Genomic DNA, 57671 nt, shown 5'->3' on the forward strand with positions numbered 1-57671 from the left:
ACTCTGCCTCGGAGGGCGGTGTGTGCGAGTCGCGCGAACCAACCGGACGCCGGTCGGCAGTGGTCGATGGCCTGCCGTCACGGTAGTTCCTGCGTTGCGGGCCAGGCTTGCGTGGCATGGCTCTGCCTCGGAGGGCGGTGTGTGCGAGTCGCGCGAACCAACCGGACGCCGGTCGGCAGTGGTCGATGGCCTGCCGTCACGGTAGTTCCTGCGTTGTGGCCCAGGCTTGCGTGGCATGGCTCTGCCGCAGTGGGTGGTGCGTGCGGGCGGTGGGAACGGCTGGGCGAACGCTGGTCGGCAGTGGTGGATGGCCTGCCGTCACGGTAGTTCCTGCGTTGCGGGCCAGGCTTGCGTGGCAGCACTCCGCCTCGGAGGGCGGTGTGTCGGAGGGCGGTGTGTGCGAGTGGCTACGAATCAACCGGACGCCGGTCGGCAGCGATCGATGGCCTGCCGTCATGGCAGTTCCCTGCGTTGTGGCCAGGGCTCGCGCGGCCTCTGCCGCTGCGGACAGGGCTCGCGCGGCATGACACTGCTGCAGAGCGCGGTGTGTGCGGGCGGTGGGAACGGCTGACCGGACTCCGGTCACCAGCGATCGGCGGCCCGCCGTCGCAGTGGTTTTGGGCCGAGGCAAGCGCTTGCGCGGAGCAAGACCGCCGAAAGGAAGCACGCCCGAGCGGTGCGAGCAGCTGGCGAGGGCCAGCCAGTTGCACCCGACAGCTCGCGGTCAGAGTAGTCCCCGGGCCGCGACAAGAGCTTGCGCGGCGTACGACCATCCGAACAGGACAGTATGCACGAGCAGCGGGAACAGCTGATGCATCGGCACCCGCGAGCGCCAGCCCGCGGCGAGTGGCGCGGCCTCGTCGTAAGCCGCGATCACCTCGGCCAAATGCGGGCAGCCGAACAGGTGGAGCATCGCGAGATCCGTCTCGCGGTGCCCACCGTGGGCGGCCGGGTCGATGAGGCAGACGCCGGCCGCGGTCCACAAAACGTTGCCGTTCCACAGGTCCCCGTGTAATCGCGCAGGCGGCTCGGCGGGGCCGGCAACGGAGGGGAATCGCGAACAGGCTCGCTCGAAAACACGGGCCTCGGCAACGTCCAGCAACCCGCCGTCCACCGCCTGCCGCACATACGGCAAGACCCGCTGCTCCGCGTACCACAGCGGCCACTCGGCGCCGGTCACGTTCGCCATCGGGGCCTGGCCGATCCACGCCTGAACGGGCCCACCCGGAGGTGGCGAACCGAAAGCCGGTGCCCCGGCCGAATGCAACCGGGCCAAACCCAGCCCGAACGAACGCGCCGCAGCAACCGTCGCCGGAGAAGGCGCAATCCGGTCAAGGACCAGCCACTCGTCGTCGAAGCCACGCACACCGACGACCGAGACCGCGCCGGCCGAAGCCAGCCACCGCAAACCCGCAGCCTCGACGACAGCCGCGCCGGGCGCGTGCTTCACCACCACCCACCCGTCGGACAGCTCGGCTTCCACCAGAGAACCCGACCAGCGCGTACGCACCACCTCGAGGCCAGTCAGCCGGGCAACAACGTCAGCGGTGCTCACCGGTCGTAGTCAACGGCCAGTTCAGGCGTCGTCGGGCGGGCCCGGCACGTCAGGATCCGGTTGTCCGCCACATCCGCCTCCGTGAGCGCGTACTGCACATCCATGTCCACGCGCCCCCGCACCAGCTTTGCCACGCAGCTGCCGCACGCGCCGCCCGTGCAGGAGTACGGCACGTCGAGCCGGGCGCGCAGTGAAGCGTTCAGCACGGTTTCGCCCGGCTGCGTCACGATGTCCGTCACGTGCCGCCCGACGGTGACCGACAGGGCCGCCGACGCGCCTTCCGGGCTGCGGGCCGGGGCGCCGGCGAAGAGTTCGAACTGCACGTCCTCGTCGGGAACGTAGGCCTCGCGCAGGGTGCGGCGCGCCATGTCGAGCAGGCCGCGCGGGCCGCAGAGGAACCACTGGTCGACTTTGGCCGGGTGAAGGCGGTTCTGCAGCAGCGCGCGCAGCCGGGTCGCGTCGAGGCGGCCGCTGCGGTAGCGCTCGTGGGAGATCGCGAGGGCCTCGCCGACGGTGTCGAAGTGCCGCACCGGGCGGTGGGCGTGCAGGTCGGGATCGCGTTCGTCGGTGCGGAAGTGGACCACGTGCAGCCGGCCCGCCCACTCGCGGGCCAGCGCGCTGATCTCGTCGGCGAACATCGTCGTGGCGCCGGAAGTGTTGACGTACAACAGGGTTGCGCGGCTGTGGGCCTCCGCGCGCAGGGCGCTGGACAGGATCGACAGCACCGGCGTGATCCCGCTGCCGGCCGCCAGCACGACGTAGTGCGCAGAACGGTCCGGGCACGGCGAAAGCGTGAACCCGCCTGAAGGTGGCAGTAGTTCGAGTACGGCCCCCGGCTTCAGCTGCGAAGTCGCGAACGGCGAGAAAGTGCCGCCCGCACGGCGTTTCACCGCGATCTGCAACGACGCCGAACCGGCGGGGGAGCAGAGGGAGTACGTGCGCCGGACCATGGTGCCGTCCACCGTCGTGCGCACGACCACGTGCTGGCCGGGCACGTGCCGGAACGTCTCGCGCAGCTCTTCGGGGACGTCGAAGGTGATCGCCACCGCGTCCTGGGCGATCGGGTCCACGGAAACAACCCGCAGCGCGTGGAACCGCCGAGGCCCGGGCGGCAAGGGTTCCGGCGCGGGTTCGTTCTCGAAGCACTCGGTGAGCCGCCGCCACGCGCGGTACTCGGCGGCCGTCAGCTCGCGGCCCCACGCCGTGGTGATGGGGACTTCGCGTGCCAGGTACGCATCGCGGTTGTCGTTCCACGCGCGCACGTACCGGTAGAACGGGATCGCCGGGTGAAGATGGTGTACCAGGTGATAGTTCTGGTACAGCATGATCGGCGTCATCAGCCACTCCAGCCCCACGCGCACCCGCGTGGCGCCGAAGCGGTTCTCCGCCAGACCGTGGTGGGGCAGCCAGTCGAACCACCACGCCAGCAGCGCGAGCCCCAGCCGCTGCGGGATGAGGTAGACCACCAGCAGTTCCCAGCCGCGGCCGCACGCCACCACGGTCACCACCATCGCCGCGAACGCCACCAGCGCCACCAGCGTTTCCGCGCGCTCGAGGCGCGGGCGGCCGTGCACGCGACGGGAGTAGAAGCGCACGTACCAGAAGTCGATCGTCAGCCAGCGGAACGGCAGCTGCCACCACGGGCCCTGCGAAGTCCAGGCGTCCGGGTCGGTGCTCGCGTCGGCGTTGGTGTTGCGGTGGTGCTCGAGGTGGATGAAGCGCAGGAACGGGAACGAGCCGTAGGCGGCCACGAACAGCATCGCCAGCCGGCCGAGCACCTCGTTGAGCCAGGTGAGCTTCCCGGCGGCGTGGTGGGCCGACTCGTGCGCGACGGTGAACATCGTGAACGTGACGAGCGCGTGCAGCGGGATCGTCACCCACAGCGGCACGATGCCGCACAACGCGAGCCACGTGGCTGTGCCCCACACGGCCAGACCGCCCACGAAAAGGGTGAGCGTAGGCAGGGATGCGGGCGCGAGCGGGATTCGGGGACTGGGCACGGCGGCGCGCTCGGGCGCCCCAGGCTGTTCCCCGGCGCCGAGCCGGCTGTCGACGACGGGCATCGAGCGGTCTCCTCGGTCGATCGCTCCTGGCCAAGCGGTGACAACTTAGACAACCGCGCGGTGTTTGTAAATCGGTTTGACACGGATTCAGGGGTGCGTCCTGGTCAGTGGCTGTGCAGGCCGTCGTCGCCAAGCTCACTTTCCGTGAAATCCGGTGTCGCCGAGGAGTCCCTGGGGGCGGGCGCTCGCGGGAGCGGCTGCTCGCGGCCGCGGCCGAGCTGACCAGCGTCGGCGGCTGGGCGAACCCCACGATGGGCCGGCTCGCGGCGGACCTCGGCGTGAGCCGCCAGACCGTCTACAACGAGGTGGGCGCCAAGGCCGGGCCGGTCGAGGCCCTCGTGCTGCGCGAGACCGACAAGCTCGCCGGCGCCGTCGGGCAGATCGTCGCGCGCCAAGGCGACGCGGCAGAGGGCGTCATCGCCGCGTTCTGCCACATCGTGGCGGCCGCGCGCGTGAACCCGCTGCTCAAGGCCGTGCTGGGCGGGCAGGACGGCGACGAGCTGCCGTCGCTCATCACCACCCGTTCGCAGGCCGTGCTGGAGCGCGCCGTCACCGCGGTGACGCCCGTGTTGCGGGCGCAGTACCCGGAGCGCGGGTGGTCGGAAGAGGAGTGGTCCGTCTTCGCCGAGACGTTCGTCCGGCTCCTGCTCAGCCACGTGGTGCAGCCCGGCGGGCCGCCCGAGCGGACGGCCACGAGCGTGCGCCGGGTGCTCGGGCGGATGCTCGACCGCTGATCGGGAGGGGTGTCAGGGTGCCCCCGACCAGGTTCGGTGAGGCCGAGGGCCTAGACTCGGCTGTCCCGGTCGGCAGGTGACCGGGGCCGTCCCGAGGGACAGTCCAACCCCCATTGTTTACCGCTCGAGGAGAAGACCTTGAAGAGCACCGTCGAGCAGCTCAGCCCGACGCGAGTCAAGATCAATGTCGAGGTGCCGTTCGACGAGCTCAAGCCGAACTTCGACCGCGCCTACCGCAAGATCGCCGAACAGGTGCGCATCCCGGGCTTCCGGCCCGGCAAGGCGCCCGCTCGCGTCCTGGAAAGCCGGATCGGCCGTGCGCCGGTGCTCGACGAGGTCGTCAACGAAGCCATCCCGGCCAAGTACATCGAGGCCGTCCGGGCCGGCGAGGTCCGCACGCTGGGCCAGCCGGAGTTCGAGGTGACGAAGCTCGAGGACCGCGACGTCCTGGAGTTCAGCGCCGAGGTCGACGTGCGGCCGGAGATCGCGCTGCCCGACCTCGAGGGCCTCGAGGTGAGCGTCGACGACGTCGAGACCACCGACGCGGAGGTCGACGAGCAGCTCGACGAGCTGCGCGCCCGCTTCGGTACCCTGACCGGTGTCGAGCGCCCGGCCGAGAACGGCGACTTCGTGTCCATCGACCTGTCGGCCACGGTCGACGGCACCGCGGTGGAGGAGGCCTCCACCACCGGCCTGTCCTACGAGATCGGCTCCGGCCAGCTCGTGGACGGCATCGACGAGGCCATCGTCGGTGCGAGCGAGGGCGAGACGAAGACCTTCACCACCAAGCTCGTGGCGGGCGAGTTCGCCGGGCAGGACGCCGAGGTCACCGTCACCCTGCAGTCGGTCAAGCAGCGCGAGCTGCCGGAGGCCGACGACGAGTTCGCCCAGCTCGCGAGCGAGTTCGACACCGTTGAAGAACTGCGCTCCGACCTTCGCGAGCGCCTCGGCCGCGTGAAGAAGATGCAGCAGGGCGTGCAGGCTCGCGACAAGGTCCTCGACATCCTCCTGGAGCGCACCGAGGTGCCGATCCCGGAGAAGGTGCTCGAGGCCGAGATCGAGAACCGCAAGCACGACGCGGTGCACCCGTTCGACCACGACGAGGCGAAGTTCGCCCAGGCGCTCGAGGCCGAAGGCCGTACTCTGGACGAGTTCAACGCCGAGGTCCAGGAGGAGTCGGAGAAGGCGGTGCGCACCCAGCTGCTGCTGGACACCATCGCCGACAACGAGAAGACCTCCGTCAACGACGGCGAGCTCACCGAGCGCATCATGTACCAGGCCCAGCGCTTCGGTGTCAGCCCGGACGAGTACGTGCAGCGCGCCCAGCAGTCGGGCCAGCTGACCGCGATCTACGCCGACGTGCGCCGCGGCAAGGCGCTCGCTTCGGTGGTGCGGGGCACGACCGTGAAGGACGCCTCCGGCGCAGAGGTCGACTTGACCGAGCTGTTCGGCACCGACGAGGGTGACACCCCGGCCGGCGACGAGACGCAGGTCACCGAGGAAGCGGCCGCGACCCCTGCGGAGTGACGCTGTAAGCGAACTTGGGCGGTGTCGGGCATTCCGCACCGCCCGAGTTCGTTAGGGTCGGTTGCAAGATCTCAAGCATCTGAACACGACAGCGGTGGCCGACACGACGAAGGGCCACCGCCGGCGAAAAGGCAGGCAGACGTGAAGCAGCACATGCCCGAGGGGCGGACCGGCACCTCCGGACTCACCCTCACCGACTCGGTGTTCGAGCGGTTGCTCCAGGAGCGCATCGTCGTCCTCGGCTCCGAGGTCAACGACGAGATCGCCAACCGGATCACCGCGCAGCTGTTGCTGCTCGACGCGGACGACAGTGAGTCCGACATCCGGTTCTACATCAACTCGCCGGGTGGCTCGGTCACCGCCGGGTTCGCCATCTACGACACCATGCAGCTGATCCGCCCGGACGTCGCCACGTACGCCATGGGCATGGCGGCCTCGATGGGGCAGTTCCTGCTCTCGTCGGGCACGCCGGGCAAGCGGTACGCGCTCCCGCACGCCAGGATCCTGATGCACCAGCCGTCCGCGGGTGTCGGCGGTACCGCGTCCGACATCGCGATCCAGGCGGATCTGTACAACAAGTGGAAGCAGGAGCTCGCCCGCATCACGGCCGAGCAGACCGGGCAGACCACCGAGCAGATCGTCAAGGACGGCGACCGCGACCGCTGGTTCACGGCGCAGGAGGCGAAGGAATACGGCTTCGTCGACCACGTGCTGTCGGCCGGCATCACCTCGAACAACTGAGCGCGAAGCACACAGGAGACCTCTCATGAGCAATTACCGGCTCCCGGGTGACTTCCGGGCTCCGCAGACTCCGCAGTCGCGGTACATTCTGCCGTCGTACGTCGAGCGGACGAGCTACGGCGTCAAGGAGTCCAACCCGTACAACAAGCTGTACGAGGAGCGGACGATCTTCCTCGGCGTGCAGGTGGACGACGCGTCGGCCAACGACGTGATGGCCCAGCTGCTGCACCTCGAGCACGAGGACCCGGACCGCGACATCAGCATCTACATCAACTCCCCGGGTGGGTCGTTCACGTCGCTGATGGCGATCTACGACACCATGCAGTACATCCGCCCGGACATCTCCACGGTGTGCCTCGGCCAGGCCGCTTCGGCCGCCGCGGTGCTGCTGGCGGCCGGCACGCCGGGCAAGCGCATGGCGCTGCCCAACGCGCGCGTGCTGATCCACCAGCCGGCCACCGAGGGCACCTACGGGCAGGTCTCGGACCTGGAGATCCAGGCCAACGAGATTCAGCGCGTGCGCCGCCAGATGGAGGTCATCCTGGCGAAGCACACGAACAAGGAGCCCGACCAGATCAGGGCCGACATCGAGCGGGACAAGATCCTGACCGCCGACGAGGCCAAGGCCTACGGCCTGATCGACGAGGTCCTTCCGTACCGGAAGGCCTCCGCCAACTGATCACCGGGCCGGTGCGTGTCGAATCGGCGACACGCACCGGCTCTCTGGTCTAGTGTCGACCTCTGACGTGCCTTCTCCTCACCCGGGTGTTCCCGCTCGCGGCTTCGGACGGGTACCGTCAGTGGCAGTGCGTGAAGCTTCGGCCGGTCGGTGTGCAAGCAGTCGGTTCGGGACCGGAGCGGCAAGACAGTGTCAGGTGCGTACCGCGCACCGGAGGGGACGAGGTCAACGGCCATGGCACGGATCGGTGACGGCGGCGACCTGCTGAAGTGTTCTTTCTGCGGGAAGAGCCAAAAGCAGGTGAAGAAGCTCATTGCCGGCCCCGGGGTCTACATCTGCGATGAGTGCATCGACCTCTGCAACGAGATCATCGAAGAGGAACTGGCCGAAGCCGGCGAGGTGAAGCTCGACGAGCTGCCCAAGCCCGCGGACATCCGCGAGTTCCTCGAGCAGTACATCATCGGCCAGGACGACGCGAAGAAGACGCTCGCGGTCGCGGTGTACAACCACTACAAGCGCATCCAGGCCGACGACAAGGCCGGGCCGAAGGACTCCAAGGACGAGCCCGTCGAGCTGGCGAAGTCCAACATCCTGATGCTCGGGCCGACCGGTACCGGCAAGACCTACCTGGCGCAGACGCTCGCGAAGCTGCTGAACGTGCCGTTCGCCATCGCGGACGCCACGGCGCTGACCGAAGCAGGCTACGTGGGCGAGGACGTCGAGAACATCCTCCTCAAGCTGATCCAGGCCGCCGACTACGACGTGAAGCGCGCCGAGACGGGCATCATCTACATCGACGAGGTCGACAAGATCGCCCGCAAGTCGGAGAACCCGTCGATCACGCGCGACGTGTCGGGTGAGGGCGTGCAGCAGGCGCTGCTGAAGATCCTCGAGGGCACCACGGCGTCGGTGCCGCCCCAGGGCGGGCGCAAGCACCCGCACCAGGAGTTCATCCAGATCGACACCACCAACGTGCTGTTCATCGTGGCCGGTGCGTTCGCGGGGCTCGAGAAGATCATCAACGAGCGCGTCGGCAAGCGCGGCCTCGGCTTCGGCGCGGAGATCCGCACCAAGGCCGAGATCGAGGGCAGCGACGTCTTCTCCGAGACGATGCCCGAGGACCTGATCAAGTTCGGCCTGATCCCGGAGTTCATCGGCCGCCTCCCGGTGGTCGCCACGGTGAACCATCTGGACAAGGAGTCGCTGGTCTCGATTCTCACGCAGCCGCGCAACGCCCTGGTGAAGCAGTACAAGAAGCTCTTCGAGATGGACAACGTCGAGCTCGAGTTCACCGACACGGCGCTCGAGGCCATCGCCGATCAGGCGATGCTGCGCGGCACGGGCGCCCGCGGCCTGCGCGCGATCATGGAGGAAGTCCTCCAGCCGGTCATGTACGACATCCCGAGCCGCGACGACGTGGCGAAGGTCGTGATCACCGAGCAGACCGTGCGGGAGAACGTGAACCCCACGATCGTCGCGCGGCAGCCGTCCCGGCGCGCCCGCAGCGAGCGTGGTGAGAAGTCGGCCTGAGCCGTTCGCTGATCGGCTTGAGCCGTTTGCGGGAGTCCGCTGCCAGGCTGTTCGCGGCACGCGCGATAATGGACAGGATGACAACCGTGCCGCTGACCGCAGCCCCAGGGGACAACACCACCGCCTCGGTGTCGGACGAGGATGAGGCCACTTCGCCTCCGCTTGCCTCGACTGACGCGCCGTCGGTGGGCATCGTCGAACTGAGCGAGCGAGTCGTCGCGTCCATCCTGACGCGCTTCCCGTGGCTGTACCGCGCGGGCAACATCATGCTGGCCGTCTTCGCGGTCGTCTGTCTGGTGGCGGTGGGGACGCGGTTGTCGGCGTTGCCGCTGATCCCGTTGCCGTTGTTCGCGTTGGCTTGGTACTTCCTGCGCTTCCTGCGCGCGGCGGAGACCCGTCGGCTGCAACTGCGGTGGGCGCTGCTGACGGCGTTGGCGACGATGGTGGGATTCTGGTTGATCTCGGTGGTGGCTCGGTGGGTGTCTTCCTGAGGCTCGTGTTGCGTGGCTGGCCTGGTGCAATGGGCTCGCCGCGGGTGGGCTGGTGACCGGGTCGATCGTGCTGGTGGGGCGGAGCTGACCTCAAGGGGCGTCCGTCGCGTTTGGAGCGTGCCCGCTGTTTTACACCGCGCGCGGCACGTGCTTCCCGACGAAGCTCACCAGGCTCGGCACGACGGAGTGGAAGAACGTGTCGCTGTGGATGCCCTTCGCCGTGTAGCCGACGGCCGGGTGGGTGGCCGCGATGTAGCGGCGGACGCCGGTGATGAAGGAGTCCTCCGTGCCGCACCACAGGGCCGTGGGGATGCCGCGCAGGGCGGTGAGGTGGCGCAGGGGGTCGAGCGACGTCCAGTCGGTCTGGCCGGTGAAGATGTGGCGCTTCGCCATCTCGGGCCAGTTCGTGATGAGCGCCGGCGAGATGGCCGCGACGGCCTCCGGCGGCTGACGACGCTCGGCGCGGCGGCGGCCGTAGACCATCGCGCCGAAGCCGCCCATCGAGACGCCGGCACAGGCGAAGGGCAGGCCGTGCGCGCCGCCGAGGCCGCGGGCCGCGAGCCAGCGCGGGACTTCCTCCAGCAGCATCGCCATGGGGTCGTCGCCGGGACGGACCTCGTGCCAGTAGTTGTCCCCGCCGTCGACGGCGACGTAGCCGTGGGCGGGCACGGCCTTGCGCGCGACGTCCGTGGCGAGCTCCTTGAGCAGGCCGCTGGGGGCGGCGCTGCGGGCATTGCCGTGAAGGCCGTGGAGCATGAGGGACATCGGCAGGTCGGGCGGCGGCTTCTTGCTGGGCAGGAAGAGGACGAGGTCGACGTCGCGGCCCCTCGCGGCGGAGCGCACCCGCTCGACGCGCAGCGAACCGACCTGGGTGACCGGTGAGTCGGTGGTGACGCCGAGGACCTGCAACGCCTGACCGAGGGGCGTGAGCCCCGCTGCCGTCGCCGCGGCGAGCCCCGCGACGCCCAGGCCGGCGCCCCCGGCGGCGATCGCGGTGCGGCGGCTCACGCGGCCGTTCACGCGGCCTCCGGCCCAGCGACGGCGACGGACGCGCGACGGGTACTCAGGCTGCCCACGACGGTCTCCGTCCCGGAAACGGCCCCGCGCACGGCCCGGCGCTCGACCCGTCCGTCCACCTCGGCCTCCGTCCCAGACCACCGCAGGAAACTGCCAGCCACCTGGACGCAGCTCACCATCCGCGCGTTGCCTGGCGCCACCGATCATCGTGCAGAGTCCGCGCCCGCGGCGCCAGTTCTGAAAACCCGGGCCTTGCGACCGTTCCATAACTCTGTTATCAATCAATAACACTGTTACGGAAGGATTTCGCATGATCAACAAGTTCCTTGAAGGCAACTTCGCCCCCGTCACCCAGGAGCACACCGCCACGCGGCTCGAGGTGACCGGGGAGCTGCCCGACTACCTCGACGGCCGCTACCTGCGCAACGGGCCCAACCCGCTCGCGCGGCAGGACCCAGGGAGCTACCACTGGTTCCTCGGCGACGGCATGGTCCACGGGGTCCGCCTGCGGGACGGGCGCGCCGAGTGGTACCGCAACCGCTGGATCCGCACGCCGCACGTCGCCGGGTTGCTCGGGGAGGGGCCGGAGGTGCCGAACATGGGCATCGGGGCCAACACGAACGTCATCGGGCACGCCGGGCGCACGCTGGCGCTCATCGAGGGCGGCCTGCCGGCCTATGAGCTCACCGAGGAGCTCGACACCGTCGGCGCGTGTGACTTCGACGGAACGCTGCCGGGCGGCTACACGGCCCACCCCAAGCGCGACCCGGGCACAGGTGAGCTGCACGCCGTCACGTACACCTTCGGCCTCGGCAATCGCGTGCGGTACTCGGTCGTCGACACCGACGGGCGGGCGCGGCGCGTCGTGGACATCGAGGTGACGGGCCGGCCGATGATGCACGATTTCTCGCTCACCGAAAAACACGTCGTCTTCTACGACCTGCCCGTGACGTTCGACGCGAACCAGACGCCGGACCACGTCGACGTGCCCGACCCGGTCAAGGTGCGCTCCGGCCGGGGCGTGAGCTCACTGCCGTACCGCTGGAACCCCGATTACCCGGCACGCGTCGGCGTGATGCCGCGCGAGGGGGACAACGCCGACGTGCGCTGGTTCGACGTCGAGCCGTGCTACGTGTTCCACCCGCTCAACGCCTACGACGACGGCGACCGCGTCGTGCTCCACGTCGTGCGTCACCCCAAGGTGTTCGACCGCGGCGTGCACGGCCCGACCGAAGGCGAGCCGACGCTCGACCGCTGGACCGTCGACCTCACGGCGGGCAAGGTCCTCGAAGAACGGATCGACGAGCACGGGCAGGAGTTCCCGCGCGTCGACGAGCGTCACGTCGGGCGCGCGCACCGCTACGGCTACGCGGTGGCCGTGGACGGGCTCTCGAACCTGACCGGCGCGGTCTACAAGCACGACCTGAGCACCGGAACCGCCCAGCGGCACGGGTTCGGCCCCGGCCGCGTGCCCGGGGAGTTCGTGTTCGTACCGTCGCGTGTGGACGCTGCCGAGGACGAAGGCGTGCTCATGGGTTTCGTCTTCGACGCGGCCACTCAGTGCAGCGACCTGACGCTGCTCGACGCGCGAACGCTCGAGCCCGTCGCGGCCGTGCACCTGCCCGACCGTGTGCCCCACGGCTTCCACGGCAACTGGGTGCCGATCGGCTAGACCGGACGGCCTACGTCAGCACCCGCTGATCGCCCGTGTAGAGGTTCATGCTGTCGCCACGCAGGAAACCGATGAGCGTCATGCCGTTCTCCTCGGCCAGCTCAACGGCCAAAGACGACGGAGCGGACACGGCGGCGAGCAGCCCGATCCCGGCCATCGCCGCCTTCTGTACCAGCTCGAATGAGGCACGGCCGGAGACCAGCAGCCCACAGTCGGGCGCGGGGATCCGGCCGGCTTGCAGAGCCCACCCGAGCACCTTGTCCACGGCGTTGTGCCGCCCGACGTCCTCGCGCACGACTTCGAGCGCACCGTCCGGAGTGAACAGTGCGGCCGCGTGCAGCCCGCCGGTGGACTTGAACACCTTCTGCTGTTCCCGCAACGTGTCCGGGAGCTTCACCAGCACGTCGGTCTTCACCTCGAACGGCGAGTCCGCGGGGGAGAAGCGGCTCTTCAGCTTCACGGCGTCGAGCGCGGCCTTGCCGCAGACGCCGCACGAGGACGTGGTGTAGAAGTTGCGCTCCACGCCGACGTCCGGAGGTGCCACTCCGGGCGCGAGTGTCACGTCGAGCACGTTGTAGGTGTTGCGGCCCTGGTCGTCGACGCCGTCGCAGTAGCGCGCGGCCGCGATGTCCTCACGGGAGCCGAGCACGCCCTCCGACAACAGGAAGCCGTGGGCCAGCTCGACATCGTGACCCGGAGTGCGCATCGTCACAGCGAGTGCTTTGCCGCCGACGCGGATCTCCAACGGCTCTTCGGCCGCCAGTGAGTCGGGGCGACGACGTTCACCGGTCGAGGAAATCCTCCGCACCGGCCGTCGCACGGTCACCCTGCCCATCTGTCCACCTTTCAACGGCCTTTGAAGACGTGCGCAGACGATCTACGACACCCAGCCGATGCAACGTCGGGGAATAAGTAATACATTCCCAGCATCACCTCACAGTTCGGAGGAGTCTGACGATGGCCCTCGGCTTCCTGGCCCGCTCTCGTATCGTCGCACCGCCTGGCTGGACCCGTTGGCTGGTCCCTCCCGCAGCGTTGTCGATACATCTCTCGATCGGTCAAGCCTACGCGTGGAGCGTGTTCAAAACTCCGCTCGAGAAGACCATGCACCTCTCGGGCACGGAGTCCGGGCTGCCGTTCCAGTTGGGCATCGTGATGCTCGGCCTCTCGGCCGCGTTCGGCGGCACGCTCGTGGAGAAGAACGGCCCGCGCTGGGCCATGTTCGTGGCGACGATCTGCTTCGGCACCGGCTTCCTCGTGGCGGCGCTCGGCGTGGCCACCGGGCAGTTCTGGCTCGTGGTCGTGGGCTACGGCGGGATCGGCGGCATCGGCCTCGGGATCGGCTACATCTCACCCGTGTCGACGCTGATCAAGTGGTTCCCCGACCGGCCCGGCATGGCCACGGGCATCGCGATCATGGGCTTCGGCGGCGGCGCGCTCATCGCCTCGCCGTGGTCCTCGGCGATGCTCGGCTCGGCACCGACCGCGAGCGACATAGCGGTCGCGTTCCTGATCCACGGTGTCGTCTACGCGGTGTTCATGACGATGGGCGTGCTGCTCGTGCGAGTGCCGGCCGACGGGTGGAAGCCCGCGGGCTGGGAGCCGAAGGTCCTGGAGACCAAGAAGCTCATCTCCACGCACAACGTCTCGGCCGCCAACGCGCTCAAGACGCCGCAGTTCTGGTGCCTGTGGATCGTGCTGTGCCTCAACGTGACCGCGGGCATCGGCATCCTGGAGAAGGCCGCGCCGATGATCTCGGACTTCTTCAAGGGCACCTCGGCGCCGGTCAGCACCGCCGCCGCCGCCGGTTTCGTCGCGATGCTCTCGCTCACCAACATGCTGGGCCGGTTCGTCTGGTCGTCGGTCTCGGATGCGGTGGGGCGCAAGAACATCTACCGCTTCTACCTCGGCGTGGGCGCGGTGCTGTACCTGATCATCGCGCTCACCACGAACTCGTCGAAGCTGCTGTTCGTGCTGTGCGCGATGCTGATCCTCTCCTTCTACGGCGGCGGTTTCTCGACGCTGCCGGCGTACCTGAAGGACCTGTTCGGCAACTACCAGGTCGGCGCGATCCACGGCCGGCTGCTCACCGCGTGGTCGGTCGCCGGCGTTCTCGGGCCGCTGATCGTCGACGGCATCGCCGACAGCGAGAAGTCCGCGGGCAAGAGTGGTCCGGACCTCTACGCGACGTCGTTCTACATCATGATCGCGCTGCTCGTGGTCGGCTTCATCGCCAACGAGTTCGTGCGGCCGGTCAAGGCGAAGTACCACGAACCCGTGGCGAGCACCCAGGTGGGGAGTGAGGCGTGATGAGCACACCGGACGTGGAAGGGCGCTCGGGCGGGCGCACCTTGCTGCTCGTGGTCGCGTGGCTGTGGGTGCTGGTGCCGTTCGTGTACGGCGTGTATGAGCTGATCCTCAAGGTCATCGATCTGTTCAGCAGCTGATGGCCCGCTGATCGGAATCACCCGGGTCTGCTGAGGAGCGCGACCACCGGCGTACGACGTGCCGGAGGTCGCGCTCTTTTCGTTCCGCCGGCCGCGCACTGGTGGCGAACCCTGGCCACGATCATCGCAACGGCTTCGTCCGAAAAGGCGCTGGACAAATGGTCAAGAGTCGTTGACCATTGGCTCTCATGACTGGGGACGACTACGTTCCGCCCTCCGACAGCGTCGAGGTGCGGACTACCGAACAACTGCGCGCAGTGAACAACCTGGTGCGCCACCGCGTGCTCGCGGTGCTGCGCGACGGGCCCGCGACGATCACGCAGATCGCCGCGCGCCTGGATCTGGCGAAAGGGAGCTCGAGCTACCACGTGCGCGTGCTGGAGCGCGCAGGGCTCATTCACGTGGTCCGCACGCGCAAGGTGCGTGGCGTGGTGGAGCGGTACTACGGGATGGTCGCGAAGACCGTCGTGGTGCCGGACCCGGCACCCGGCCAGCGCGACGTCCTGCTGCAGCACGCGATCGACGACCTCGCCACCGCGCCGGAGGGCGCGCGGTACGTGCGCATGTCACACCTGCGCCTGGGGGAGTCGCGCTACGCCGAGTTCGAACGGCGGCTGGGTGAGCTGCTGGACGAGATGCACGCGGCACGCGAACCCTCCGAGCCCGCGGCGACGATCGCGGTGGCGTTCTTCCGGCCCGGTGAGGGGGCGGCCCAGTGAGCGCGATGGTGAGTGTCTTTCGCCGTCCGGGTACCGCGCCCAAGATGCCGCCCGCCTTCGCGCGGCTGTGGACGGCGGCGACGGTGTCCGCGCTGGGGGACGGGGCGTATGCGGCGGCGTTGCCGTTGTTCGCCGTGGCGTTGAGCAAAGATCCCGTGGTGATCAGCCTGGTGTCGGTGGCGATGCTGCTGCCGCACCTGGTGGTGGGGCTGGTGGCGGGCGCGCTGGTGGACCGGTGGGACCGGCGGCGAACGATGTGGCTCGCCGATCTGTGGCAGGCGGGGTTGCTGGTGCTCGCGGTCGTGGCGGGGGCGGTCGGGGTGCTGGGGATCCCGGCGTTGCTGGTGCTGGCGTTCCTGCTCGGTGTGGGGGAACTGTTCTTCGACGTGGCCTCGCAGGCCTACCTGCCGGACCTGCTCGGGCGCGACCAGACGTTGCTGCGCCGCGCCAACGGTCGCCTGCGCGGCGCGTCGACGGCGGCCGGGCAGTTCGCGGGGCCGCCGGTGGGCAGCTTCCTGTTCTCGCTCGCGCGGACGGTGCCGTTCGTGGTCGACGCCGTGTCGTTCGTGGCGAGTGCGCTGCTGATCCGGACGTTGCCGTCAACGCCGGTGCCCGAGCGCGTCGAGGGCCGCAGTGTGTGGGCGGATGCGCGGGAGGGGTTCCGGTACGTCGTCCGGGATCGGCTGCTGCTCGGCCTGGCGTTGCGGCCGGCGGTCGGCAACCTGGCGTTCGGCGCGGTGGGTGCGGTGCTGGTGTTGTTCGCGCAGGACACCCTGGGCCTGTCCGCGGTCGGCTACGGCTTCCTGCTCGCCGCCGACGCCGTCGGCGGGGTGCTCGGTGCGATGGTCGTGGCGGGACCGCTCGAGAAGCTGCTGGGCACGGGCACGGCGCTCACTCTGACGGCCGTGGTGGAGGGCGGGTCGATCCTCGTCTTCGGGCTCGCGGACAGCCCGTGGCTCGCCGGCGCCATGTTCGCCCTCTGCGGCTGCGGCATGGCGACCACCATGGTGCTCGGCTGGTCGCTGCGCCAGGCGATCGTCCCGGGCCGGCTCATGGGCCGGGTCGCCGCGGCCTCCCGCCTGGTCGCCCTGTCGGCCGGCCCCCTCGGCGCGCTGCTGGGCGGCTGGCTCGCCTCCGCGGCGGGCCTGCGCACCCCGTACTTCGCCGCCGCGGCGGTCCTGCTGACGATGACCGTGGTGACGATGAGCATGACCAGCAACGCCAAGGTGAAAGCCGCGCTGGCGTCCGCAGTGGACGGTTAGAGCTCCGCCAGCAGCCGACGCCGCGCGGAGTCCACGTGGTCGGCGGCGACGCGGTCCAGTCGGGCCGCGTCGCCGCCGCGGATCAGGGCCGCCAGTTCGCGGTGTTCGGCGACGACGTGGGAGCGGTACTGCGAAGCACCCAGGGACACGCGCTGCAACTGGAACAGGAACACCTGCGAACGCACCGCCTCCCACGCCTCCGTCAGGCGGCGGTTGCCCGCGGCGGTGTAGACGCGGTCGTGGAAAGCGATGTCCAGGGCGAGCAGCTCGGGGCCGGCGGCGCCGGAGTCCACTGCGGACGACAGCGAAGCGACAAGTGAGTCCAACGCGGCCAGATCGTCCACGGAGGACCGCGCCCGAGCCGTGACCGCGGCCAGGCGGTCGAGGGCCGCGCGCACGGAATACACCTCGTCGACGTCCACTGCGGTCACCTCGACGACCGTGGTCGGGCGGTGCCAGCCGCCGCGGACGAGGCCTTCGCGGGTGAGCAGGGCGAGGCCCTCGCGCACCGAGCCGCGGCTGACCTCCAGCGACGCGGCGAGCTCGACCTCCCGCAGGGGCGCGCCGGGCGGGAAGTGGCCGGCGAAGATCGCGTCGCGCACGCGGTCGGCGGCTTCCTCGGCGAGGCCGCGGCGCGCCGCTTTCCGCAACGGTGTGGCGTCCATCGGTCAATGTTGACATTAGGACATGGGCACCTCAAGGTGAGGGAGCCACCGCGAGCCGAAGGAGAGCCATGCGCCCCGCGTTCCACCTCGCCATCCCGGTCGACGACCTCGCCCGCGCCCGCGCGTTCTACGGCGGCGTGCTGGGGCTCGAAGAAGGCCGCTCGGCCGACGCGTGGGTGGACTGGGACTTCCGCGGCCACCAGGTGGTCACGCACGTGGTGCCCGGCGCGCGGGCCGAGGCCGGCCGCAACCCCGTCGACGGTCACGACGTGCCCGTGCCGCACTTCGGCCTGGTCCTCGACGTCGACTCCTTCCACGAGCTGGCGGGCCGGCTCAAGCAAGCGGGCACGGAGTTCGTGATCGAGCCGTACCAGCGCTTCGCCGGCGAGCCGGGGGAGCAGTGGACGATGTTCCTGCACGACCCGGCCGGCAACGCCCTGGAGTTCAAGGCGTTCCGCGACGAAGCGCAGCTGTTCGCGAAGTGAACGTCCTCGTCACCGGCGGCTCCCGCGGTATCGGCCGCGCGATCGCCCACGCCTTCGCCACCCGGGGTGACCGGGTGGCCGTCCACTATGGATCGAACGCCGCGGCGGCCGAGGAGACGCTGGCCGCGCTCCCGGGCGACGGCCACGTGCTGATCGGCGGCGACCTCGGCGATCCCGAAGCGGCGCAACGGATCGCGGACACGGCCGAGGAACTGCTCGGCGGCGTCGACGTGCTCGTGAACAACGCGGCCGTCGGCACAACGCCCGAGACGTCGACGCCCGTCGCGACCGTCGGCTATGCGCACTGGCAGGAAGTCTGGCGCCGCACGCTGGACGTAAACCTGATGGGCGCCGCCAACATCTCGTTCCACGTCGCGCGCCACCTCATCGCGCGGAAAGCGCCGGGGCGGATCGTGAACGTCGGCTCGCGCGGCGCGTTCCGCGGTGAACCCGAGCACGCCGCGTACGGCGCGAGCAAGGCCGCGCTGCACGCGCTCGGCCAGTCGCTCGCGATCGAGCTGGCGCCGCACGGGATTTCGGTGACGTCGGTGGCGCCCGGGTTCACCGCGACCGAACGCGTCGCGCACCGGATCACCGAAGCCGTGCGGGAGCAGAGCCCGTTCGGCCGGGTGGCGGAGCCGGAGGAGATCGCCAACGCGGTCGTCTACCTGGCCTCGGCCGAAGCCACGTGGGCGTCGGGCGCGATCCTCGATCTGAACGGCGCCTCGTACTTGCGTTGAAGTGTGAACTGGATCACGCGTGCAGCAGAACCGGGCCGTACGGCGTCGGTAGGGTGTGCGGATCGCAGGGAAGATCGTCGTCTCGACGCTGGCGCTGGTGGTGTTCGCCGGCACGGCCTATGGCTATTCGACGCTGAGCTCGCTCGACGACGTCACGCGCAGCAGCGTGATCGACGAAGCCGGCGCGCCCGCGCCCGGTGAGCAGCCGGCCGACGGCTCGCTCGACATCCTGCTCGTCGGCCGCGACTCGCGCGCCGACAATCAGGGCAACCCACTACCGGCGGACGTCCTGCGCGAACTGAGGGCCGGGCCCAACGGCGACGACCTCACCGACACCCTGATCGTGCTGCGCATCCCGAACGGCACGCAGACGGTGAAGGCCTTCTCGATCCCGCGCGACTCGTACGTGACGCTGCCCGACGGTGACAAGGGGAAGATCAACGCCGCCTACGGTCAGGGCAAGACGCTGGAGGCCGCGAAACGGCGCGCGGCGGGCGAGACCGACAAGAACGAGATCGAGCAGGAGTCGCTCACCGCCGCCCGCCGTGCCACGCGGCAGGCGGTGGAGAACCTCACGGGCGTGAAGATCGACCACTTCGCCGAGGTGAACCTGCTGAGCTTCTACGACATCAGCAACGCCGTCGGCGGTGTCGAGGTCTGCCTCAACAACGCGACGAAAGATCGCAACTCGGGCGCGAACTTCCCGGCGGGGCCGCAGAAGATCTCGGGCGCCGACGCGCTCGCCTTCGTCCGCCAGCGCGACGGCGTCAAGGGCACCGACTTCGGCCGCATGCGCCGGCAGCAGGTGTTCCTCGCCTCCCTGGCGCACCAGGTGCTTTCGGCCGGCACGCTCGCCAATCCCGGCAAACTCGGCGCGCTGATCGACGCCGTGAAGAAGTCCGTGGTCCTCGACGATTCCTGGAACCTGCTCGACTTCATCGGGCAGCTGCGCGGCATTTCCGGCGGTGGCATCCAGTTCACGACGATCCCCGTCGTGAACCCCGACTACCGCTACAGCAAAACGAATCCGCGGGCGACGGCGGTGCAAGTGGATCCCGCGCAGGTCAAGGCGTTCGCGGCCGGCCTGATCGGCGCGCCGCCCGCCGCTGCGCCGAAGCAGGCCGGCTTCGTGGTGGACGTGGCCAACGCGGGCGGCACCAGCGGGCTCGCCCAGCGCGTCTCGGATGTGGTGAAGGACAACGGTTTCACCCCGGGCACCACTGGCAACGCCGCCGCGCGCCGCACCTCACTGGTCCGGTACGGCGCCGCGCTGGCCACGCAGGGCAAGGCGGTGGCGGAGCTCCTGGGGGGCCTCGCCACCGCCGAGTCCGCCGACGTGCCGGCCGGCCACATCGAGGTGACACTCGGACAGGTCTACGCCGGGCCCGGTGCGCCCTCCGGCGGCGGTGACCCCGGCGGGACGGGCGGTGGCGCCGGCGCGGCGGGTTCGGGGGACACGCCGATCACCGGCGCGGGCGAGAACTGCGTGGACTGACGCTCGGGGTGGGCAGCCGGGCTGGTTGACTGGACCGATGCAATCCTGGGCCCGCTGGCTGCTCGTCGTGGCGGTTCTCGTGGTTCTCGGCATCACGCTGCGGCCCGGGCACCTGAGCCCGCCCGAGAACGTCAACCTGGTGCCGTTCGCCGGGATTGCCGACGAGGCCCGCAACGCCAACGGCCGCCTCGGGCTGATCAACAACGCCGGCAACATCGCGCTGTTCGTGCCACTGGGATTCCTGGCGACCGTGGTCACACGCCGGAAAGCCGCCGTGATCGCGCCGCTGGCGGGATTCTCGGCAGTGATCGAGATCGTGCAGTACTTCGTGGGCCGCAGCGCCGACGTCGACGACGTGCTGCTGAACACCCTCGGCGCGGCACTCGGCGTGCTGCTCGCCGCCACAGTCCGGTCACGCCGGAAAATCCCGCGTGACCGGACCGCCTGAACCTCACGAGTGGTGGTGCGGCTCCAGCCGGACGACGACCGCCTTCGACACCGGCGTGTTGGACTTCTCCGCGACGGAGTCCAGCGGCACCAGTGCGTTGGCTTCCGGGAAGTAGGCCGCCGCGCAGCCGCGAGCGGTCGGGTAGGACACGGCGCGGAAGCGCGGCGCGCGGCGGTCGCCGTCGCGCCACTCCGAGACCAGGTCCACGATCTCGCCGTCGGCGATGCCCAGCTCGGCCAGGTCGTCCGGGTGGACGAAGACCACGCGCCGGCCGTCCTCGATGCCGCGGTAGCGGTCGGACAGGCCGTAGATCGTGGTGTTGTACTGGTCGTGGCTGCGCATCGTCTGCAGCAGCAGCCGGCCCGCCGGCACCTCCGGGTACTCCAGCTCCGACACGGTGAACGTGCCCTTGCCGGTGGCCGTGCCCGTGAACTCGCGGGAGTCACGCGGCGCGTGGGGAAGCACGAACCCGTCGGGCTCGCGCACGCGGCGGTTGTAGTCCTCGCAGCCCGGCACCACACCCGCGATGCGGTCGCGGATCAGGTCGTAGTTCTTCTCGAACGTGCGCCACGGCACAGCGTGGCCGGGGCCCAGCAGCCGCTCGCCGAGCCGGCAGACGATCGCGACCTCGGAGATCAGGTGCTCCGAAGCCGGCTTGACCCGGCCGCGGGAGGCGTGCACCTGCGACATCGAGTCCTCGACGGTCACGAACTGCGGCCCCGACTCCTGCACGTCACGCTCGGTGCGCCCGAGCGTCGGCAGGATCAGCGCGGTGGTGCCGTGGACGACGTGCGAACGGTTGAGCTTCGTCGACACGTGCACGGTGAGCGAGCACGAGCTCAGCGCCTTCGCCGTGAGGTCGGAGTCGGGTGTCGCGGAGGCGAAGTTGCCGCCCATCGCGAAGAAGACCTTGCCGCGGCCGTCGCGCATCGCGCGGATGGCGTCGACGGTGTCCCAGCCGTGCTCGCGCGGCACGGTGATGCCGAACTCGCGGTCGAGCGCGTCCATGAACGTCTCGGGCATCTTCTCCCAGACGCCCATGGTGCGGTCGCCTTGCACGTTGGAGTGGCCGCGCACCGGGCACAGGCCCGCGCCCGGCTTGCCGATCATGCCGCGCGCCAGCGCGAGGTTCGTGATCTCGGAGATCGTGGGCACCGCGTGCTTGTGCTGCGTGAGACCCATGGCCCAGCAGTAGATCGTGCGCTCGGTTGTGGCGATCATCCGCGCGACGTGCTCGATCTGCGCACGCTGCAGGCCCGTGGCCTTCTCCGTCTCGGCCCAGTCGAGCTCGAGCAGGTTCTTCGCCCAGTCCTCGAACCCGTAGGTCGCGGAGTTCACGAACTCCTGGTCGATGATCGTGCCGGGCGCCTCTTCCTCCCACTGCAGCAGCAGGTGGCCCACGGCCTGGAACAGCGCGAGGTCGCCGCCGAGGCGGATCTGCGCGAACTCGTCGGCGAGCGGGGTGCCCTCGCCCACGACTCCGCGCACGTTCTGCGGGTTCTTGAACCGCATCAGCCCGGCCTCGGGCAGCGGGTTCACGGCCACGACCTTGGCGCCGTTGCCCTTCGCCGTCTCCAGCGCCGAGAGCATGCGCGGGTGGTTGGTGCCCGGGTTCTGGCCGACGACCACGATCAGATCGGCGTGGTGGATGTCCGCGAGCGACACCGAGCCCTTGCCGATGCCGATGCCGGCGGACAGCGCCGAGCCCGACGACTCGTGGCACATGTTCGAGCAGTCCGGCAGGTTGTTCGTGCCGTAGGAGCGCACGAGCAGCTGGTAGAGGAACGCGGCCTCGTTGCTGGTGCGGCCCGAGGTGTAGAACACGGCCTCGTGCGGGCTGGCCAGCCCGTTGAGCTCGCCGGCGACGAGGTCGAACGCGGCGTCCCACGAGATGGGCTCGTAGTGCGTGGCGCCCTCGCGCAGCACGAACGGCTCGGTGACGCGGCCCTGCTGGCCCAGCCAGTAGTCCGTCTTGTCCCGCAGGTCGGCGACCGCGTGGGTGGCGAAGAACTCCCGGTCCACGCGGCGGCGCGTGGCTTCTTCCGCGACGGCCTTCGCGCCGTTCTCGCAGAACTCCGCGAGCTTGCGCTTCTCGCCGTCGGCCTGGAGCGGCTCGGGCCACGCGCAGCCCGGGCAGTCGAAGCCCGCGCGCTGGTTGAGCAGGCGCAGGGTGAGCGCGGTGCGCGTGGGGCCCATCTGCTCGATGCCGCGCCGGAGCGACACGGCGACGCCGGGGATGCCGGCCGCGTAGGTCTTCGGCTTGCCCACCTTCAGGTCGGCTTCGTCCACGTCGTGTTTCGGCGCATCACGGTGCATGTGTCCATCGTGCGCTTCGATCATGGATTCCCCGACACGGGGTCTGGTTTTTCACACTTGAAAGATGCTGTTTGACCTGGGTACCCGCCCGTTCGGCCGCGAGGTTCGACCTTCGGAGTGACGACGGTCACTGATCGTGCCGTCGATCATCTCCGTCGGCGATGTCAGGCGCGCCGCGCCCGTTCGCGGCGTTCGGCCAGCTTCAGCCCGCGGTCGGCGACCGTCACGACCAGCAGCAGCGCGCTGATCACCACGAGCACGGCACCGAGGTGGTGCAGCCCGGCCGAGTCGGCGCGCGCGCCGTAGCACTGGGCGATCACGGTGGAGGCCACGATCGCGCCGAGGTACTGGGCCGTGCGGAACAGGCCGCTCGCGGTGCCCATGGTCTCGGCGGGCGACTCACGGTAGAGCGTGGTCTGGTTCGCGACGCTCGTCAGGCCCTGGGCCAGACCGAATACCGCGATCAGCCCGAGCAGCGCGCCCAGCCACGTCGTGTGGCCGACGAACAGCAGCGCGACCGAACCGGCCAGCAGCGCCACGGCGACCACCACCAGTCGTTTGCGGATCCCGGTCGCGCGGCCCGAGAACGCCGCCGCGCACACGGCCACGACCGACATCGGCAGCAGCAGCGCCCCCGCGATCGCGTCGCTGAAGCCGCGGCCTTCCTCGAGCCACTGCACGTAGCCGAACATGATCGCGTAGATCACCATGAAGCTCAGGGCCTGGCGCAGGTAGGTGCGCAGGATCGGAGTGTTGGCCGCGAGCATCCGCAGGTCGATGAACGGCACCCGCGTGTGCAGCTCCACCCACACGAACGCCGCGCCGACGGCGACGGCCGCCGCGAGCAGCCACAGGTCGCCGATGCCCGGCGCCATCAGGTAGCACAGCAGCACCAGCAGGGAGAGCGAGAACAACGCGATGCCGAGTACGTCGATCGGCTTCGGCTTCGTGGCTTCATCGCGCACCGGCGCGTCCTTGGGGACCCAGAAGATCGCCAGCAGCAGCGAGGCGCCCGCGAGCGGGATGTTCACGGCGAAGATGGCCGGCCAGCCGAAGAGCGTGATCAGCACGCCGCCGAGCGTCGGGCCGATGACCATGATCGTCTGCGAGGACAGGGAGAGCAGTGACAGCACGCGCGCGGGCACGCCCTGGCCCAGCGCGTCGGCGCGCTTGCGCAGCACGGCCATCGCGGCGGGGAAGCCGGCACAGGTGCCGATGCCGAGCACCGCGCGCACGCCGGTGAGCCACTCGACGGAGAACGGGATCATGCCGGTGACCCCGGCGACGATCACCACTGACGCACCACCGAGCAGTACGCGGCGGGCGCCGTAGCGGTCCACGAGCAGGCCGACCACGGGCTGGCCGACGGCGGTGGCGAGGTAGAGGGCGGAGATCAGCCAGGCCGTCTTGCCTGGCCCGGCGCCGAAGCTCTGCCCGATCGGCACGAGCGCGACGGCGATGAGGGTGGAGTTGATGGGGTTCAGCACCGCGCTCGCCACCAGCGGGGTGACGAGTTTGGCACCGAAGCTGGCCGGTGCCTTTCGGGGCGTTGCGGTGGTCGTCACGGCTCCTTCGTCCTGGAAATGTCGGGGAATGTTCGGGTGTCCTCCACGGCGTCCGCGCTGACGTCGGTGTTCGGGTCCCGGCGCCGATGCCGGGCACGCTGGATGATCAGTGCTCGGCGACGCGTTGCAGCAGGGGCAGGGCCTGGCGCACCGTCTCCAGCTCCTCGGCGGTCAGCTCGGCCGCGAGCGCGTGGGCGAGCCACTCGTCGCGGTGCTGGCGGATCCCCTGCACGGTCTTCGCGCCGAGCTCGGACACCGACAGCACGGTGCGGCGGCCGTCGGCGGGGTCGCGCGAGCGGGCGAGGTAGCCGAGCGAGTCGAGCGCCGAGAGCGTGGTGGCCATCGACTGCTGCCGCACGTGTTCGGCGGCGGCGAGCTCACCCTGCGTCGCGGGGCCCTCGCGGTAGAGGCGGTTGAGCGCCGCCGACTGCGACGGCGTGAGGCTGTCGGCGTTGTCGACCTGCCGCAGCCGGCGGTGCAGCTGCGCGACGACGCCGCGCAGCCAGCCTGCGGATTCGGCGACGGGAGCGGGTACGGTGGCCATATCCACAGTTTAGGCTGTGTAGTCTAGCCTGTGCATCCCTCGACGGGGCGACCTTGGCCACACCCGGTGACTTCGGTCTCCGCGGCTCTCAGGCCGCGGATCGGGGGAATCGCGAGAACCCGAGACGATGCGAACGAACGCCACCGGAAGCGGTATCGCCTTTTTCAGATGGGCCAAAAACTGGTTCTGCCGCAGTGTTTTTCACGCCGTTTCCGGTGCAGTCGCCGCTTGTTGACACCCCCTGATTCGGGCAGGACGATGAGGATCGCGCTGCTGCACCACGGCGCCATTTCTTTGAGCCGGCCGACATGCGCGCCATTTCCGGATAAATGGCGTGGTGGGAGGCGCCGATGCCTGCTTGGACCCGGATCCGCCCGCGCCGCCGGGCGGACGCGAGGGCTGCCGCGGCGACCGGACGCGGGCCCGGGTACGCGCTGGTCGCGGGCTGGTCGGGGATCCTCTTCGCGGCGCTGTTCACCGTCGCGCTGGTCCTGGTGCACCGGGCGCCGGGACTGACCGTGGCGGACAGCCGGTACGCGAATTTCTACGCCGACGGCGGTTCCAGTGCCTTGGTGACCGCCGGCCTGTACATCGTGCCGTTCGCCGGCATCGTCTTCCTGTGGCACATGATGGCCACGCGTGAATACATCGCGAGCCTCCCTGGCGCACAGAATCGGGAAATGCCGCGGGCGCTGCAGTTGGCCTCCGGGGTGGCGTTCATCATCCTGCTGTTCTCGGGGATGGCGCTGACCGGGGCGATCGCACTGCTGAAGCAGTTCTCGGTGGCGCCGCTACCGCCTGTGTACGTGGCGCGGGCGCTGACCGCGGCCGGCTACGGGCTCGTGTTCGTCTTCGGCGCCCGGGTCGCCGGCATGTACATGATCACCACGACGACGCTGCTCAACGCCGCGGGTGTGCTGGCGCGCCCGCTGGTGTGGTTCGGCTACCTCTGCGCCGCGGCTGTGCTGCTGAGCTGGACCTTCCACCCGATCTTCGCGCTCATCTTCCCCGGCTGGGTCTTCGTCGTCGGCGTCGTGGCGGTGGTCCGGACCCACCAGGCCAAGGCGCGGACCTCGCGGCCGAGCCGGACCGGCGCCGTGACGTCGCCGGCCGAAGGGCACCTCTCCAAGGAGTGAACGCCATGTCCACCAAGACCCCCATCGACGAAATCCCCGGCCCGCGGGCGCTGCCCTTCGTCGGCAACGCCTTCGACATCGACGCCCACAGCCCGTTCGAAAGCATGATGGGGATGGCCCGGGAGTACGGCCCGATCTTCCGGCTGACCACACCCGGCGGCACGCGACTGATCGTGTCCGGCGCCTCACTGGTCGAGGAGATCTGCGACGACTCGCGCTTCGACAAGGTGGTCAGCGGCGGTCTCGCGAACGTGCGGCAGACGGCGACCGCCACCGGCTTGTTCACGGCCGAGACGGACGATCCGCTGTGGCACCGCGCGCACAACATCCTGATGAAGCCCTTCAGCCTGCAATCCATGCGTGACTACGTGCCGATGATGCTGGACATCGCGGGCCAGCTGGTCGACAAGTGGGAGCGGCTGAACCCGGACGAGGACGTCGACGTGCCGGCCGACATGACCCGGCTGACGCTCGACACCATCGCGCTGTGCGGGTTCGGCTACCGCTTCAACTCCTTCTACCGCGATACCCGGCACCCGTTCGTCGCGGCGATGATCCGCACGCTCACCGAGTCGCAGGCGCGGGCCCGCAGGCTGCCCATCCAGACCCGGCTGCGGATCCACGCGCAGCGGCAGCTGGAGGAGGACCAGGCGTTCATGAACGACCTGGTCGACAAGCTCATCGCCGAGCGCCGCGCGGAGGGCGAGGCCGGCAGGAAGGACGATCTGCTCGGCCAGATGATCAACGGCGTCGACAAGCAGACCGGCGAGCGGCTGCCCGACGAGAACATCCGGGCCCAGTGCATCACCTTCCTGATCGCCGGCCACGAGACCACGAGCGGCCTGCTGTCCTTCGCGATCTACTACCTGCTCAAGAACCCCGACGTGCTGGCCCGCGCCCGCGCCGAGGTCGACGAGGTGTTCGGCACCAGCGCCGAACCCACCTACGAGCAGATCCACAAACTGACCTACGTCCGGCAGGTGCTCAGCGAAGCGCTGCGGCTGTGGCCGACCGCGCCCGGGTTCACACGCACGCCGTTCGAGGAGACCGTGATCGGCGACCGGTACTTGATCGAGCACGGCGTCCCGTTGACCGTGCTCACCCCGATGCTGCACCGCGACCGCAGCGTGTGGGGCGACAACGCCGAGGAGTTCGACCCCGAGCACATGGCCCCCGAACGGCTCGCGGCCCTGTCGCCCGACGTCTACAAGCCCTTCGGCACGGGGCAGCGGGCCTGTATCGGCCGGCAGTTCGCCCTGCAGGAGGCCGTGCTCGTGCTCGGCATGCTCGTGCAGCGTTTCGACTTCATCGACCACCTGAACTACCAGCTCAAGACCAAGACGACGCTGACGATCAAGCCCGACGAGATGCAGATCCAGGTGCGTCCTCGCCCCGGGTTCGTGCTGACCCGGCCCGGCGGTGCCCCCGCGGCGCCGGCGAAATCCGTGTCAGCGGCGCCCGCCGCACGTGTCGCGCTCGCGCCGGACGCGCACAAGACCCCGCTGCTGGTCGCCTACGGCTCGAATCTCGGGACCGCGGAAGGCCTCGCGACGCGGCTCGCCCGCGAGGGGACCGAGCGCGGCTACGCCGTGACCCTCAGCTCGCTCGACGACGTCACGGACGCGCTGCCTGCCCAGGGCACGGCTGTGATCGTCACGTCGTCCTACAACGGCGCACCGCCGGACAACGCCGGCAGGTTCTGTGCCTGGCTGCGCGGGCCCGGCACCGCGAAGGACGCCGCCGCGGGGCTGTCCTACACCGTGTTCGGCTGCGGCAACACCGAATGGGCGGCCACCTACCAAGCGGTGCCGAAGCTGATCGACAGCGAGCTGGCCGCGCACGGCGCCACCCGGCTGCACTCCCGGGGCGAGGGCGACGCGAACGGCGATTTCGACGCCCAGTACCGCACCTGGCACCACGGGCTCTGGGCCGACGTGGCCGCGAGCGCCGGCCTGCCCGAGAGCGCGGCCGAGCCGGCCGCGACCGGCCCTCGGCTGTCGATCACGCTGGTCAACCGCCAGCTGAACAACCCGGTGATCATGTCCTACCAGGCGCAGCCGGCCCTGGTGCGGGTCAATCGCGAGCTGCACGCGCCCAACGGCGGGCGGTCCACGAAGCACATCGAGGTCGCGTTGCCCGAGGGCGCCGACTTCCACGCCGGTGACCACCTCGGAGTGCTGCCCCGCAACAGCATCGACCTGATCCGCCGGGTGATGCAGCGCTTCGAGCTCGACGGCGGCATGTACGCGACGATCATCCCCCACAGCGGAGACCACACCCACCTGCCCGTCGACGAGCCCGCGCCGCTGCTCGGCATCCTCGCCAGCTGCGTCGAGCTGCAGGACGTGGCCACCCGGGCCGGCATCGAGGTGCTGGCCGGCTGCACCGAGGACCCCGCCCAGCGCGCCGAGCTCGAGTCGCTGGCCGGGGACGACGAGGCGTCCCGAGCCCGCTACCAGGAGCGAGTCTTCACGCCCCGCCGGTCGCTGCTGGACCTGCTCGAGGAGTTCCCCGCCTGCGCGGTGCCGTTCGGCGTCTACCTCGACCTGCTGCCTCCGCTGCGGCCGCGCTACTACTCGATCTCGTCGTCGCCGCTGACCGATGCGAAGATGGCCAGCATCACCACGGGTGTGCTGCGCGCCCCCCTGCGCGGTGGTTTCGACGCCACGTTCTCGGGTATCTGCTCCAACTACCTGGCCGGCAGTCCCGACGGCAGCACGGTGTTCGTCTTCGTGCGACCCCCGACCATCGAGTTCCGGCCGCCGGACAACCCGCACACCCCGATGATCATGGTCGGGGCCGGGACCGGGCTCGCCCCGTTCCGCGGGTTCCTGCAGGAGCGGGCGGCGCTGCGCGCGCAGGGCGTGCCGATCGCCGAGTCGTTGCTGTTCTTCGGCTGCCGCAACGCGGACCAGGACTTCCTGTACGCCGACGAGCTGCGCGAATACGACCGGCAAGGGGTCGCCGAGCTGCACGTCGTGTTCTCGAGCGCCCCGGTCGACGGGCGCAAGTACGTCCAGCACGAGATCGCGGCAGCGGGCGACGAAGTGTGGCGGCTGCTGCAGGACGGCGCGGCGGTGTTCGTGTGCGGCAACGCGAACACGATGGCGCCCGGTGTCCGAGCGGCCATCACCACGCTGTTCGCCGAGAAGACGGGCACCGGCGAGGCCGATGCGCAGGCCTGGCTCGCCGGTCTTCGCGCGGCAAACCGCTACGTCGAGGACATCTGGGGCGGCGGCTGAGCGCCGGCCGGCCCGGGCTGTACCAGCGACCGTTCGCAGCTGGTGCGGCCCTCGCTCGGCGGCCGTGCGACTTCGGGGTCCGCCCGGTCAGGCCGGTGGTGTGCCCGTGAACACGGAGGTACCGACGCTCAGCGCGAACCAGAACTCGTTGACGCCGTGGCCCTGGAGCTGGTGGACGATCACGGCGGCCGCCAGGAGCAGGACGAGGCCGGCGATCGCGAGGACACCTGGCCAGCGGCTGGGAGTGCGCGCGCCGTAGCCGTAGCCCGCGGTGACGCCGGAGCGGCGTTCGCGCTTGCGGCGCTTCTTCATCTCCTTCTTGGCACCCAGCCAAGCGTCGAGCTCGGCGTGCTTGCGCCAGTTCGGATCGACGAGGTCCGGGTGCGTCTCCATCCGGTCGTCCGGATCTTCCGGTCGCGTCATCCGTGCACCGCCTTTCCCCCTGAGCAACCCCGCCGGAGCGGGTTCGTAGACTTGTCCATTGTGACCGAGAACGCTCCGCAGCAGAAAACCGACCTTCCGGGTGCCTGGGACCCGGCCGCCGAAGAAGCACCCATGTACGACCGCTGGGTAGCGGCCGGGTACTTCACGGCCAACGCTTCGTCGGAGAAGCCGCCGTTCTCGATCGTACTGCCGCCGCCGAACGTCACCGGCAGCCTGCACATGGGCCACGCGCTCAACCACACCCTGATGGACGCGATGAGCCGCCGCCGTCGTATGCAGGGCTACGAGGTGCTGTGGCTGCCGGGCATGGACCACGCGGGCATCGCGACGCAGAACGTGGTCGAGCGCCAGCTCGCCGGCGAGGGCCTTTCGCGCCACGACCTGGGCCGCGAGAAGTTCGTGGAGCGCGTTTGGGAGTGGAAGGCCGAGTACGGCGGCAAGATCCTCGGCCAGATGAAGCGCCTCGGCGACGGCGTCGACTGGTCGCGCGAGCGCTTCACCATGGACGAGAGCCTGTCGCAGGCCGTGCAGACGGTGTTCAAGAACTTCTTCGACGCCGGGCTCATCTACCGCGCCGAGCGCATCATCAACTGGTGCCCGCGGTGCCAGACGGCGCTGTCGGACATCGAGGTGGACCACAGCGACGACGACGGCGAGCTCGTGTCGATCCGCTACGGCGAAGGTGACAACGCCATCGTGGTGGCCACGACCCGCGCCGAGACGATGCTGGGCGACACCGCCGTGGCCGTGCACCCGGACGACGAGCGCTACGCGCACCTGGTGGGCACCGAGGTCGAGCTGCCGCTGACCGGCCGCAAGATCCCGATCGTCGCCGACAAGCACGTGGACCCGGAGTTCGGGACGGGTGCCGTGAAGGTGACCCCGGCGCACGACCCGAACGACTTCGAGATCGGCCGCCGCCACGACCTGCCGATGCTCACGATCATGAACGAGCGGGCCGAGATCACGGCGCGGGGCCCGTTCGAGGGGCTCGACCGGTTCGAGGCGCGGCCCGCGATCGTGGCGGCGCTGCGGGAGCAGGGCCGGATCGTGGCTGAGAAGCGGCCGTACGTGCACGCCGTCGGCCACTGCTCGCGCTGCGACACCGTGGTGGAGCCGCGGCTTTCGCTGCAGTGGTGGGTGAAGGTCGAGGAGCTGGCGCGCGCCGCGGGTGACGCGGTGCGCGACGGACGCACGAAGATCCACCCGGCAGAGCTGGAGAAGCGCTACTTCGACTGGGTCGACAACATGCACGACTGGACGATCTCGCGCCAGCTGTGGTGGGGGCACCGGATCCCGGTCTGGTACGGCCCCGACGACCAGGTCGTGTGCGTGGGCCCGGACGAGCAGCCGCCGTCGGGCGAGGGCTGGACGCAGGACCCGGACGTGCTGGACACGTGGTTCTCGTCGGGCCTGTGGCCGATGTCGACCATGGGCTGGCCGGAAGCTACCGCGGATCTCGCGAAGTTCTATCCGACCAGCGTGCTCTCGACCGGTTACGACATCCTGTTCTTCTGGGTCGTGCGCATGATGATGTTCGGCGTGCAGGAGATGGACGGCGTGCAGCCGTTCGACCACGTGTACCTGCACGGCCTGATCCGCGACGCGCAGGGCAAGAAGATGTCGAAGTCGCGTGGGAACGTGATCGACCCGCTCGAGTGGATGGACGCCTATGGCGCCGACGCCACGCGCTTCACCCTCGCGCGCGGTGCGAACCCGGGCGCGGACATGGCGCTGGCCGACGAGTGGGCCGCGGGCTCGCGCAACTTCTGCACCAAGCTGTGGAACGCCAGCAAGTTCGCGATGATGAACGGGGCTTCGGTCTCGGCGCCGTTGCCCGCCGCTGCGGAGCTGACCGAGGCCGACCGCTGGATCCTCGGCCGCCTCGGCGCGCTGGTGTCCGAAGTGGACGGCCTGTTCGAGGACTTCCAGTTCGCCAAGGTCGCGGGTGCGCTGTACCAGTTCACGTGGAACGAGCTGTGCGACTGGTACCTGGAGCTCGCGAAGGTCCAGCTGTACCAAGGCGATGACGCGCGCGTCTCGGCAACGCGCTCGGTGCTGGGGCACGTGCTGGACACGGTGTTGCGCCTGCTGCACCCGTTCATCCCGTTCATCACCGAGAAGCTGTGGACCGCGCTGACCGGCGGTGAGTCTCTGGTGATCGCCTCCTGGCCGACCGCACCGGCGGGCTACGCCGACGCCGTGGCGGACGCCCGGATCGCCGACGTGCAGAAGCTCGTCACCGAGATCCGCCGCTTCCGCGCCGACCAGGGCCTCAAGCCGGGCCAGAAGGTCGCCACCCGCCTGTCCGGCGCGGGCTTCGACGCCGTTTCCGGCCACGACGACGCGATCCGCTCGCTGGTGCGCCTGACGCCGGTTTCCGCGGAGTTCTCGGCGAGCGCCTCCCTGGAGGTCGCCCTCGCCGGTGGCGTGGCCGTGGTGGAGCTCGACCTGTCCGGCACCATCGACGTCGCCGCGGAGCGCAAGCGTCTGCAGAAGGACCTGGGCGTGGCGCAGAAGGAGCTCGCGCAGACCGAGGGCAAGCTGGGCAACGAGTCCTTCATCGCCAAGGCGCCCGAGCAGGTCGTCGAGAAGATCAAGACCCGCCGGGCCACGGCCGCGGCGGACATCGAGCGCATCGAGTCGCGGTTGGCGGCGTTGCCGGCTTCGTGAGGTTCGGCTTGACGGTGGCGTCCGGTGCTTCTCGCACCGGGCGCCACTTTGCGTTTCAGCCGAGTTCGCGACCCGCCTCGATCAGCGCCAGCACTTCCGGCCGCAGCCGGCGGTCGGCTGAGGTGGCGAGGTAGGTGGGCATCACCGGGGTCGGGTTGCGCAGAGAGCGGAAGGCGACGCCCGGTACGGGCAGCAGGTTGGCGTGGGCGCGGTAGAAGACCGTCCACTGGGGACGGCCCAGGCCGAGCGTGCCGAGGGTGTCCTGGGCGTTGGTGAACTCCTTGCCCAGCACCGGTTCGAAGCCGGCCTCGCGGCAGGACGCGAGCACCAGGTCGTGGAGCGGGCGGTTGCGTTCGGGGGAGCTCAAGCGCAGGGGCAGCGGGGCCAGGTCGGCGAAGTCGACGGTGTCCGAAGAAGCCAGGGGGTGCGTCGAAGGGAGCGCGACGAGCACCTCGTCCGTCCACAAGGGAGTCAATTCCAGGCCGTCGGCGGGCCAGTCGCCGCGGAGGAAGGCGGCGTCGAGGGCGCCGTCGCGGATCTGCTGGAGGCGGGCCGGGGTGGGGGCGTGCACGAGCTCCAGCTGGGCGTCCGGGGCGAGGCGCGTGAACGCGGCGAGGAACCCGTCGAGACGGTCGCCGAGGCCGTCGCTGGTGCCGAGCAGCACAAGGCGGGCGCGTTCGGCGCGGAAATCGGCCACGGCGTCGGCCGCGCGCTCGGCGGCGGCGAGCACGGCCCGCGCGTGCGGCAGGAACCGCTCGCCTGCCTCGGTCAACGAGACGGTGCGGGTGGTCCGCTCGAACAGCTCCGCGCCGAGTGAGCGCTCCAGCCGGCGCACCTGCTGGCTCGCCGCCGGCTGCACGATGTGGAGGCGCTCGGCCGCGCGCCCGAAGTGCAGCTCCTCGGCGACGACCACGAAGTACCTCAGCTGACGCAGCTCCATCCCGGCCCCATTCATCAGCGTTCGTGATGAGTCTACGAGCGGACTGGTCGTTGGTCGCCGCGCGCCGTCGCGGTTGGCTCGGAGGAGAACGGGAGAGAGGAAGATCCGATGGCATTCGTCGAGGTCCGGGGCGCGCGGCTCTACTACCAAGGCATGCGCGACACGGTCCACGAGGTCACCGCGGCGCTGCTGGCCGACCGGCCCGGCCTGGTCGCGAGCTGGGTGCCGAACTGGTACGCGCCCGGCGCGAGCGCGGCGCTGATCGACTGGACGATCCGCCAGATCGTCGACTCGGCCGGCTACCTCGACCCGCTCATCGGCGAGTCGGCGACGTGGGACCCGCGCCCGCGGCTGCCGGAGCTGGGCGTGCCGATCGCGTACGTCCACGGCGAGCTCGACGTCCAGATCCCGGTGGCAGTGGCGCGCACCTGCGCCGCCCTGACGCCCGGCGCGAGCGTGCATGTGGTCGCCGGCTGCGGGCACCTGCCGCACCAGGAGGACCCCGTCGCGTTCACCGCCGTGCTGCGCGATGTGCTCACGGGTCTGCGGGCGGCGGCGTGACCGTGGTTCCCGTGACCCTGGCCGGCGGAGCCGCCGAGGTCCACTACGCCGTGACCGGCTCCGGTCCCGGGCTCCTGCTGCTGCACGGCACGGCGGCCTCGCACGAACAGTGGGCGCCGGTGGTCGAGCTCGCGCGGGAGTCGTTCACGGTCGTCGCGCCCGATTTCTCCGGCTCCGGCGGCACCGTCGACCACGGCGGCCCGGTCTCGATCGCCGATCTCGCGGCCGAAGCGCTGGCCGCGGCGGACGACGCCGGGCTTGCCACGTTCCACGTCGCCGGCCATTCGCTCGGCGCGGTGGTGGCGGCGCACCTGGCGGGCACGCACCCGGCGCGCGTGCGTTCCGCCGTGCTCCACGCCGCGTGGCCGAAGACCGACACGCGGCAGGACGCCGAGTGCCGCCACTGGCTCGAGCTGCTCGACCACGGCGCCGAGGTGTTCGCGCGGATGCTGCCGCTGATGGCGTTCGGGCCCGGCTACTGGGCCACGACCACGCCGGACGCCAACGACGAACTGGTGGCGCAGCTGGTGATCCAGCCCGGGACGGCGCGGCAGATTGAGGCCGACCGCGGCGTCGACCTCCGGCCGGTGCTGGGCTCGATCACGGCGCCGACGTTGGTCCTCTCCAGCGCGTATGACCGGTTGATCGAGGCGGCGCAGCAGCAGGAACTGCTGGCGGCGATCCCGCACGCGAACCACCTCGAGCTGCCGGCCGGGCACGGTGCGCCGGGTGAGCTGCCGGGGAGTTCGCGAAGGTGCTCCTGGACTTCGTGCGTCAAGCCGAGGAGGTCCAGGCCGAGGCGGGCCGGGCCGGCACTTGACTGGCGGTGGGGTGCCGGCCCGGTCCTGGCTGCGCCGGTCGTCGACGGCGCGGGTCTCGCCTGCCGATTTTCATCTCAGTTGGTGTCATTCGGCAAGCGAATAACCTGAGTTGACACTCCGGTGTGACGGCTGCGAGACTCTGCGGTGCCGAGGGAGGGGTGTCCACGGGCGACGGGGGCCGGCGGGTGACCGCCGCCCCCGCTCGTTCGCGGTCAGGAGTCAGCCGGCGAGCTGCCGGTCGATGATCCCGGCGAGGCCCGCCATGCCTTCGGGCAGCGGGTGGTAGGCGGCGGCTGTGAAGAGCAAGGTGTGCTGGCCGTTGATCCACGCCGCGCCATCGGGTGCGCAGGCGTCGTGGCCGGCCGACGGCGTGAACGTGTCCACATAGGATGCGTTGCCGTCGGCTTCGACGGCGTTCTCGATCGCGGTGTTGAGCGCTTCCTCCACACTGGACAGCCAGGCATAGTCACCGTCGGCGAAGGGCAGCACGCTCGGGCAGTAGCCCGACGCCGGTGCGATGCGCGGGTACCCGATGGCGAGCACCTTCGCCCGCGGCGACCGCGCGTGGATGCCGGCCAGCGCCGTCTGGATGCTCTGCTGCGTGTTCTTCAACGCGGCCTTGATGGAATCCACGCCCCCGGCGGTGAAGTGGCGCTCGCACGGATTGCCGCTCGGGTCGGTCGAACGCAGCGCCGGGCACGTGCCGATCAGCGTGCCGAAGACGCCGGAGTCGTTGCCGCCGATGCCGAGCGTCACGAGGTCGGTGTCCAGGCGCAGCGCGGAAAACTGCGGCGCGTTCACGCCCAGTGGCACGCTTTGGGCGGCCGTCATGTTCGACGTGTCCGCGCCCGAACAGCTGACGTCGGTGTAGCTGCCCACACGCAGCGCGGACGCCAGGATCGACGGGTAGTTCGACGAACTTCTCGCGCACCCCAGCGGATCCAGCCGCTGCGAGGGGATCAGCGGCCCCGCGGTGTACGAGTCGCCCAACGCGACGTAATCCCGGAAGTGTTCCGGCCGAGGCGCGGCGTCAGCGGTGGCGGTGACTGTCGTGACGGCTGTTGCGGCCGCCAGCGCCGCGAACACGAGCCGGGTGGTACGCATGCGAAGGCCCCGTTTCTCCGAACCGACTTCACGGACTCTTCTCACGTGTAGCCAGCTCTTCGCGGGTTGCCTGCCGCCGTTCGGGTGGACGCCCCGCGGATTCACCCGCCAGTGGTGTGACGCGGCGGGAATCGGGTCAGGCCAACGGTTTCCGGTAGGTCAGGAGGTGACGCCAGAACGGGAGCCGCCGGATCGTGCTGCCGGGGAGGCGTTGCCGGGCTTGATACCTGAGCTGGTTCATGGTCGGGAACGTCATTTCCACGGGTGCGTTCGGCGTCGGGTCCGGGCCGCCGTTCAGCCATTCGCCCGCCGCGACGACCAGCCGCGCGGCCACGTTGACCGGCGCGAACGCGAGCTCGACGGCGTAGTCGGCCGGGGTGCTCGGGCGGGCGAGCCCGAGGACCGCGAGGACTCCGCCGGGCTGCAAGGCGTCGCGGAGCTTCGTGACGGTGTCGAACGGCATGTGGTGGAGGGAGGCGATGCAGGAGATGAAGCCGTAGCCGTCCTGTTCGAGGTCGTCGTTCGCGATGTCGCCTTTCCTCGCGTCGACCCTTCCGGGCCCGGGCGACCCCAGCGCGGCGGCGATCCGCACCATCTCCTCGGAGACGTCCACGGCGTCCACGTCGAGCCCTCGCGCCGCCAGCCGCCGCGCGAACCGTCCCTGCCCGCACCCGACGTCCAACGCCCTTTGGCCTCCGGCGGCACGAGGCTCAGCAGCAGGGGGTGGTAGCGGTGGTTGTGGTTGAACGGCATGTCCCGAGCTAACCAGCAAACGCCGGGCGCGCGCCGTGAACAGGCGGAAGAGCTCGGCCTCGACCGCCCGCTCGGGTCGCTGCTCGTGAATCCGGGGCTGGGGCGTCGGCTGCGGGTGGCGCAGGCCGGTGCGGCGGTCGTGTCCTGCGCGGGCGGGCGGCCCGTCGCGAGCAGACCCCGCCGACGGCCGAACCCGCAGGTCACCACTACCGACACGGGCCCGACGCCCGGCAACTCACCGCACGTAGACTCGTCTGGTCAGGTGAAGCCCGTCGTCGAGGGAGCGTGTGCGTGCCGCGTGGTGAGGCGGACGGCCAGGGGCCGTTCGAGGAGATCGACGAGGCCGGCCAGGGTCGGCCCGATCTCGCGGACCCGGACAGTTTCGCCGGGGTCGACGAGCTGGGAGCGCGGGCGCACGACGAGTCCGACGACACCGACCCCGACCTGGACGCGCCGGACGCCGCGTACACCGTCGGCGGTGGGTCGCGCGGCGGGATCGGCGGCATCGGGCAGCTGGGCGACAACCTGGCGACCGGGCCGGTGCCGGACCTCCTCGGTGCCGAAGACGCGGAGCTGCACGAGCTCGACGACCAGGGTGTCGACGAACCGGCCCAGAACCCCGACGGTCCCCAGGCCCGCCGTGAGCTCATGGCCGTCGAGGCGGAGCTGAACCAGCGCTGGCCCGAGACGAAGATCGAGCCGAGCCTCGCGCGGATCCAGGCGCTGGTCACGTTGCTGGGCGAGCCGAACCGCGGCTACCCCGTGCTGCACGTCGCCGGGACCAACGGCAAGGGCTCGGTCAGCCGCATGATCGACGCGCTGCTGACCCGCATGGGCCTGCGCGTCGGGCGGTACACGAGCCCGCACCTGCAGCTCGTCACGGAGCGCATCGCGCTCGACGGGCACCCGATCTCGGCCGCGCGCTACGTCGACCTGTTCCGCGACGTCGCGCCGTACGTGAACATGGTCGACGCCGCGAGCGAGGACGGCGTGGCGATGAGCAAGTTCGAGGTGGTCACCGGCATGGCGTTCGCCGCGTTCTCCGACGCGCCCGTGGAGGCCGCCGTGATCGAGGCGGGCATGGGCGGGGCGTGGGACGCCACGAACGTCGCCGACGCCGACGTCGCCGTGATCACCCCCATCGGCCTCGACCACACCGAGTACCTCGGCCCGACGGCCGTCGACGCGGCGCGCGAGAAGGCCGGGATCATCAAGCCCGGCTCCGTCGCCGTGATCGCCGAGCAGGACCCCGACGTGCTCAACGTGCTGCTCAAGCGCGCGGTCGACGTCGACGCCGCGGTGGCGCGCGCGGGCAGCGAGTTCGGCGTGCTGGAGCGCGAGGTCGCCGTCGGCGGGCAGCTGCTGAAGCTGCAGGGCCTCGGCGGCGTGTACGACGAGATCTTCCTGCCCCTGCACGGCGCCCACCAGGCGGCCAACGCCGCGCTCGCGCTCGCGTCCGTCGAGGCGTTCTTCGGCGCGGGCAAGGAGCGTCAGCTCGTACTCGAAGCCGTGCGCGAGGCCTTCGCCGAGGTCGAGAACCCGGGCCGGCTGGAGCGCGTGCGCGCCGCCCCGACCGTGCTGCTCGACGCGGCGCACAACCCCATGGGCGCGCAGGCACTGGCCACCACCGTCACCGACGAGTTCGCCTTCCGCCGCCTGGTCGCGGTCGTCGCGGTGATGGCGGACAAGGACGCGCGCGGCATCCTCGACGCGCTCGAGCCCGTGGTGTCGGACATCGTGGTCACGCGCAACTCGGCCCCGCGGTCGATGGAGCTGGAAGACCTCAACGAGCTCGCCATCTCCATCTTCGGCGAGGACCGCGTGCTCGCCGAGCCCGACCTGGAGACGGCCGTCGAGACGGCCATCGGCCTCGTCGAGCAGTCCGACGACCCGGAAGAACCCCTCGCCGGCGGTGGCGTGCTGGTCACCGGCTCCGTCGTCACCGCGGGCGAGGCCCGCACCCTGTTCGGGAAGGAACCGGTATGAGCGAGCCCGCGGTCAGCCCGCCACCCAAGGACCCGATGAAGGGCTTCCGCGGCGTTCTGTCGGGCACGCTGATCATGGAAGCCATCACGGTCGCCCTCGCTTTGCCCGTCGTGAACAAACTCGGCGGCGGCATCACGTCGGCGACGGGCTGGACGGTCATCGGTATCGCCGTGGCGCTGCTCGTGCTGTGCGGGCTGCTCAAGCACGTCTGGGCGGTGCCCGTGGTGCTGGTGCTGCAAGTCGCGCTGATCGCGATGGTGTTCGTATTGCCGGCGATCGCGATCATCGGGGTGCTGTTCTTGGCGGCGTTCGTGTGGTTTTTGTACCTGCGCCGGGAAGTTGCGCGCCGGATGGCGGCGGGGACGTTGCCGAGTCAGCAGCAACAGTCGTCGCCGAAGAGCTGAGGCTCGGCTAGAGCCCGCGTTTCGAGTCCAGCCACTCCGCGTCGTTCCACGTGACCGACAGCGCTCCGACCGTGGGAAAGCTCAGGCGCGGATCATCGGACTGGACCAGGCACATCATCCGGTGCCCGATCAGCAGGGCGCCGCGCGCTTGATCCGCGTAGATGTCCAGCAAGGCATGGGAGGCGCGGGCCTGCGCGGTGGCGAACTTGTCATAGTGGCGCAAGACGAGCACGAACCCAGTCGCCCCGAGGTCGGCGCCGTAGTCACCCGAGGCGACGTCACGCAGGCAGTCGTTGAGAGCGTCGAGGTTCTTGCCGTAGTGGTCGGGGAAGTCCAGCGCCGCGGCGATATCCCGGTGGAGGTCCGCTTCCCGCGTCCACCGGGCTGCGTCGATCTCGACCGTCCGGTAGCCATGCTCCCCGAGCCACGCGATCGTGCTCGTCAAGATCGCGGGATCCCAGAACAGCGTGACGCACGTGTTCCGGAGCAGCCTGAAATCCAGCTCCGCGGAGAGCTCCGCACTCGGATCGAAGGCAGCCATCCTCGCCGACCCTATCCCGTCGGGCACGCCACAGCGCTGACCCAGTTCACCACCGCGTCGCCGGGAGTTGTCCGGAGAGCCGTCGGAACCGGATAGAACGTCCGGCATGACCGAATCGACCCACTCCCGCCGCTCCTTGTTCAAGGCCGGTTTCGCCGCGTCGGCCGTCGTCGGTGGGGCGTTGCTCCTGCCCGAGGGCGCCTCCGCCGCGCCGTTGGCGCGCCGCGCGCGCCCGGTGCTCACGCACGGCGTCGCGTCCGGGGACGTCACCACCGGTTCCGGCATCATCTGGTCGCGGGCCGACCGGCCGGCGCGACTGGTCGCCGAGATCGCCCGCGACGAGTCCTTCCGGCACGCTCGCAGAGTCCCCGGGGACATCACCACGCCCGACACCGGCGGCACCGGCAAGGTGCGCGTCGCGGGGCTGCAGCCCGGGACCGAGTACCACTACCGCGTCACGGCTGTGGACCTCGACGGCCGCACCTCCAGCGAGCCCGTCACCGGCCGGTTCTCCACGGCGCCCGTCGGTCGCCACGACACGCGCATCCTGTGGAGCGGCGACGTCGCGGGCCAGAACTACGGCATCAACCCCGCGTTCGGCGGCATGACCATCTTCTCCGCCATGGCCGATCGCCGCCCCGACCTGTTCCTGCACAGCGGCGACACGGTCTACGCCGACGGGCCGCTCACCGAGACCGTCACGCTGCCCGGCGACGGCGGCACCTGGCACAACATCGTCACGCCGGAGAAGGCGAAGGTCGCCGAGACCCTCGACGAGTACCGCGGCCAGCACGCCTACAACCGCCTCGACAAGAACTTCCTGCGCTTCGCCGCGCAGGTCCCCAGTTACGTCCAGTGGGACGACCACGAGGTGCTCAACAACTGGTACCCCGGCGAAGTCCTCAACGACCGTCCCGAATACTCCGAGAAACGCCTCGACGTGCTGGCCCCGCGCGCGTACCAGGCCTTCCACGAGTGGCACCCCATCGACAGCCGCCGGGTTGTCGACGGGCGGGTGTACCGCAGCTTCCGCTACGGCAGCCGCGTCGAGGTGTTCGTGCTCGACATGCGCACCTACCGCAACGCCAACACGGCGGACCAGACCAAGCCCGGTTACATCCTCGGCGACAAGCAGGCCCGCTGGCTCGCCGACGCGCTGGACCGCAGCACCGCGACGTGGAAGATCGTGCAGGCGGACATGCCGATCGGCCTCGTGGTCCCGGACGGCGCGGCCATCGAGGCCGTCGCCAACAACCGGCCGGGCGCGCCCGGCGGTCGTGAGACGGAGCTGGCCTGGGTGCTGCGCGAGATCTCGCGCCGGCGGGTGCGCAACGTCGTGTGGCTGACCGCCGACGTCCACTACTCCGCCGCGCACCACTACTCGCCCGACCGCGCGGCCTTCAAGGACTTCGACCCGTTCTGGGAGTTCGTGTCCGGCCCGCTCAACGCCGGCGCGTTCGGGCCCGGCGCCCTCGACCCGACGTTCGGTCCGGAAGCGGTGTTCGTCCACGCGCCGACGACGCAGAACTCCTCGCCCGCGCAGGGGTTCCAGCACTTCGGCGAGCTGAACGTCGACGGTGGCAGCGGCGACCTGCGCGTGGACCTTCGCGACGCCACCGGCAAGTCCCTGTGGTCCAAGACCCTGCACCCGCAGGGCTGCTGAGGGCGCCGAAACCGGCCGCACGCGCGGGTCGGCTAGGCTCGCGCCCGATAACACGAATCCGCACAAGGAGAAACACCGTCGTGACTGAACGCACGCTGGTCCTCGTCAAGCCCGATGGCGTCGCGCGCGGCCTCGTCGGCGAGGTCGTCTCGCGCATCGAGCGCAAGGGCCTGAAGCTGGCCGCCCTCGAGCTGCGCACCGTCGAGCGCTCGCTGGCCGAGGAGCACTACGCCGAGCACAAGGAACGTTCGTTCTTCGGCGACCTGCTGGAGTTCATCACGTCGGGTCCGCTCGTCGCGATCGCCGTGGAGGGGCCGCGCGCCATCGCCGCGTTCCGCCAGCTGGCCGGCGGCACCGACCCGGTCGAGAAGGCCACGCCGGGCACCCTGCGCGGCGACTTCGCGCTGGAGACCCAGTTCAACCTGGTGCACGGCTCCGACTCCCCGGAGTCGGCCGAGCGTGAGCTGAAGCTGTGGTTCCCGGACCTGTGAGCCGGGCTTGAAAGCCGGGGCGGCGCCGAATGGCTCCGCCCCGGCTTTTCCCGTTTCCGCCAACACTTTCGAGGTGTCATGACACTGTCCGCTGAGGACTATCTGGCGCACTTGCGCGCGCTCACGACCGAGTTCGCCGAAGCCGCGAACGATGGTGAGGCGAACGCGCCGGTGCCGGACTGCGCCGGCTGGACGCGCGCCGACCTCGTGACCCACCTCGGCGGCATCCACCGCTGGGCGGCGGAGATCGTGCGCACCGGCGAGCCGCAGCAACTGTCGGCCGCGGAGGTGCCCGGCGACCTCGCCGCGTGGTACGCCGAGAGCGCCGCGATGCTGCTCACCGCCCTCGAAGCGGCCGACCCCGCCGAGAAGTGCTGGCACTTCGGCGGCACCCCGAAGACCAAGGCGTTCTGGTTCCGCCGCCAGCTGCACGAGACGGCCGTGCACCTGATCGACCTCCACGGCTGCGCGGCCACCACGCTGGTCCTCGACCCCGTCGTGGCCGCCGACGGCGTCGACGAGGTGCTCACCGCGCTGCTGTCGCGCGTCACCCGCTGGCACGCCGTGCCGCCGCTGCCCGAGCCGATCACGCTGCGGGCCACCGACACCGGCGACGAGTGGACGGTCGTGCCGGGGGAGCCGCCCGCGGTGGGCGAAGGCGAGGCCGCCGCCACCGTCGAGGCGAGCGCGCAGGAACTACTGACGCTGTTGTGGAAGCGCGGCGAGATCACGCCGCGAGTCACGGGCGACGAGGAGCTGGCGCGCGCCTTCCTGAAAGCGCCGCTGACCCCTTGATCGGAACCGCCCGTTCTGAGCCATTCAGGCGGCGTTCACCCCGAATCCTTCCGCCGGCCGGGCTGCTCCACTTTGCTGGGCGAAGTCACTCACTCGATACTGGGGTACCTGGTGAAGAAGTCACGCTCCGTGCTGCTTTGCGCCCTTTGCACACTGTTCGCCACCGCCGTCACCGCGCCGGCGTACGGCGATCCGCTCGCCGCACCTCTCGGCACGCGGCCGGTGGAAGGCACGCCCGCGGCGTCCTCGGCCCGCGAAGCGCCGGTCACGGCCGCGGCGACGACCGACGACGGCCTCGAGACCAGCAGCGCCACCTCGGCCATCGCGCCCGGGCTGCAGCTTACGCAGTTCGACCGCTTCGACCCGGCCGGCTGGATCCGCGGTGACACACTGAGCGTCGACCTCACCAGCAAGGTCCTCAAGCCCACGTACCTGAGCCCTGGCACGGTTTCCGCGCGCACGCCGCTGTCGCAGCAGGTGGCGCGCACCGGCGCGGTGGCCGGAGTCAACGGCGACTTCTTCGACATCAACGCCACCGGCGCGCCCGAGGGCGTCGGCATTTCCGACGGGCAGCTGCAGACCGCGCCGGCCGCCGGGCACAACACCACCGCCGCGATCACCGACGATGGCCGAGCGAAGCTGGCCGACGTCTTCCTCGAAGCCTCGGTGCAGCTGCCGGACGGGCGCAGCGTGCCCGCCACGAACTTCAACAGCCCGGTGCTGGGCAAGGACGCGCTCGGCGTTTACACACCGCTGTGGGGTGCTTCGGCGCGCGCGACTTCGGTGGCCGGCGCCGCGCGGGTGGCCGAGGTCGAGGTGCGCGACGGCGTGGTGACGCAGGTGCGCTCGCAGCCGGCCGACGGGCCGATTCCCGCGGGCAGCACCCTGCTGCTGGGCCGCGAAGCCGGCGCGGACGCGTTGGCAGCGCTGAAGGTCGGCGACCAAGTCGGAGTCTCCTACTCGCCGCGCTCGGACGCCGGGAAGATCGCCGTGGCCGTCGGCGGCAACGAAGCGTTGCTGAGGGACGGCCAACTGCAGCCCGTCGACGACACCACGCTCGCCCCGCGCACCGGCGTCGGCTTTTCCGCCGACGGCAAGCATCTGTGGCTCATGACGGTCGACGGCCGGCAGGCCGACAGCCGCGGCATGACCGAGGCCGAGCTGGGCCGGCGCCTGAAGGCCCTGGGCGCCGACGATGCCATCAACCTCGACGGCGGCGGCTCCTCGACGCTGCTCGCACGCGGTGAGGGTGAGGCCGCGCCGAGCGTGCGCAACGCCCCGTCCGACGGCGGGGAACGGCTGGTGCCCAACGGGATCGGCATCAAGACCGAGCCCGGCAGCGGCCGGCTGACCGGCTTCGCGCCGGCTCCCGCGCAGAACACGAAGAACGCCACCCGGGTCCTTTCCGGACTGTCGCGCGTGCTCGTCGCCGACGGCCACGACGAGACCGGCGCGGCCGTCGCGGCGCACTCGCGGTGGAGCACCTCGGACCCAGGCCGCGCAACCGTGACGGACAACGTGCTCACCGCCCAGGCCGACCGGCAGCACCCGGAAGCGCGCGAAGACATCTCCGTGGTCGTCCGCGACGGCAAGGCGTCCGGTAAGACGACCGTGTCGGTGCTCGGCACACCGGTGCGAATGGGCACGAGCACCGCGCAGGTCGCCCTGTCCGGCGCGGGCGCGCACAGCACGTTCCAGGTCTTCGGCTACGACGCCGACGGCTACGGGACCTGGGTGGAGCCGCGCGACGTGAAGCTCGCCTACGACCCCGCCGTGGTGGATGTGAAGCCCGCCGCCGACGGGTTCGAGGTCACGGCGAAGGCCGCTTCGGGCGCCTCGGCGATCGCGGTGCACGCGGGCGGGCTGACCGAGCACCTGGCCGCTTCCGTCGGCACCGAGCCGCAGGTGGCGTCTCCTTTGGACGGTCCCGCCGGCTGGAGTGCCAGCGTGTACCCGGCTGTGGTCGGAGCCGCGTTGTCGCCGGCTGAAGGACGCGACGGCGGCCGGGGCCTCGCCCTCGACTACCGCCTCACCGGCACCACGGCCACGCGCGCCGCATACGTGACCGCCGCGACGCCGTTGCCCGTGCCGGCCGGGACGCAGAAGATCGGCCTTTGGGTCGACGGCGACGGCAAGGGCGCCTGGCTGCGCGCGGAACTGCGCGACGCGGCCAACGTGGCGTCCATTGTGGACCTCTCGCTCAGCGTCGACTGGACGGGCTGGAAGTACGTCACCGCCGCCGTGCCGGCCGGGCTGCCGGACGGCCAGCGCCTCACCCGCTTCTACGCCGTGGAGAACGTGCCGGACCAGCAGTACGAGGGCCACCTCGTGTTCGACGACCTCACCTTCGAGGTGGCGCCGTCCACGTCCGTGCCCGCCGATCCGGTCGAGCACGACCCGGCCCTGGTCACCGACGGCACGCTCGGCACCGGCGGCCTGCGGATCGCGGTGCTCAGCGACGCGCAGTTCACCGCCGACGCGCCCGACGGCCCGCTGGTGGCGCAGGCGCGCCGCGCGATGCGGGAGGCCGTGGCCGCGAAACCGGACCTCGTGCTGATCAACGGAGATCTCGTCGACCGCGGCACGGCGCCCGACTTCGTGCTGGCGCGCAAGGTGATCACCGAGGAGCTCGACGGCAAGGTGCCGTGGTACTACGTGCCCGGCAACCACGAAGCCGAGGGCGGCAACGGGCTCGCCGACTTCGAGGCCGCGTTCGGGGTGACTCATCAGGTGGTGGACGTGCGCGGCATCCGGCTCGTGCTCATGGACTCCTCGCGCGGCTCGCTGCGCGCAGGCGGATTCGACCAGGTGCGAATGCTGCGCGACGCGCTCGACGGCGCCGCCCGCGACGGGTCGATCCGCGGTGTCGTCGTCGCGATGCACCACCCGGTGAAGGACCCGAGCCCCACGGGCAACTCGCAGCTGGGCGACCGCAAGGAAGCAGACCTGCTGCAGACGTGGCTGACCGATTTCGAGCAGTCCTCGGGCAAGCAGGCGGCCGCGATCGCGTCGCACGCCGGGGTGTTCAGCCTGTCGCGCACCGACGGCGTGCCGTACCTGGTCAACGGCAACTCGGGCAAGACGCCCGCGGCCGCGCCGGGTGACGGTGGGTTCGTCGGCTGGACGCTCGTGCGCGTCGACCCGGCGGCCAAGGACCAGCCGGTGCGCTTCGAGACGCGGCCGAACATCGACGCGCTGACGCTTTCCGGGCCCGCTTCGCTGCGGTGGGGCGCGAAGGCGCAGCTGACCGCGACGCTCACGCAGGACGGCCGGGCCGTGCCGGTCGCGTACCCGGTGAGCGCGGACTGGAGCGGGTTCTTCGCGCACGTCGGCGCGGGGCGTCCGGCACCGTGGGACGTGGTGTCGTACGACACGGCGAGCGGCGTGCTGACCGCGTTGCACCCGGGTGTCGCGCGGATTTCCGTGACGGTGAACGGCGCTTCGAGGGATCTGACGGTCACCGTCCGCTGACCGATCGGGAAACCGGTCGAAAACTGTCGGTGCTCCCGCCTAGTGTCGCATGCGTGGCAGAGGCAACGGCGGAACCGGCACTGGTGCAGGCGAAGGCACTGGTGAAGCGGTTCGGTGAGTTCGAAGCGGTGCGCGGCATCGACGTCGAGGTGCGGCCGGGGGAGGCGTTCGGGTTCCTCGGGCCCAACGGCGCCGGGAAGTCGTCGACGATGCGGATGATCGCGTGCGTGTCGCCGCGCACCGACGGTGACCTGCGCGTGCTGGGCATGGACCCGGACGTCGACGGGCCGCGCATTCGTGCGCGCCTGGGCGTGGTGCCGCAGGAGGACAACCTCGACGTCGAGCTCACCGTGCGGCAGAACCTGCAGCTCTACGGCCGGTATTTCGGCCTGTCGCGGACGCACGTGCGGGCCAAGGCCGAGGAGCTGATGGAGTTCGCGCAGCTGAGCGACCGGGCGGAACAACCCGTCGACTCGCTGTCCGGCGGCATGAAGCGGCGGCTGACGATCGCGCGGTCGCTCGTGAACGACCCGGAGCTGCTGCTGCTCGACGAACCCACCACGGGCCTCGACCCGCAAGCCCGGCACCTGCTGTGGGACCGCCTGTTCCGGCTCAAGGCGCGCGGCACCACGCTCATCGTCACGACGCACTACATGGATGAAGCAGAACAGCTCTGCGACAGGCTCGTCGTCATGGACGGCGGCCGGATCGCCGCCGAGGGCTCGCCGGCGGAGCTGATCGCGCGCTACTCCACCCGCGAGGTCGTCGAGCTGCGCTTTTCCCCGGGCGAGCAGGCCTCGGCCGCCGACGCGCTCGACGGGTTGGCCGAACGCATCGAGGTCCTGCCCGACCGCGTTCTGCTGTACACGATGACGGGCGAGGCCACGCTCGAGCGCGCCCACGAACGCGGCCTGCGCCCGGTGTCGAGCCTGGTGCGACGCAGCTCGCTGGAGGACGTGTTCCTCCGGCTGACGGGCCGGACGTTGGTGGATTGATGACGGTGACTTCGACCGGCCGCGTCGTCGGTCCTTGGCGCGGCGCGTGGCTGCGCGTCGAGGGCCACTGGATGTGGTACCGGCGCCACTGGGTGAGCACGTTGTACTCCACGGGCCTGCAACCGGTGCTCTTCCTGGCCGCCATGGGCCTCGGTTTCGGCTCCCAGGTGCAGGCGGGCCCGGCGACGGGCGGCGTGTCGTACCTCGTGTACGTCGCCCCGGCGTTGCTCGTGGCGGGCGCCGCCCAGCTCGGCGTCGGCGACTCGACGTACCCGGTGCTGTCGGGCTTCAAGTGGCAGAAAGACTACTTGGCGGTCACGGCCACGCCCGTGTCCGCCGGCCAGCTCGTCGGCGCGCACTTCATCTGGGCCGCGCTGAAAATCACCCTCGCCAGTGCAATCTACGCGGTGATCGCCGTGTTCTTCGGCGCGTGGCAGAACTTCGGCGCCGTCCTGGTGGTCCTCGTCGGCACGCTCACCGGCCTCGCCTGCGCCGCTCCGATGACAGCGCTCGCCGCGAAGACGTTCGACGAGGGCCAGCGCTTCGGGCTGCTGTTCCGCTTCGTGGTGATGCCGATGACGTTGTTCTCGGGCACGTTCTTCCCGATCAGCCAGATCCCGCTGTACCTGCGGTGGCTCGCGTGGCTGTCGCCGCTGTGGCACGGCACGCAGCTCGCCCGGGCCGGCACGCTCGGTGGCGTCGGCGGGCTCGCGGTGCTCGGGCACGTGGCGTACCTGGTGGCTCTCGTCGTGGTGGGCTGGGCGCTGGCCCACCGCTGGTTCTACCGTCGGCTGGTGGCGTGATGACCGACCTCCGTGCACCCGAGATCCCGCAGCGCCGAGGGCTGCTCATCCGCGTGCTGCCGCCCGGCATGTACAGCGGGCGCGCCGGCGCGTTGATCGAGCGGGCGGTCACCGTCTACGGGCGGTCGTGGACGATCCTGCTGTCCGGCGCGCTGGAGCCGTTGTTCTACCTGCTCGCGTTCCAGGTCGGGTTCGGCAAACTGGTCCAGACCGTGCCGGGGCCCGACGGGCGGCCGATGAGCTACGTCGCGTTCGTGGCGCCCGCGCTGCTGGCGTCGTCGGCGATGAACGGGGCCGTGTTCGAGAGCACGTACAACCTGTTCTTCAAGCTGCGCTACGCGAAGACGTACGACGCCATGCTCGCCACGCCCATCGGTCCGCTCGACGTCGCGCTGGGGGAGATCGGCTGGGCCATGCTGCGCGGCGGGCTGTACTCGGTGGCGTTCATGGCCGTCACGGGCACGATGGGACTGCTCACGTCGTGGTGGGCGCTGCTGCTCCTGCCGGTGGCGCTGCTGGTGTCGTTCGCGTTCTCGGCCATCAGCATCACGCTCGTGAGCTACCTGAAGTCGACGTCGCAGTTCGACTACATCCAGCTCGTGCTGATGCCGATGTTCCTGTTCTCCACCACGTTCTTCCCGATCACGGTCTACCCCGAGGCACTGCAGTGGCTGGTCCGGTGTTTCCCGCTGTACCACGGCATCGAGCTCATGCGCGGCCTCGCCACGGGCTTCTTCTCGTGGAGCATGGCGGGCAACCTCGCCTACCTGCTGGTGCTCGCGGCGATCGGGGTCTGGGGGTCGACGCGGCGGATCGCGAAGCTCCTGCTGACCTGATCGGGGTGTCCAAAGTGCGACCTGTCGTATTTCGGCCACGGCGAAGATCGTGACGGCGCGCCCGGACTGCCCCAGGCTGACCGGATGCACGGAAGACCCCTGAAGCTGGCCGCGCTCACCGCCGGCCTGTCCCTCGCCCTGGCCGTCCCCGCCTTGGCCGAGCCTGCCCACGCGCAGCCGTGGCAGCTCGTCGGCCCGAACAGCGCCGGCGGCCACCTCGCGTTCACGCCCGACGCCCCGGCGCGGCTGTACGTGCTGCCCGACAGCGGCCGCGCCGTCTACCGCACCGACGACCACGGCGACACCTGGACCACGCCAGGTCCGTTGGGCGCCAACGGCACCGCGATCGCGGCCGACCCGCGCGAAGGGTCCGTCGTCTACGTCGCCGCCACCGACCCGGCCACGGGCACGGGCGAGGTGCTGCGCAGCGACGACGCGGCGCGCACATTCCGCTCCGTCGCCACGAGTCCGGGACTGCTCGCATCCGTGGTGGTGTCGCCGTCAGGCGAGGACGTGTTCGCGGCGGGCGACGACGGCGTGCTCACCAGCACCGACCACGGCCGCCACTGGGCGAAACTCCCGGGCGCACCGGCGGGCGTCACCGACCTCGCTCTCGACGGCGACCACCTGTTCCTCAGTACCAGCAGCGAAATCCACGTCGTCGACAACGCGCTGAGCCACCCGCGCGCGCCGCGCAAGCTCTCGGTGCCCGGCGCATCGTATTTCTCGAACCTGGCCGCGGCGGACGGCGTCGTCGTCGGCTCGGGTGTGCTCGGCAGCGGCGTGCTCTCCACCGACGGCGGCCGGACTTTCCGCACGCTGACCGGTCCGTGGGGCGCTGACGACGCGATGGCGTTCACCGGGCTGACCTCCGCCGGCGAGCTCGAGGTCCAGTCCATCGCCTCGCCGCAGCCAGACGGCAGCGCCGGCGCCCGCGACGTCTGGGTCAGCCGCGACCGCGGCCGCACGTGGACCGACTACCCGGCCGCGACCGGTGCGATCGACCTCTATTCCGAGATCGGCAGCTTCCCCGACCGCCCGCGCGAGCAGGTCGTGGCAGCGGCCGCGGGGATCTTCACCACGCGGGACTCGGTGACGTTCCGGCGCATCGGCGTGCCCGACACCGAGGTCAACGCGCTCGCGAGCGTCGGCCCGGCGCTCGTCGCGGCCACGCGCAGTGGCACCTACCGCTCGACGGCGCCGTTCGCGGCGCATCTCGCGCGTGGCTACCAGGACTGGGGCTGGACCGGCCAGGCCCCGCACACCTTGGGCAACTCGATCGGCGCGCTCGCGACGGTGTCGGCCAAGGCCGTGCTGCGGCTGCGCCAAGGCTACTGCGAGGTCGACTGCTTCACCGTCGAACACTCCGGCGACGGCGGCAGCACCTGGCAGCAGTTCGCGACCGTGCCCGGCAACTCCCGCGCGCTCGCCGTCGACCCGCGCGACCCGAACACGGTCTACGCGGGCAGCTACCTCACTCCCGCCGTCTACACGAGCCACGACGGCGGCCGCACGCTGACGCAGCACGCGCTCGCCGGCCTCGACGGCGTGCAGTCGATCGCCGTCGACCCGCGCTCCCGCGGTGCCGTGTGGATCGGCGACGTCACCGGCCTCTACCGCAGCACCGACGGCGGCACCACTGCGCAGAAGCTCTTCGACGGCGAGGTCGCCCACGTGACCGTCGACCCGCGCGACGCCCGCCACGTCGTGGTCACCGGCGCCGGCTTCGTCAAGGTCAGCACCGACGGCGGCGCCACCTTCCGCCCCGCGGCCGGCCTCGGCACGGCCGGCTACTCCGATGCCGCCTTCACCCGCGACGGCACCCTCTACGTCTCCTCCGCCGACAAGTACGAACCCGGCGCCGGCGTCCTCCTCAGCCACGACGGCGGCCGCCACTTCACCAAGCTGCCCACCCAACCGGCCGACCACGACGTCCGCACCCTCCTGCCCTCGGCCGACGGCCACTGGCTCCTCGCCGGCACGGGCGCGGGCGTCTACCGCCTGCCCCTGCACTGATCCGCGGGGCCGGGTGTCCGCCGTGGACACCCGGCCCCGGTCCTCAGTGGACAGTCAGCCGTCGAGCCAGCCGAGTTTCGCGACCTGCCACGCGAGCTGCATCCGGCTCTGCGCGTCCGCCCGCTGCATCAGATCCTGCAACCGCCGCTGAACCGTCCGGTGGCTCACCCCGAGGTGCTTCGCTATCGACTTGTCGCTCACGCCGCCGACGAGCAGCGACAGCAGCCGACGCTCGTCGGGCGACAACTGCGCGTCGGCAGGAACGCCGTCGATGCGCAGGGGAGACGCGCGTTCCCAGTAGCTCTCGAACAGCGCCACCAGCGCGGTCACCAGGCTGCTGCCCAGCACGAGCGCGGCGGTCGGCTCGCCCGTGGCCTCGTCGTCGGCGAGTGGGCACAGTGCGAGTGCCCGGTCGGCCACGGCGAGGCGCACTGGCAGCTTCGCGATCGTGCGCGCCCGTTCGCCCAGGCGGATGCCTTCGGCGAGGCCCGCGATCGCGCCCGGTTCTTCGAGCAGCGCGGTCTCGTACAGCACCCGGAAGCGCACGCCGCGGGCCAGGGCGCGGAACTCCTCGTCGTTGTCGGCGGCGGGCATGGCGATCGGTGCTTCGCGGCAGAACCACAGCACCTCCTCGCGCGCGTCGCGCTGGAGGCTCAGTGCCTGCTGCCGGATCGCCTCCGCGCCGGTGACGACCTCGACCAGCCGTGACGAATCGCGCCGCCGCGCGCTGTCGCGGTACTGCTCGGCCAGCTCCGTGACGGCGGCGCGGGCGCGTTCGAGCTCCGACTGACCGTGGCGCAGCAACGGCCCGAGCGAGACGTCGGGCGGCGCCGGCACGTAGTGCTCGCCGGTGCGGCTCACGAGCCGTTTGGCCACGAGCGAGCCGAGCACCCGCTCGGCTTCGGCCACGGTGAGCCCCAGCCTCGTGGCCACTTCGCCGGCCGCGGCGCGGTAGCCACCCACGAGCACACGGAACACCCGCTCCTCGTCGGCGGTCAGGCCGAGCGCTTCGAGCACCGCACCTCCTCGCGCACGTCAGCGGAACCGCGTCCGGACATCCAACCCGGGGCACCGAGGGCCTATCGCGCGGGGTTCGGCGGCCCCGTCTCCGGCGGGGTCACGGCGGCGAGCGCGTCGACGAGGCCGTGGCCGTAGAAGCCGTTGTAGCTGTCGTAGCCGGCGCAGTAGGCGTCCTGGGTGCCGTCGCCGGTGAGGTCGTAGTCGTCGGGGCACGGCATGGGCGTGGCCGCCGTCTCCAGGGCGCGGCGCAGGTCGGCGGCCGACATGCCGGGGTGCGCCGACTTCAGCAGCGCCAGCACGCCCGCGACGTGGGGCGCGGCCATCGACGTGCCGCACAACGGTGCGTAGCCCCCGGGCACGGTGGACACCACGCAGCGCCCGGCCTCGCCGCCGGGTGCGGTGACATCCACCACACCGAGGCCGTACGAGCTGTAACCGGCCTTCACACGGTCCGCCCCCACGGCCGACACCGCCACCACGTCACGCAGGCCCGCCGGCAGCGCTTCGCATTTCGCGGCCCCGGCCGTCGGCACGCCCGAGTGGGCCGACGGCGTCAGGTCCACGGCCTCATTGGTCGCCGCCGCGACGTTCAGCGTCCCGGCAGACGTGGCGTACTCCACCGCGCGCGCCAGCACCTCGTGGACGACACCGCGGTCGTCGCCGCGCACGCACGACAGGGACCACGGGTTCACGAACCAGCTGCTGTTGGTCACGGGCAGGTGGTGCGCCGCCGACCACATCAGCCCGCACACCGCGGCCTCGGGATCGGCGTAGCCGCGGTCGTCGATCACCTTCACCGACGCGATCCGCACGCCGGGCGCCACGCCCGTCACGCCCTTGCCGTCGTCGGCCGCGGCGATGATGCCGGCCACGTGCGTGCCGTGTACCGACGTCGTGGGCTGCCAGGCCGCCGGTCGCGGATCGGGGACGCCCGTGAGGCAACCCGCGGAGTCGGCCGGGTCCATCGCCGCGGCGAGGTCGGGGTGGCGCGGGTCGACGCCGGAGTCGAGCACGCCGACCACCACGTCGCGGCTGCCTTCGCTCACCTGATGCGCGACGGCCGCGTCGACCATCTTCATGTCCCACTGCTCACCCGACAGGTCGGCCGTGGACACCTGCGCCGGGTCGCTCAGGTGCAGCTCGGCACGCGCGGGCTGCGGCGGCACCGCGTCGCCGCTCGCGCGCTGAGTCGCCAGCCGGGTGCCTTGCGCGCTGAACGCGCGGTCGAGCCCGATATTCGACCCGAAGTCCGGATCATCCGAAGTAACGACACCGACGGCGATCTGCGGGTAGTACCCGGACGAGTGACCGCAGGCGGTTTCCACCTGCTCGCGTGCGGAGTCTTCGGAGGTGCCCCGGTCGAAGGCGACGACGTAGCGCAAGGTTCGCCCGGACGGGTGGCAGCTCGGCTCGTCCGCGCTCGCCGGGCCGGCGGCGAGGCACCCGGAGAGCGCCGCGACGAGGCACACGGCCGCGCGCAGCGGCCGCGCCAGCAGGGACACCGGACCTCCTACCGGACGCAGGAAACGCCGGGCACCCGCGCGCACGCGTGCCCGAGCCGCACGGTAACCAGGCTGGGGCGGCGGGACAAGCGGAACGGCCAAGTTCGCACCGCCCACGGCACGCCCGAGTGGCCGCGCAAGGCACCGACTACACCGGGTGCACCCCCGGGTGTGGGATACTCACGTCGACCGCCTCGACGACGGGCATCCTGCCTGCGTCGTGAGTGGTCCGGAGGAGTGCCGGACCGGCACCACTCGCGTCGCCCCCGGGAGGCCGGGCAGCTCGACGTGGTGGGGCTGGCCCGTGAGGGGTCGGAGCCAGGCCGGCGCGCCGCCGAGGAGACCTGACCGTGCCCGGTTCGCCGAACCCCGGTGGACCGCGCGGTTTGCCACGCAAGGATTCCCGCCGCTGGTCACCACCACGGCGGGCACGGAACAGAAAGGGCCCCTGCGCGGCCGCGTCATGACCGGTGAGAACCGGCAGACGCGCCCGGGGGCGGAGGAGACACATGTCGAACGCGGACACACCCGCCGATCAGACCGGCGGGAATACCGCCGCACCCGTGACCAGTCAGCTGGGGGAGCTGCCGCCGCGCATACGCGTGCACGCGCTCGCCAAGCTGCTTGGCTCCAGCAGCCGCGACCTGCTCGCCAAGCTGGCCGAGCTGGGCGAGAGCCCCCGCAGCGCGCAGTCGAGCGTGACGCGCGAGGTCGCGGTCAAGGTGGCCGAGGCGCTCGCCCCGGCCGAAGCGGCCGAGAGCGCGCCCGAGGTCACTGCGGCCACCGAGAGCACCGTGACCCCTGAGGTCGCCGAGGTCACTGAGCAGCCGGCTCAGCCCGAACCCGTCCAGGCCGAAAGCGCCGAGACCACCGAGCAGCCCGCCGAAGAGCAGGCCGCCCCCGCGCAGCGCGAGCCGCGCCGCCGCGTCCGCCGGGCCGCCGTGCCCGCGGTCGTCGTGAGCGACCCGCCCGCGGAGATCGAGGCCGAGGAGCCGGCGCAGGCCAAGCGCCCGGTGCACGTGCCGGTGTTCGCCGCGCCGTCACCGGTCTTCCTGCCGCCGGAGCCCGAGCCCGCCGGCGAGCGGCCCGCGCGCAGCCGGCCCGCGCCGGTGTTCGGCGTCGGCCCGAAGCCGGTCGCCGAGGAAGCGCCGGCCGAGGACGAGCAGGCCGAGGACACCACGGGCGAGGACACCGACGATCGCTCCGACGACGACGAAGACGGTGCAGCCGGTCGTCGCCGGCGTCGTCGCGGCCGCCGTGGCCGCGGCCGGGGCAAGGGCGGCGACGAGGGCGGCGCCGAAGACGACGAGCCCGCCGACGAGCCGGACCGCAAGCGCGGCGCGGCGAAGCAGGACGACAAGCAGGCCGACAAGCCCGAGAAGCAGGCTGACAAGTCCGACAAGGCCGACTCCGAGCAGGGCGAGCAGACCGAGTCCGAGGACTCGTCCGGCGAAGCCGATGCCGACGGCGACTCCGACGGCGAGGGCGGCAGCCGCCGCCGGCGCCGTCGCCGGCGGCGCAAGGGCGGGGACGACGACGGGTCCGACGCGACCACCGACGACCCGCCCAACACCGTCACCCACGTGCGCCAGGCGAAGGCCGAGCAGCCTGAGCGCCCGGCGCGCGACGAGGTGCGCAGCGTGCGCGGTTCCACGCGCCTGGAGGCCAAGCGCCAGCGCCGCCGCGACGGCCGCGAGGCCGGCCGCCGCCGCGCCCCGATCCTGTCGGAGGCCGAATTCCTCGCCCGCCGCGAGTCGGTGGAGCGCACGATGGTCGTCGCCGAGAAGGGCGACTCCACGCAGATCGCGGTGCTCGAGGACGGCGTGCTCGTGGAGCACTTCGTCACCTCGGCCGGTACCGGGTCGATCGTGGGCAACGTCTACCTCGGCCGCGTGCAGAACGTGCTGCCGAGCATGGAGGCCGCGTTCATCGACATCGGCCGCGGCCGCAACGCCGTGCTCTACGCCGGCGAGGTCGACTGGGACGCCGCCGGCCTGGAGGGCAAGGCCCGCAAGATCGAGCAGGCCCTGTCCACCGGCGACAGCGTGCTCGTGCAGGTCACGAAGGACCCGGTCGGGCACAAGGGCGCCAGGCTGACCACGCAGATCTCGCTGCCGGGCCGCTTCCTGGTCTACGTGCCGGCCGGCGGAGCCACGGGCATCTCGCGCAAGCTGCCGGAGAACGAGCGGCGCCGCCTCAAGGACATCCTCAAGCGGATCGTCCCCGAGGACGCGGGCGTGATCATCCGCACCGCGTCGGAGGGCATCGTCGAGGAGGAGCTCGACCGCGACGTCCGGCGCCTCAAGGTGCAGTGGGACGTCATCAAGGAGAAGGCCGACGCCGGTGCCGCCAAGAAGGGCGGCGCGCCGACCATGCTCTACGAGGAGCCCGACCTGCTGGTGAAGGTCGTGCGCGACCTGTTCACCGAGGACTTCGCCAAGCTCGAGGTGCAGGGCGGCAAGTCGTTCGACACGATTCACTCGTACGTGGAGCACGTGGCCCCGGACCTGGCCGACCGGCTCAAGCGCTACACCGGCACCGGCGACGTGTTCGCCGACCACCGGATCGACGAGCAGATCACGAAGGCGCTCGACCGCAAGGTCTGGCTGCCCTCGGGTGGTTACCTCGTCATCGACCGCACCGAGGCGATGACGGTGATCGACGTCAACACCGGCAAGTTCACCGGCTCGGGCGGCAACCTCGAGGAGACGGTGACGCGCAACAACCTGGAGTCGGCGGAGGAGATCGTCCGCCAGCTGCGGCTGCGCGACATCGGCGGCATCATCGTGATCGACTTCATCGACATGGTGCTCGAGTCCAACCGCGAGCTGGTGCTGCGCCGCCTCACCGAGTGCCTCGGCCGCGACCGCACGCGCCACCAGGTCGCCGAGGTCACGTCGCTGGGTCTGGTGCAGATGACCCGCAAGAAGATCGGCACGGGCCTGCTCGAGGCGTTCTCCACGCCGTGTGAGCACTGCAAGGGCCGCGGGGTCATCGTGTCCACCGAGCCGCAGCGCACCGGTGGTGGCGGCAACGGCGGTGGCAACAGTGGCCACAACCACGGCAACGGCGGCGGCGGCGGGGACACCAAGAGCTCCCGTCGCTCGCGCGGCCGCGGCAAGGGCGACGAGCAGCAGGCCGAGCACACCAAGGTCGCGGAGCCGACCCCGGCGCCCACGCCGGAGCAGCGCGAGTCCGTGGTGTCGGCCGTGCAGGCGATGGTGAACGCGTCGAAGGCGGCCCACAAGGGCGAGCACGAGGGCGAGCCGGAGCCGCACGTCGAGGACGAGCCGAAGCCGCTGGCCGAGGCCGTGAAGACGGTGGAGACGGCGCAGGAGACGGCGGCCCCGGCCGCCGAGACCCCCGCGCCGGCCGTCGAGGAAGCGACTCAGCCGGTTGAGACGGTTGAGAAGACCGAGGTTGCCGAGACCGCTGAGGCGGCTGCGTCGACTTCGGAGACCGAATCCGAGGTCGAGGTGCCGGCTCCGGCCACGCGCCCCACCCGGCGCCGGTCGCGCCGAGCGGCGTCACGCCCGGCGGGTCCGCCGGTGCACGCCTCGGAGCAGAGCTGAAAGACCACGTAGGGGACCCCGGTGTCCATCCACCGGGGAACCTCACGTAACCTGTAGTACGGCCTGCCACCAGAGCAGGCCGCTGCGCGAGCACTTGGACCGCCTCCGGGCGGGCCGTCCGCGCCAGCCCCCCACCCGATTGCCTAGTAGTTACAGGGCCGAGTTAATGCAGGAGACTTCCGTGTCGGCGTACGCGATCGTCAAGACCGGCGGCAAGCAGTACAAGGTGGCCGTCGGCGACGTCGTCGAGGTCGAGAAGCTCGAGGGCGAGCCGGGCACCGAGCACACCTTCCCCGCCGTGCTGTTCGTGGACGGTGGCGAGGTCACCACGGACGCCGACGCGTTGGCGAAGGTCTCGGTTACCGGCAAGGTCGTGGAGCAGACCAAGGGTCCGAAGATCCGGATCCACAAGTTCAAGAACAAGACCGGCTACCACAAGCGCCAGGGTCACCGGCAGAAGCTGACCCGCGTTGAGGTCACCGGTATCTCCAAGTAGTTCTTCGGATCTTCGTAGACTCCAGAAAGAGGCTTGAGCGATGGCTCACAAGAAGGGCGCGTCCAGCTCCCGCAACGGTCGCGATTCCAACGCCCAGCGGCTGGGCGTGAAGCGCTACGGCGGCCAGGAAGTGAACGCCGGCGAGATCCTGATCCGCCAGCGTGGCACCAAGTTCCACCCCGGCGTGAACGTCGGCCGTGGCGGCGACGACACGCTGTTCGCGCTCGCCGCCGGTGCGGTCGAGTTCGGCACCAAGCGTGGCCGCAAGACGGTCAACATCGTGCCGACCGCTGTCGAAGCCTGATCTTCCGGCTTTCGACACGCACGATCTTCTGACGAGGGGTGGAGCCGGAATATCCGGCACCACCCCTCGTTTGTCTTGTTCGTACCTTTTCTTCGCGAGTGAATAGAGGCAATGTCATGGCGTCCCGGTTCGTGGACCGAGCGGTGATCCACCTGACCGCCGGTGACGGGGGGAACGGATGTGCCTCCGTGCACCGCGAGAAGTTCAAGCCCCTCGGTGGCCCGGACGGGGGCAACGGCGGCAACGGCGGTGACGTGACGCTGGTCGTCGACCCGAACGTGCACACGCTGCTCGACTTCCACTTCCGCCCCCACGCCAAAGCGGGCAGCGGCAAGATGGGCATGGGCAGCAACCGCAACGGCGCCGCGGGCGAACCGCTGGAGATGAAGGTGCCGTCCGGCACCGTC

General features: G+C 70.7%; 48 protein-coding genes and 1 pseudogene (1 of these 49 only partly in view). 34 read left to right on the plus strand and 15 right to left on the minus strand.

Translation table 11 applies throughout. From position 1 onward, the window contains the following. Positions 1 to 724: 724 nt before the first annotated feature. Both AB0383_RS37610 and AB0383_RS37615 read right to left on the minus strand, forming a co-directional pair. Positions 725 to 1555, minus strand: a complete 831-nt coding sequence (locus AB0383_RS37610) for a fructosamine kinase family protein (RefSeq protein WP_366189816.1) — start codon at positions 1553 to 1555, stop codon at positions 725 to 727. Beyond that, entirely contained in the window at positions 1552 to 3618 is a 2067-nt protein-coding gene (locus tag AB0383_RS37615) for a fatty acid desaturase (RefSeq protein ID WP_366189817.1), read from the minus strand. The genes AB0383_RS37610 and AB0383_RS37615 overlap by 4 nt, the downstream gene beginning before the upstream one ends. Before the next feature lie 107 nt (positions 3619 to 3725). Here AB0383_RS37615 and AB0383_RS37620 point away from each other — a divergent pair, with 107 nt between their 5' ends. From AB0383_RS37620 to AB0383_RS37645, 6 genes are all read left to right on the plus strand, one after another. Then, positions 3726 to 4352, plus strand: a complete 627-nt coding sequence (locus tag AB0383_RS37620; protein ID WP_366189818.1) for a TetR/AcrR family transcriptional regulator — start codon at positions 3726 to 3728, stop codon at positions 4350 to 4352. Positions 4353 to 4490: 138 nt separating this feature from the next. Beyond that, a complete protein-coding gene (gene tig / locus AB0383_RS37625) occupies positions 4491 to 5879 on the plus strand; it encodes a trigger factor (protein ID WP_364173151.1) in 1389 nt (462 codons plus the stop codon). A gap of 141 nt (positions 5880 to 6020) precedes the next feature. Further along, positions 6021 to 6620: an ATP-dependent Clp protease proteolytic subunit gene (locus tag AB0383_RS37630; RefSeq protein WP_364173148.1), complete on the plus strand. Its 600-nt coding sequence runs from the start codon at positions 6021 to 6023 to the stop codon at positions 6618 to 6620. Between the two features lie 25 nt (positions 6621 to 6645). Next, a complete protein-coding gene (locus tag AB0383_RS37635; RefSeq protein ID WP_220242917.1) occupies positions 6646 to 7299 on the plus strand; it encodes an ATP-dependent Clp protease proteolytic subunit in 654 nt (217 codons plus the stop codon). A gap of 234 nt (positions 7300 to 7533) precedes the next feature. Next, positions 7534 to 8829 (plus strand): ATP-dependent Clp protease ATP-binding subunit ClpX, encoded by a 1296-nt coding sequence (gene clpX / locus AB0383_RS37640; protein ID WP_285973823.1) that lies wholly within the window; start codon positions 7534 to 7536, stop codon positions 8827 to 8829. Between the two features lie 77 nt (positions 8830 to 8906). Further along, positions 8907 to 9320: a hypothetical protein gene (locus tag AB0383_RS37645; RefSeq protein WP_364173144.1), complete on the plus strand. Its 414-nt coding sequence runs from the start codon at positions 8907 to 8909 to the stop codon at positions 9318 to 9320. Between the two features lie 129 nt (positions 9321 to 9449). Here AB0383_RS37645 and AB0383_RS37650 read toward each other — a convergent pair whose 3' ends face one another. Continuing rightward, positions 9450 to 10340 (minus strand): alpha/beta hydrolase-fold protein, encoded by an 891-nt coding sequence (locus AB0383_RS37650; RefSeq protein WP_366189819.1) that lies wholly within the window; start codon positions 10338 to 10340, stop codon positions 9450 to 9452. Positions 10341 to 10647: 307 nt separating this feature from the next. Here AB0383_RS37650 and AB0383_RS37655 point away from each other — a divergent pair, with 307 nt between their 5' ends. Continuing rightward, positions 10648 to 12009, plus strand: a complete 1362-nt coding sequence (locus AB0383_RS37655) for a carotenoid oxygenase family protein (protein WP_366189820.1) — start codon at positions 10648 to 10650, stop codon at positions 12007 to 12009. A 10-nt stretch (positions 12010 to 12019) separates the two neighbouring features. Here the strand turns inward: AB0383_RS37655 and fdhD are convergent, their stop codons facing one another. Then, entirely contained in the window at positions 12020 to 12844 is an 825-nt protein-coding gene (gene fdhD / locus AB0383_RS37660) for a formate dehydrogenase accessory sulfurtransferase FdhD (RefSeq protein ID WP_364173138.1), read from the minus strand. A gap of 122 nt (positions 12845 to 12966) precedes the next feature. Here fdhD and AB0383_RS37665 point away from each other — a divergent pair, with 122 nt between their 5' ends. The 4 genes from AB0383_RS37665 to AB0383_RS37680 all read left to right on the plus strand — a co-directional run bounded on the left by AB0383_RS37665 (position 12967) and on the right by AB0383_RS37680 (position 16437). Further along, positions 12967 to 14319, plus strand: coding sequence for an OFA family MFS transporter (locus AB0383_RS37665; protein WP_364173135.1), 1353 nt, complete (start codon positions 12967 to 12969; stop codon positions 14317 to 14319). After that, on the plus strand, positions 14319 to 14456 hold the full coding sequence (locus AB0383_RS37670; RefSeq protein WP_220242910.1) for a hypothetical protein: 138 nt from the start codon (positions 14319 to 14321) through the stop codon (positions 14454 to 14456). Before AB0383_RS37665 ends, AB0383_RS37670 begins: the two co-directional genes overlap by 1 nt. A 188-nt stretch (positions 14457 to 14644) precedes the next feature. Further along, entirely contained in the window at positions 14645 to 15175 is a 531-nt protein-coding gene (locus tag AB0383_RS37675) for a helix-turn-helix domain-containing protein (protein ID WP_364173132.1), read from the plus strand. A gap of 44 nt (positions 15176 to 15219) precedes the next feature. Next, a complete protein-coding gene (locus AB0383_RS37680; protein ID WP_366189821.1) occupies positions 15220 to 16437 on the plus strand; it encodes an MFS transporter in 1218 nt (405 codons plus the stop codon). Here the strand turns inward: AB0383_RS37680 and AB0383_RS37685 are convergent. After that, the gene (locus AB0383_RS37685) at positions 16434 to 17102 is read right to left on the minus strand and encodes a GntR family transcriptional regulator (RefSeq protein ID WP_366189822.1); all 669 of its coding nucleotides are present in this window, start codon (positions 17100 to 17102) and stop codon (positions 16434 to 16436) included. The two genes, AB0383_RS37680 and AB0383_RS37685, sit on opposite strands and share 4 nt — an antisense overlap. A gap of 68 nt (positions 17103 to 17170) precedes the next feature. Between AB0383_RS37685 and AB0383_RS37690 the strand changes: the two genes are divergently transcribed. From AB0383_RS37690 to AB0383_RS37705, 4 genes are read left to right on the plus strand one after another with little or no spacing between them, the layout of a single operon-like run. Next, positions 17171 to 17587, plus strand: a complete 417-nt coding sequence (locus AB0383_RS37690) for a VOC family protein (protein WP_364173126.1) — start codon at positions 17171 to 17173, stop codon at positions 17585 to 17587. After that, the gene (locus AB0383_RS37695) at positions 17584 to 18327 is read left to right on the plus strand and encodes an SDR family oxidoreductase (protein WP_366189823.1); all 744 of its coding nucleotides are present in this window, start codon (positions 17584 to 17586) and stop codon (positions 18325 to 18327) included. Before AB0383_RS37690 ends, AB0383_RS37695 begins: the two co-directional genes overlap by 4 nt. Positions 18328 to 18382: 55 nt before the next feature. Beyond that, positions 18383 to 19822 (plus strand): LCP family protein, encoded by a 1440-nt coding sequence (locus AB0383_RS37700; protein ID WP_366189824.1) that lies wholly within the window; start codon positions 18383 to 18385, stop codon positions 19820 to 19822. Positions 19823 to 19859: 37 nt separating this feature from the next. Beyond that, positions 19860 to 20270: a VanZ family protein gene (locus AB0383_RS37705; RefSeq protein ID WP_366189825.1), complete on the plus strand. Its 411-nt coding sequence runs from the start codon at positions 19860 to 19862 to the stop codon at positions 20268 to 20270. Positions 20271 to 20273: 3 nt separating this feature from the next. On the opposite strand, the gene AB0383_RS37710 is transcribed toward AB0383_RS37705, so the two are convergent. The 3 genes from AB0383_RS37710 to AB0383_RS37720 all read right to left on the minus strand — a co-directional run bounded on the left by AB0383_RS37710 (position 20274) and on the right by AB0383_RS37720 (position 24695). Then, on the minus strand, positions 20274 to 22586 hold the full coding sequence (locus tag AB0383_RS37710) for an FdhF/YdeP family oxidoreductase (protein WP_366189826.1): 2313 nt from the start codon (positions 22584 to 22586) through the stop codon (positions 20274 to 20276). 164 nt (positions 22587 to 22750) lie between these two features. Further along, positions 22751 to 24085 (minus strand): MFS transporter, encoded by a 1335-nt coding sequence (locus AB0383_RS37715; RefSeq protein ID WP_366189854.1) that lies wholly within the window; start codon positions 24083 to 24085, stop codon positions 22751 to 22753. 172 nt (positions 24086 to 24257) lie between these two features. Continuing rightward, complete coding sequence (locus tag AB0383_RS37720; RefSeq protein WP_220242902.1) at positions 24258 to 24695, minus strand: MarR family transcriptional regulator; 438 nt, start codon at positions 24693 to 24695, stop codon at positions 24258 to 24260. 350 nt (positions 24696 to 25045) lie between these two features. On the opposite strand from AB0383_RS37720, the gene AB0383_RS37725 reads away from it, so the two are divergent. Further along, positions 25046 to 25831 (plus strand): hypothetical protein, encoded by a 786-nt coding sequence (locus tag AB0383_RS37725; protein ID WP_366189827.1) that lies wholly within the window; start codon positions 25046 to 25048, stop codon positions 25829 to 25831. 5 nt (positions 25832 to 25836) lie between these two features. Further along, positions 25837 to 29073: a cytochrome P450 gene (locus AB0383_RS37730; RefSeq protein WP_366189828.1), complete on the plus strand. Its 3237-nt coding sequence runs from the start codon at positions 25837 to 25839 to the stop codon at positions 29071 to 29073. A gap of 87 nt (positions 29074 to 29160) precedes the next feature. Here AB0383_RS37730 and AB0383_RS37735 read toward each other — a convergent pair whose 3' ends face one another. After that, positions 29161 to 29496 (minus strand): hypothetical protein, encoded by a 336-nt coding sequence (locus AB0383_RS37735; protein ID WP_364173110.1) that lies wholly within the window; start codon positions 29494 to 29496, stop codon positions 29161 to 29163. Between the two features lie 60 nt (positions 29497 to 29556). Between AB0383_RS37735 and AB0383_RS37740 the strand changes: the two genes are divergently transcribed. After that, a complete protein-coding gene (locus AB0383_RS37740; RefSeq protein WP_366189829.1) occupies positions 29557 to 32190 on the plus strand; it encodes a valine--tRNA ligase in 2634 nt (877 codons plus the stop codon). A 55-nt stretch (positions 32191 to 32245) separates the two neighbouring features. Here the strand turns inward: AB0383_RS37740 and AB0383_RS37745 are convergent, their stop codons facing one another. Continuing rightward, positions 32246 to 33130, minus strand: coding sequence for a LysR substrate-binding domain-containing protein (locus tag AB0383_RS37745; protein ID WP_366189830.1), 885 nt, complete (start codon positions 33128 to 33130; stop codon positions 32246 to 32248). Between the two features lie 108 nt (positions 33131 to 33238). On the opposite strand from AB0383_RS37745, the gene AB0383_RS37750 reads away from it, so the two are divergent. Next, a complete protein-coding gene (locus AB0383_RS37750; protein ID WP_364173102.1) occupies positions 33239 to 33691 on the plus strand; it encodes an alpha/beta fold hydrolase in 453 nt (150 codons plus the stop codon). After that, on the plus strand, positions 33688 to 34620 hold the full coding sequence (locus tag AB0383_RS37755; RefSeq protein ID WP_366189831.1) for an alpha/beta hydrolase: 933 nt from the start codon (positions 33688 to 33690) through the stop codon (positions 34618 to 34620). The genes AB0383_RS37750 and AB0383_RS37755 overlap by 4 nt, the downstream gene beginning before the upstream one ends. A 111-nt stretch (positions 34621 to 34731) precedes the next feature. On the opposite strand, the gene AB0383_RS37760 is transcribed toward AB0383_RS37755, so the two are convergent. Both AB0383_RS37760 and AB0383_RS37765 read right to left on the minus strand, forming a co-directional pair. Further along, positions 34732 to 35616, minus strand: coding sequence for an SGNH/GDSL hydrolase family protein (locus tag AB0383_RS37760; RefSeq protein WP_364173097.1), 885 nt, complete (start codon positions 35614 to 35616; stop codon positions 34732 to 34734). Between the two features lie 136 nt (positions 35617 to 35752). Beyond that, positions 35753 to 36369 (minus strand): annotated as a pseudogene (locus AB0383_RS37765) (class I SAM-dependent methyltransferase). A gap of 333 nt (positions 36370 to 36702) precedes the next feature. On the opposite strand from AB0383_RS37765, the gene AB0383_RS37770 reads away from it, so the two are divergent. Both AB0383_RS37770 and AB0383_RS37775 read left to right on the plus strand, forming a co-directional pair. After that, complete coding sequence (locus AB0383_RS37770) at positions 36703 to 38355, plus strand: folylpolyglutamate synthase/dihydrofolate synthase family protein (protein WP_364173502.1); 1653 nt, start codon at positions 36703 to 36705, stop codon at positions 38353 to 38355. Next, on the plus strand, positions 38352 to 38759 hold the full coding sequence (locus tag AB0383_RS37775) for a DUF4233 domain-containing protein (RefSeq protein ID WP_366189832.1): 408 nt from the start codon (positions 38352 to 38354) through the stop codon (positions 38757 to 38759). Before AB0383_RS37770 ends, AB0383_RS37775 begins: the two co-directional genes overlap by 4 nt. A gap of 7 nt (positions 38760 to 38766) precedes the next feature. Here the strand turns inward: AB0383_RS37775 and AB0383_RS37780 are convergent, their stop codons facing one another. Continuing rightward, complete coding sequence (locus AB0383_RS37780; protein ID WP_364173092.1) at positions 38767 to 39300, minus strand: barstar family protein; 534 nt, start codon at positions 39298 to 39300, stop codon at positions 38767 to 38769. Between the two features lie 106 nt (positions 39301 to 39406). Here AB0383_RS37780 and AB0383_RS37785 point away from each other — a divergent pair, with 106 nt between their 5' ends. The 8 genes from AB0383_RS37785 to AB0383_RS37820 all read left to right on the plus strand — a co-directional run bounded on the left by AB0383_RS37785 (position 39407) and on the right by AB0383_RS37820 (position 50370). Next, positions 39407 to 40963, plus strand: a complete 1557-nt coding sequence (locus tag AB0383_RS37785; protein WP_366189833.1) for an alkaline phosphatase D family protein — start codon at positions 39407 to 39409, stop codon at positions 40961 to 40963. An 80-nt stretch (positions 40964 to 41043) separates the two neighbouring features. Beyond that, entirely contained in the window at positions 41044 to 41454 is a 411-nt protein-coding gene (gene ndk, locus AB0383_RS37790) for a nucleoside-diphosphate kinase (protein ID WP_220242889.1), read from the plus strand. Between the two features lie 78 nt (positions 41455 to 41532). Beyond that, positions 41533 to 42249: a maleylpyruvate isomerase family mycothiol-dependent enzyme gene (locus AB0383_RS37795; RefSeq protein WP_364173086.1), complete on the plus strand. Its 717-nt coding sequence runs from the start codon at positions 41533 to 41535 to the stop codon at positions 42247 to 42249. Positions 42250 to 42360: 111 nt separating this feature from the next. After that, positions 42361 to 45720, plus strand: a complete 3360-nt coding sequence (locus AB0383_RS37800) for a phosphodiester glycosidase family protein (protein ID WP_366189834.1) — start codon at positions 42361 to 42363, stop codon at positions 45718 to 45720. 53 nt (positions 45721 to 45773) lie between these two features. Next, positions 45774 to 46715, plus strand: coding sequence for an ABC transporter ATP-binding protein (locus tag AB0383_RS37805; protein ID WP_364173080.1), 942 nt, complete (start codon positions 45774 to 45776; stop codon positions 46713 to 46715). Then, positions 46715 to 47518: an ABC transporter permease gene (locus AB0383_RS37810; RefSeq protein WP_364173078.1), complete on the plus strand. Its 804-nt coding sequence runs from the start codon at positions 46715 to 46717 to the stop codon at positions 47516 to 47518. The genes AB0383_RS37805 and AB0383_RS37810 overlap by 1 nt, the downstream gene beginning before the upstream one ends. After that, complete coding sequence (locus AB0383_RS37815) at positions 47518 to 48354, plus strand: ABC transporter permease (protein ID WP_364173075.1); 837 nt, start codon at positions 47518 to 47520, stop codon at positions 48352 to 48354. The genes AB0383_RS37810 and AB0383_RS37815 overlap by 1 nt, the downstream gene beginning before the upstream one ends. Before the next feature lie 84 nt (positions 48355 to 48438). Continuing rightward, the gene (locus AB0383_RS37820; RefSeq protein WP_366189835.1) at positions 48439 to 50370 is read left to right on the plus strand and encodes a hypothetical protein; all 1932 of its coding nucleotides are present in this window, start codon (positions 48439 to 48441) and stop codon (positions 50368 to 50370) included. A gap of 54 nt (positions 50371 to 50424) precedes the next feature. On the opposite strand, the gene AB0383_RS37825 is transcribed toward AB0383_RS37820, so the two are convergent. Continuing rightward, the gene (locus tag AB0383_RS37825) at positions 50425 to 51387 is read right to left on the minus strand and encodes a LuxR C-terminal-related transcriptional regulator (RefSeq protein WP_366189836.1); all 963 of its coding nucleotides are present in this window, start codon (positions 51385 to 51387) and stop codon (positions 50425 to 50427) included. A 62-nt stretch (positions 51388 to 51449) separates the two neighbouring features. Next, entirely contained in the window at positions 51450 to 52892 is a 1443-nt protein-coding gene (locus AB0383_RS37830) for a S8 family serine peptidase (RefSeq protein ID WP_366189837.1), read from the minus strand. Between the two features lie 509 nt (positions 52893 to 53401). On the opposite strand from AB0383_RS37830, the gene AB0383_RS37835 reads away from it, so the two are divergent. The 4 genes from AB0383_RS37835 to obgE all read left to right on the plus strand — a co-directional run. Beyond that, positions 53402 to 56464, plus strand: coding sequence for a translation initiation factor IF-2 N-terminal domain-containing protein (locus tag AB0383_RS37835; RefSeq protein ID WP_366189838.1), 3063 nt, complete (start codon positions 53402 to 53404; stop codon positions 56462 to 56464). 181 nt (positions 56465 to 56645) lie between these two features. Next, positions 56646 to 56960, plus strand: coding sequence for a 50S ribosomal protein L21 (gene rplU / locus AB0383_RS37840; protein WP_009081084.1), 315 nt, complete (start codon positions 56646 to 56648; stop codon positions 56958 to 56960). A gap of 40 nt (positions 56961 to 57000) precedes the next feature. Next, the gene (rpmA, locus tag AB0383_RS37845; RefSeq protein ID WP_364173061.1) at positions 57001 to 57264 is read left to right on the plus strand and encodes a 50S ribosomal protein L27; all 264 of its coding nucleotides are present in this window, start codon (positions 57001 to 57003) and stop codon (positions 57262 to 57264) included. 116 nt (positions 57265 to 57380) lie between these two features. Next, positions 57381 to 57671, plus strand: the 5' portion of a protein-coding gene (gene obgE, locus AB0383_RS37850) for a GTPase ObgE (protein ID WP_366189839.1). The gene runs 1227 nt beyond the window's last position; 291 of the gene's 1518 nt are visible here — the first part of the coding sequence; it begins with the start codon at positions 57381 to 57383; its stop codon lies off the right edge, out of view.

This window comes from Amycolatopsis sp. NPDC051373, assembly GCF_040689465.1.
Lineage (GTDB): Bacteria > Actinomycetota > Actinomycetes > Mycobacteriales > Pseudonocardiaceae > Amycolatopsis.

Coding starts and splice junctions, on each gene's coding strand:
- AB0383_RS37615 (WP_366189817.1), bottom strand. CDS start 3,618: ATGCCCGTCGTCGACAGCCGGCTCGGCGCCGGGGAACAGCCTGGGGCG.
- AB0383_RS37635 (WP_220242917.1), top strand. CDS start 6,646: ATGAGCAATTACCGGCTCCCGGGTGACTTCCGGGCTCCGCAGACTCCG.
- clpX (WP_285973823.1), top strand. CDS start 7,534: ATGGCACGGATCGGTGACGGCGGCGACCTGCTGAAGTGTTCTTTCTGC.
- AB0383_RS37645 (WP_364173144.1), top strand. CDS start 8,907: ATGACAACCGTGCCGCTGACCGCAGCCCCAGGGGACAACACCACCGCC.
- AB0383_RS37655 (WP_366189820.1), top strand. CDS start 10,648: ATGATCAACAAGTTCCTTGAAGGCAACTTCGCCCCCGTCACCCAGGAG.
- fdhD (WP_364173138.1), bottom strand. CDS start 12,844: ATGGGCAGGGTGACCGTGCGACGGCCGGTGCGGAGGATTTCCTCGACC.
- AB0383_RS37665 (WP_364173135.1), top strand. CDS start 12,967: ATGGCCCTCGGCTTCCTGGCCCGCTCTCGTATCGTCGCACCGCCTGGC.
- AB0383_RS37670 (WP_220242910.1), top strand. CDS start 14,319: ATGAGCACACCGGACGTGGAAGGGCGCTCGGGCGGGCGCACCTTGCTG.
- AB0383_RS37675 (WP_364173132.1), top strand. CDS start 14,645: ATGACTGGGGACGACTACGTTCCGCCCTCCGACAGCGTCGAGGTGCGG.
- AB0383_RS37680 (WP_366189821.1), top strand. CDS start 15,220: ATGCCGCCCGCCTTCGCGCGGCTGTGGACGGCGGCGACGGTGTCCGCG.
- AB0383_RS37685 (WP_366189822.1), bottom strand. CDS start 17,102: ATGGACGCCACACCGTTGCGGAAAGCGGCGCGCCGCGGCCTCGCCGAG.
- AB0383_RS37690 (WP_364173126.1), top strand. CDS start 17,171: ATGCGCCCCGCGTTCCACCTCGCCATCCCGGTCGACGACCTCGCCCGC.
- AB0383_RS37705 (WP_366189825.1), top strand. CDS start 19,860: ATGCAATCCTGGGCCCGCTGGCTGCTCGTCGTGGCGGTTCTCGTGGTT.
- AB0383_RS37710 (WP_366189826.1), bottom strand. CDS start 22,586: ATGCACCGTGATGCGCCGAAACACGACGTGGACGAAGCCGACCTGAAG.
- AB0383_RS37720 (WP_220242902.1), bottom strand. CDS start 24,695: ATGGCCACCGTACCCGCTCCCGTCGCCGAATCCGCAGGCTGGCTGCGC.
- AB0383_RS37725 (WP_366189827.1), top strand. CDS start 25,046: ATGCCTGCTTGGACCCGGATCCGCCCGCGCCGCCGGGCGGACGCGAGG.
- AB0383_RS37730 (WP_366189828.1), top strand. CDS start 25,837: ATGTCCACCAAGACCCCCATCGACGAAATCCCCGGCCCGCGGGCGCTG.
- AB0383_RS37735 (WP_364173110.1), bottom strand. CDS start 29,496: ATGACGCGACCGGAAGATCCGGACGACCGGATGGAGACGCACCCGGAC.
- AB0383_RS37745 (WP_366189830.1), bottom strand. CDS start 33,130: ATGGAGCTGCGTCAGCTGAGGTACTTCGTGGTCGTCGCCGAGGAGCTG.
- AB0383_RS37750 (WP_364173102.1), top strand. CDS start 33,239: ATGGCATTCGTCGAGGTCCGGGGCGCGCGGCTCTACTACCAAGGCATG.
- AB0383_RS37760 (WP_364173097.1), bottom strand. CDS start 35,616: ATGCGTACCACCCGGCTCGTGTTCGCGGCGCTGGCGGCCGCAACAGCC.
- AB0383_RS37775 (WP_366189832.1), top strand. CDS start 38,352: ATGAGCGAGCCCGCGGTCAGCCCGCCACCCAAGGACCCGATGAAGGGC.
- AB0383_RS37780 (WP_364173092.1), bottom strand. CDS start 39,300: ATGGCTGCCTTCGATCCGAGTGCGGAGCTCTCCGCGGAGCTGGATTTC.
- AB0383_RS37785 (WP_366189833.1), top strand. CDS start 39,407: ATGACCGAATCGACCCACTCCCGCCGCTCCTTGTTCAAGGCCGGTTTC.
- AB0383_RS37795 (WP_364173086.1), top strand. CDS start 41,533: ATGACACTGTCCGCTGAGGACTATCTGGCGCACTTGCGCGCGCTCACG.
- AB0383_RS37810 (WP_364173078.1), top strand. CDS start 46,715: ATGACGGTGACTTCGACCGGCCGCGTCGTCGGTCCTTGGCGCGGCGCG.
- AB0383_RS37815 (WP_364173075.1), top strand. CDS start 47,518: ATGACCGACCTCCGTGCACCCGAGATCCCGCAGCGCCGAGGGCTGCTC.
- AB0383_RS37820 (WP_366189835.1), top strand. CDS start 48,439: ATGCACGGAAGACCCCTGAAGCTGGCCGCGCTCACCGCCGGCCTGTCC.
- AB0383_RS37835 (WP_366189838.1), top strand. CDS start 53,402: ATGTCGAACGCGGACACACCCGCCGATCAGACCGGCGGGAATACCGCC.
- rpmA (WP_364173061.1), top strand. CDS start 57,001: ATGGCTCACAAGAAGGGCGCGTCCAGCTCCCGCAACGGTCGCGATTCC.